The organism is Prevotella sp. P4-119, from assembly GCF_002251345.1.
GTDB lineage: Bacteria > Bacteroidota > Bacteroidia > Bacteroidales > Bacteroidaceae > Prevotella.
Genome location: NZ_NPJB01000047.1, coordinates 1 through 52,241, shown reverse-complemented (window position 1 = coordinate 52,241; position 52,241 = coordinate 1). Strand labels below are relative to the sequence as shown.

The 52,241-nt window shown below is 44.7% G+C and carries 43 protein-coding genes, 1 tRNA gene and 1 pseudogene; 32 read left to right on the top strand and 13 right to left on the bottom strand.

Translation table 11 applies throughout. From position 1 onward, the window contains the following. Window positions 1-667 (bottom strand): annotated as a pseudogene (locus tag CIK89_RS05355) (IS1380-like element IS612B family transposase); the annotation flags it as partial. Between the two features lie 150 nt (window positions 668-817). Between CIK89_RS05355 and CIK89_RS05350 the strand changes: the two are divergent. The 12 genes from CIK89_RS05350 (at window position 818) to CIK89_RS05290 (ending at window position 9,297) form a co-directional block, all read left to right on the top strand. Next, window positions 818-1,105, top strand: coding sequence for a hypothetical protein (locus CIK89_RS05350; protein WP_094390369.1), 288 nt, complete (start codon window positions 818-820; stop codon window positions 1,103-1,105). Window positions 1,106-1,126: 21 nt separating this feature from the next. Next, entirely contained in the window at window positions 1,127-2,161 is a 1,035-nt protein-coding gene (locus CIK89_RS05345) for an alcohol dehydrogenase (protein WP_094390368.1), read from the top strand. A 15-nt stretch (window positions 2,162-2,176) separates the two neighbouring features. Beyond that, window positions 2,177-3,949 (top strand): alpha/beta hydrolase fold domain-containing protein, encoded by a 1,773-nt coding sequence (locus tag CIK89_RS05340; protein ID WP_094390367.1) that lies wholly within the window; start codon window positions 2,177-2,179, stop codon window positions 3,947-3,949. Between the two features lie 19 nt (window positions 3,950-3,968). Continuing rightward, on the top strand, window positions 3,969-5,510 hold the full coding sequence (locus CIK89_RS05335) for an agmatine deiminase family protein (protein WP_094390366.1): 1,542 nt from the start codon (window positions 3,969-3,971) through the stop codon (window positions 5,508-5,510). Window positions 5,511-5,735: 225 nt separating this feature from the next. Further along, window positions 5,736-6,173: a DUF4186 domain-containing protein gene (locus CIK89_RS05325; RefSeq protein ID WP_094383290.1), complete on the top strand. Its 438-nt coding sequence runs from the start codon at window positions 5,736-5,738 to the stop codon at window positions 6,171-6,173. Further along, on the top strand, window positions 6,170-6,376 hold the full coding sequence (locus CIK89_RS05320; protein WP_094390364.1) for a hypothetical protein: 207 nt from the start codon (window positions 6,170-6,172) through the stop codon (window positions 6,374-6,376). The genes CIK89_RS05325 and CIK89_RS05320 overlap by 4 nt, the downstream gene beginning before the upstream one ends. Window positions 6,377-6,386: 10 nt before the next feature. Then, window positions 6,387-6,620, top strand: coding sequence for a hypothetical protein (locus tag CIK89_RS05315; protein ID WP_094390363.1), 234 nt, complete (start codon window positions 6,387-6,389; stop codon window positions 6,618-6,620). A gap of 113 nt (window positions 6,621-6,733) precedes the next feature. After that, window positions 6,734-7,270: a flavin reductase family protein gene (locus tag CIK89_RS05310; protein WP_094390373.1), complete on the top strand. Its 537-nt coding sequence runs from the start codon at window positions 6,734-6,736 to the stop codon at window positions 7,268-7,270. Further along, window positions 7,270-8,022 (top strand): MBL fold metallo-hydrolase, encoded by a 753-nt coding sequence (locus CIK89_RS05305; RefSeq protein WP_094390362.1) that lies wholly within the window; start codon window positions 7,270-7,272, stop codon window positions 8,020-8,022. The genes CIK89_RS05310 and CIK89_RS05305 overlap by 1 nt, the downstream gene beginning before the upstream one ends. 26 nt (window positions 8,023-8,048) lie before the next feature. After that, window positions 8,049-8,228, top strand: coding sequence for a transcriptional regulator (locus CIK89_RS05300; protein WP_005816310.1), 180 nt, complete (start codon window positions 8,049-8,051; stop codon window positions 8,226-8,228). Beyond that, window positions 8,228-8,746 (top strand): ribonuclease H, encoded by a 519-nt coding sequence (locus tag CIK89_RS05295; protein WP_094390361.1) that lies wholly within the window; start codon window positions 8,228-8,230, stop codon window positions 8,744-8,746. The genes CIK89_RS05300 and CIK89_RS05295 overlap by 1 nt, the downstream gene beginning before the upstream one ends. Before the next feature lie 104 nt (window positions 8,747-8,850). Continuing rightward, window positions 8,851-9,297 carry a PepSY-like domain-containing protein gene (locus CIK89_RS05290; protein WP_254046620.1) on the top strand — a complete coding sequence of 149 codons (447 nt, stop codon included), beginning with the start codon at window positions 8,851-8,853 and terminating at the stop codon, window positions 9,295-9,297. Between the two features lie 161 nt (window positions 9,298-9,458). Here the strand turns inward: CIK89_RS05290 and CIK89_RS05285 are convergent, their stop codons facing one another. After that, window positions 9,459-10,205 carry an aldo/keto reductase gene (locus CIK89_RS05285; protein WP_254046619.1) on the bottom strand — a complete coding sequence of 249 codons (747 nt, stop codon included), beginning with the start codon at window positions 10,203-10,205 and terminating at the stop codon, window positions 9,459-9,461. Between CIK89_RS05285 and CIK89_RS13910 the strand changes: the two genes are divergently transcribed. Both CIK89_RS13910 and CIK89_RS05280 read left to right on the top strand, forming a co-directional pair. Further along, window positions 10,192-10,314 carry a hypothetical protein gene (locus CIK89_RS13910; protein ID WP_256387347.1) on the top strand — a complete coding sequence of 41 codons (123 nt, stop codon included), beginning with the start codon at window positions 10,192-10,194 and terminating at the stop codon, window positions 10,312-10,314. The genes CIK89_RS05285 and CIK89_RS13910 overlap by 14 nt on opposite strands. A 133-nt stretch (window positions 10,315-10,447) precedes the next feature. Then, on the top strand, window positions 10,448-12,238 hold the full coding sequence (locus CIK89_RS05280) for a 1-deoxy-D-xylulose-5-phosphate synthase (RefSeq protein ID WP_094390371.1): 1,791 nt from the start codon (window positions 10,448-10,450) through the stop codon (window positions 12,236-12,238). A 108-nt stretch (window positions 12,239-12,346) separates the two neighbouring features. Here CIK89_RS05280 and CIK89_RS05275 read toward each other — a convergent pair whose 3' ends face one another. From CIK89_RS05275 to uxaC, 11 genes are all read right to left on the bottom strand, one after another. Beyond that, complete coding sequence (locus CIK89_RS05275) at window positions 12,347-12,895, bottom strand: hypothetical protein (protein WP_144007355.1); 549 nt, start codon at window positions 12,893-12,895, stop codon at window positions 12,347-12,349. Window positions 12,896-13,478: 583 nt separating this feature from the next. Then, complete coding sequence (locus CIK89_RS05270) at window positions 13,479-14,069, bottom strand: hypothetical protein (protein WP_094390359.1); 591 nt, start codon at window positions 14,067-14,069, stop codon at window positions 13,479-13,481. After that, the gene (locus CIK89_RS05265) at window positions 14,066-14,860 is read right to left on the bottom strand and encodes a hypothetical protein (protein ID WP_094390358.1); all 795 of its coding nucleotides are present in this window, start codon (window positions 14,858-14,860) and stop codon (window positions 14,066-14,068) included. The genes CIK89_RS05270 and CIK89_RS05265 overlap by 4 nt, the downstream gene beginning before the upstream one ends. Before the next feature lie 7 nt (window positions 14,861-14,867). After that, window positions 14,868-15,911 carry a hypothetical protein gene (locus tag CIK89_RS05260; RefSeq protein WP_158214974.1) on the bottom strand — a complete coding sequence of 348 codons (1,044 nt, stop codon included), beginning with the start codon at window positions 15,909-15,911 and terminating at the stop codon, window positions 14,868-14,870. Window positions 15,912-16,117: 206 nt separating this feature from the next. Further along, entirely contained in the window at window positions 16,118-18,838 is a 2,721-nt protein-coding gene (ppdK, locus tag CIK89_RS05255) for a pyruvate, phosphate dikinase (RefSeq protein WP_094390356.1), read from the bottom strand. A gap of 395 nt (window positions 18,839-19,233) precedes the next feature. Continuing rightward, window positions 19,234-20,385: a hybrid sensor histidine kinase/response regulator gene (locus tag CIK89_RS05250; RefSeq protein ID WP_094390355.1), complete on the bottom strand. Its 1,152-nt coding sequence runs from the start codon at window positions 20,383-20,385 to the stop codon at window positions 19,234-19,236. Between the two features lie 83 nt (window positions 20,386-20,468). Next, complete coding sequence (gene carB / locus CIK89_RS05245; RefSeq protein WP_094390354.1) at window positions 20,469-23,714, bottom strand: carbamoyl-phosphate synthase (glutamine-hydrolyzing) large subunit; 3,246 nt, start codon at window positions 23,712-23,714, stop codon at window positions 20,469-20,471. A 34-nt stretch (window positions 23,715-23,748) separates the two neighbouring features. Next, window positions 23,749-24,822 carry a glutamine-hydrolyzing carbamoyl-phosphate synthase small subunit gene (gene carA, locus CIK89_RS05240; RefSeq protein WP_094390353.1) on the bottom strand — a complete coding sequence of 358 codons (1,074 nt, stop codon included), beginning with the start codon at window positions 24,820-24,822 and terminating at the stop codon, window positions 23,749-23,751. Window positions 24,823-24,828: 6 nt separating this feature from the next. Continuing rightward, on the bottom strand, window positions 24,829-26,661 hold the full coding sequence (locus CIK89_RS05235) for an amidophosphoribosyltransferase (protein ID WP_094390370.1): 1,833 nt from the start codon (window positions 26,659-26,661) through the stop codon (window positions 24,829-24,831). Between the two features lie 89 nt (window positions 26,662-26,750). After that, window positions 26,751-28,595, bottom strand: a complete 1,845-nt coding sequence (glmS, locus tag CIK89_RS05230; protein ID WP_094390352.1) for a glutamine--fructose-6-phosphate transaminase (isomerizing) — start codon at window positions 28,593-28,595, stop codon at window positions 26,751-26,753. 93 nt (window positions 28,596-28,688) lie between these two features. After that, window positions 28,689-30,095 carry a glucuronate isomerase gene (gene uxaC, locus CIK89_RS05225; RefSeq protein WP_094390351.1) on the bottom strand — a complete coding sequence of 469 codons (1,407 nt, stop codon included), beginning with the start codon at window positions 30,093-30,095 and terminating at the stop codon, window positions 28,689-28,691. A 792-nt stretch (window positions 30,096-30,887) separates the two neighbouring features. On the opposite strand from uxaC, the gene CIK89_RS05215 reads away from it, so the two are divergent. The 18 genes from CIK89_RS05215 (at window position 30,888) to CIK89_RS05130 (ending at window position 52,008) form a co-directional block, all read left to right on the top strand. Then, window positions 30,888-32,501, top strand: a complete 1,614-nt coding sequence (locus CIK89_RS05215; RefSeq protein WP_094390349.1) for an ABC-F family ATP-binding cassette domain-containing protein — start codon at window positions 30,888-30,890, stop codon at window positions 32,499-32,501. A gap of 54 nt (window positions 32,502-32,555) precedes the next feature. Next, complete coding sequence (locus tag CIK89_RS05210; RefSeq protein ID WP_094390348.1) at window positions 32,556-33,170, top strand: nucleotide exchange factor GrpE; 615 nt, start codon at window positions 32,556-32,558, stop codon at window positions 33,168-33,170. 38 nt (window positions 33,171-33,208) lie between these two features. Then, the gene (gene dnaJ, locus CIK89_RS05205) at window positions 33,209-34,369 is read left to right on the top strand and encodes a molecular chaperone DnaJ (RefSeq protein WP_173815108.1); all 1,161 of its coding nucleotides are present in this window, start codon (window positions 33,209-33,211) and stop codon (window positions 34,367-34,369) included. A gap of 35 nt (window positions 34,370-34,404) precedes the next feature. Beyond that, window positions 34,405-35,712, top strand: coding sequence for a folylpolyglutamate synthase/dihydrofolate synthase family protein (locus CIK89_RS05200; RefSeq protein WP_094390346.1), 1,308 nt, complete (start codon window positions 34,405-34,407; stop codon window positions 35,710-35,712). A 105-nt stretch (window positions 35,713-35,817) separates the two neighbouring features. Further along, complete coding sequence (locus CIK89_RS05195) at window positions 35,818-36,909, top strand: aldose epimerase family protein (protein WP_094390345.1); 1,092 nt, start codon at window positions 35,818-35,820, stop codon at window positions 36,907-36,909. Between the two features lie 176 nt (window positions 36,910-37,085). Further along, window positions 37,086-38,354: an MFS transporter gene (locus CIK89_RS05190; RefSeq protein WP_094390344.1), complete on the top strand. Its 1,269-nt coding sequence runs from the start codon at window positions 37,086-37,088 to the stop codon at window positions 38,352-38,354. 64 nt (window positions 38,355-38,418) lie between these two features. Further along, entirely contained in the window at window positions 38,419-39,582 is a 1,164-nt protein-coding gene (gene galK, locus CIK89_RS05185; RefSeq protein ID WP_094390343.1) for a galactokinase, read from the top strand. Window positions 39,583-39,841: 259 nt separating this feature from the next. Continuing rightward, the gene (locus tag CIK89_RS05180; RefSeq protein ID WP_094390342.1) at window positions 39,842-41,020 is read left to right on the top strand and encodes an aldose epimerase family protein; all 1,179 of its coding nucleotides are present in this window, start codon (window positions 39,842-39,844) and stop codon (window positions 41,018-41,020) included. A gap of 33 nt (window positions 41,021-41,053) precedes the next feature. After that, a complete protein-coding gene (locus CIK89_RS05175; RefSeq protein ID WP_094390341.1) occupies window positions 41,054-43,015 on the top strand; it encodes a sodium/sugar symporter in 1,962 nt (653 codons plus the stop codon). 4 nt (window positions 43,016-43,019) lie between these two features. Beyond that, window positions 43,020-43,697 (top strand): NUDIX domain-containing protein, encoded by a 678-nt coding sequence (locus CIK89_RS05170; RefSeq protein ID WP_094390340.1) that lies wholly within the window; start codon window positions 43,020-43,022, stop codon window positions 43,695-43,697. A gap of 55 nt (window positions 43,698-43,752) precedes the next feature. Beyond that, window positions 43,753-44,454, top strand: a complete 702-nt coding sequence (locus CIK89_RS05165) for an L-ribulose-5-phosphate 4-epimerase (protein ID WP_094390339.1) — start codon at window positions 43,753-43,755, stop codon at window positions 44,452-44,454. Between the two features lie 56 nt (window positions 44,455-44,510). After that, the gene (locus tag CIK89_RS05160) at window positions 44,511-46,109 is read left to right on the top strand and encodes a xylulokinase (protein ID WP_094390338.1); all 1,599 of its coding nucleotides are present in this window, start codon (window positions 44,511-44,513) and stop codon (window positions 46,107-46,109) included. A gap of 32 nt (window positions 46,110-46,141) precedes the next feature. Next, window positions 46,142-47,731, top strand: a complete 1,590-nt coding sequence (locus CIK89_RS05155) for an alpha-N-arabinofuranosidase (RefSeq protein WP_094390337.1) — start codon at window positions 46,142-46,144, stop codon at window positions 47,729-47,731. Window positions 47,732-47,862: 131 nt separating this feature from the next. Further along, on the top strand, window positions 47,863-49,875 hold the full coding sequence (locus CIK89_RS05150) for a transketolase (protein WP_094390336.1): 2,013 nt from the start codon (window positions 47,863-47,865) through the stop codon (window positions 49,873-49,875). Between the two features lie 22 nt (window positions 49,876-49,897). Further along, window positions 49,898-50,341: an RpiB/LacA/LacB family sugar-phosphate isomerase gene (locus CIK89_RS05145; protein ID WP_094390335.1), complete on the top strand. Its 444-nt coding sequence runs from the start codon at window positions 49,898-49,900 to the stop codon at window positions 50,339-50,341. A 135-nt stretch (window positions 50,342-50,476) separates the two neighbouring features. Next, a complete protein-coding gene (locus CIK89_RS13975; RefSeq protein ID WP_336410092.1) occupies window positions 50,477-50,560 on the top strand; it encodes an ATP-binding protein in 84 nt (27 codons plus the stop codon). A 446-nt stretch (window positions 50,561-51,006) separates the two neighbouring features. After that, on the top strand, window positions 51,007-51,783 hold the full coding sequence (locus tag CIK89_RS05135) for a hypothetical protein (protein ID WP_094390334.1): 777 nt from the start codon (window positions 51,007-51,009) through the stop codon (window positions 51,781-51,783). Between the two features lie 152 nt (window positions 51,784-51,935). Continuing rightward, window positions 51,936-52,008, top strand: a tRNA-Lys gene (locus tag CIK89_RS05130). Window positions 52,009-52,241: the final 233 nt, after the last annotated feature.

Below are 52,241 nucleotides of genomic sequence, written 5' to 3'. Positions count from 1 at the left end.
GAGCAGGAACCGCAGTCTGCCCTGAAGCGATTTACACGGATGTTCTGGGATTCCAGAAGAGCGAAGAATCTCTTATGGGTGTCTGCCTGATGAAAACGCACATTCGTGTTACCATCGCTGTTCTCGATATAGACTATCTTGTCACCGATAACATATACGCCAGGCCTGTAGCCGAGGAACTTTTTGTAGGTCGGTTTTGCATCATACTTCTCCGTTTCAAGGAACTGATGGTCAAAGTCAACATCGTATTCCTCAATTTCCTTCAACTCGCCTGTAGAAACCAAAGCGTTTATAAGCAATGTGTTGAGTTTGTCTGCAGTATTGAAATCATAGGTCTTGCCTTGGTCGGAAGTATAGGAGATGTTTTCCTGTGTCAGTTCCTTGATGGCTCTGAGGATGGTATCAGAGCTGCATGTACGAAGGGTAGGATGATACGAGAGAGGCGCATCAGTTGTGACGTTACATCTTCCACGCATGAGCCGCCACAGAAATAAACGCTCATCAGCGAACGGACTATCTCGCTGAACTGATATCCGAAGATACTGCTGCATCTCTGACCCAGTGTTGAGTCGATAACGGGTGAAAGCATGGAGTCAAATTTCTCCATGATTGAAAAAATTCCTCCAAAAGGTGTGAGTTTCTCAGATTTAATTTGTATTTTTGCCATGTCATATTAGAGTTTTGCTTGTTTTCTTTTTGCAACACTAAGATAAGTGAAAATTCTGACATGGCAAAATCCTGGGCAACTTTTTGTTGCTCAGGAACTTATAAATAAAGTTAAATTATAGTGTTGCGGAATTAAGGTAGAAATTTCTTGTTGACCGAAACAGTAAGGCTACATGAGCATCTTGACGATTCTATATCCATCATATTGTCTCCAAAAGAAAACATAAGCAATGAGGAGGATGAGAGTAGCCTAAGATCAATTCTAAAGGATGAGTATAAATACAAATTCCAATCTGTAACATTGGAGAATTTTGTATCTGCGCTTATAAGAGAATTTCCCGACATAGACATCTTCCGAGGATTTGAAAAGAGATACCTTGATTTTGAACGAGTGGAAAAGCTAATCAACCGTGCAGGAATCCATGAAAATTCAAAATGATAACGAATTTACGAGTAAATAATGAAAGCATACACATATATAGATAAAGGTAGGTTTGAATTGGTTGAAAAGCCTAAGCCTATGATCCAGGAGCCTACGGATGCCATCGTCCGTGTGACCATGAGCAGCATCTGTACAAGTGACCTGCATATCAAGCACGGCAGCGTACCAAGGGCTGTGCCTGGTATCACCGTCGGGCATGAGATGGTTGGCATCGTGGAAGAACTGGGCAGTGAAGTCCAAGGATTCTGTAAAGGAGACCGTGTGACGGTGAATGTGGAAACTTTCTGTGGAGAATGTTTCTACTGCAAGCATGGCTATGTGAACAACTGTACATCGCCACACGGTGGATGGGCACTTGGCTGCCGCATCGATGGCGGTCAGACGGAATATGTTCGTGTACCATTGGCACAGCAGGGACTGAACCATATCCCCGACGGTGTTACAGACGAACAGGCGTTGTTTGTGGGTGACATCCTCGCCACAGGTTTCTGGGCGGCACGTATCAGCGAAATCTCTACAGATGACACTGTGTTGATTATTGGAGCAGGACCTACAGGCATCTGCACTTTGCTTTGCACCATGCTGAAACATCCCAAGCACATCATTGTCTGTGAGCAATCAGCTGAACGTCGGGCTTTCGTTAAAGCGCATTACGCCGATGTATTGCTGACGACTCCAGATGAATGTTCCGACTTCGTAATGCAGCACAGCGACCATGGAGGTGCTGACCGAGTACTGGAAGTGGCTGGTGGTAAGGACACTTTCCAACTGGCCTGGCAATGTGCTCGTCCCAATGCAATAGTGACTGTTGTTGCCCTTTATGATGAGCCACAGGTACTGCCTCTGCCTCAGATGTACGGCAAGAACCTTACCTTTAAGACGGGAGGTGTGGATGGATGTGATTGCCAGGAAATCCTGCAACTCATCAAGGAGGAAAAGATTGACACCACACCGCTCATCACCCACCGTTTTCCGTTGGAGAGGATAGCTGAAGCCTATGAACTCTTTGAGCAGAAGCGAGATGGAGTCATCAAAGTGTCTATAACTCAATAAACAGATAAAGGAAAGATGAAGATACATCAAATCATATTCAACCCCACAGAAGGGACTCGACGTGTGAGCGAAATCCTACATTTTCTGCTTCTCACCTTTTTCCTGGCTTACATCCAGACTACAGAGGCGAAAGGTCAATCCTCATATTTTTCATATGGGGCAAGCATGATGAATGGGGATTTGTATTGCGGTCATCAGGAGGACAGTGTTTTTGCTATGCATAGCGTCATGAAATTTCCACAGGCTTTATACGTAGCAGACTACTTGCACAAGAAAGGACTGACACTGAGCGACTCTGTTCTTGTACACAAGGATAGCCTGGACGCTGAGACATGGTCGCCCATGCTGTCAAAATTTGAAGGGGCACGTTATTTCACGTTTGCTGAGTTAATAGAATGGTCTTTGCAGCAGAGCGACAATAATGCTTGCGACCTTTTGTTTGCATCATGTGGACAACCGGATGCAGTAGAGAAATATATCCATACGCTTGGATTCAAAGACATCCATGTGCGACTGACAGAGAAGGAGATGAAAAAGAATCCTCATAGAGCCATAGAAAACTCAGCTACTTCGAAAGAAATGACCAGACTCTTGGAGTGGTTCTATCTTCATAGGAATGACAACAAGAATCTCTCCTTTATCTGGAATACAATGGCAGATTGTAATACTGGTAAGCAACGCATAGCAGCAATCTTGCCCAAAGACGGCAAACTGATTCACAAGACAGGTTCTGGTTTTCCTTCTTCTGACGGAAGACAAGACAGAAACGATGTTGGAATCGTTCTTTTGCCCGACGGTTCTCACTTGTCTATTGCCATCTTCTTGCAAAAGTCAAAGGAGGAGAAAGAGGTGGCAGAGATCGCAGAACAATGTTTGATGCGCATCCAGGCGGATAAATTCCTACGCAACATGCCGCCAGACCTACAACACAAACAGACATTGGCTATACTCAGTGCTATTGATGGAGATAACAAAGCGTTGATGGCTGTCCGCAATGCCCGGAATGCTCCACCCAAGTATTCTGACCATGTGGAAACAAAGATGATTACCCCAAACATGCGCCTATATGAGCCCAAGGGAAGTCAAGACCAACACCTTCCTGTATTGTTGTATCTGCATGGAGGTGGCTGGACTTTTGGCAGCATCAACAGTTGTGGAAGATTCTGTGATGCCCTGGCTGCATCGGGCAAGATGAGAGTCATCGCTCTTGACTATCGCTTGGCTCCAGAGCATCCTTATCCTGAAGGACTGGACGACTGTATCTCTGCCGTCAATTACATCATCGACCATGCTGCAGAGCTACATATTGATGCCAACCACATCACCATTGGCGGTGACAGTTCAGGAGGCAACCTTGCTTTGGCCACGGCTTTGTCAGAAACATGCTGCGGCAAAATAGAATCCTTGCTTCTGTTCTACCCTGTGACAAAGGCTTTTGACGATGGTTCGGAATCATGGCAGCACTATGGTAAAGGCTTTGGTCTGGATACCGAAATCATGGAAGCTTTCAATCGGGCGTACACCATCAATGCTGACAATCGCTGTTCTGCCATTAGCGTAGGCCTGTGTAGTGATGAAGTGTTGAATATGCTTCCGAGAACCTTGCTCATCGCTGCTGAAAGGGACATTCTGCGCGATCAAGGATTGAATCTTGCAGAAAGGATGTGCGGAAATATACAACGGATAGAATATAAAGGAGCCGTACATCTTTTCATCACAGTTCCCGGCCAGGATACGGCATTTGACAGAGCAGTCAAAGATGCCATTGGATTTATTTGTAACAAATAATAAAACGAAATATTCAGTTATGAGCAAAATTGAAGAACTAAAGCAATTAATGTCTATTGAAGGCTGTAATACAGCACCAGACATCAAACGACATTTCGACCATATAGCAAAATTGTTGTTTGAATGTTTCGTCATTGAGTACGAAGGCTCACTCTATTTATTCAATGATATTGAGTTCTATTATTACAACAAGAACCATCGAGACATTATTACCCATCCACGTATCTCCAAGGCAATGCGATGGTATATAAACGATTTTGGTGGGATTGACTTAAATTTTGAAAGTTCGATAAAAGCCAAAATCATCTCCAATGACAAGAAGAAATCTTCAAAACATTATTTTTTGGATGATAATGCTTCTTTCGGCGGAATTCTTCTACGCAAATTAACGAAGGAAGATGGCAGTGAGATACTGGACGGTCCATGGGCTTGCGCTGAGCTTTTCAGGACTTTCAATGCAGTTAGTGGAGATGGTGATTTCCCTCGCCTGGTTGAACATAACAATGGCAGTGTAGCATATGTATGTGAGAAAAGAAAAAATCTTCGAACGCAGCAGCAAAACATTGAAAAAAAAGTATGTAGCATTATTGGAAAATTTGAGTCATATCCAAAATTTGAACTCCTATGCAACGACCTCGCGATATTCGAGGAGAAAAGATATAGGTATGTTCGTTGTGAAAATCTGATGCATGATTCCGACACTAATGAAGTGTATTTCTCCACATGGCTAAAGGATAAACGTGACGGCCATCCAGAGTTCTATCATAGGCTTATTGACTTGCTGAATGATATTGGAATAACGACAAAAGAGTTACATTACACGGAGGATTACTGGGCTCGTGACTACATGCCCATTCAATTGGGAAAAGAAGAGTTCGTGAAGTATCGTTATTATCCAGATTATCTTGTAAATAGCAACAAACCAGGCGATGCTGACACAATAACAGATTGCACAAAAGTGCTACATGGAATGGGTATAAACTGTCGGAAAACAAACCTTATTATTGATGGTGGTAATATGGTTTGTTGTGGCCCTTATATCGTCATGACTGATAAGGTATATACAGAAAATCATTACGAAAAGGGAGACATGGCGTTCAAGCATAAATTGGAATCAGAACTTGGTCATCCTGTGATAATCATTCCTTGGACTTTACATGGAGATTTCAACTCTGATGATACTGATAAATATGGGCACTCTGATGGTTTTCTCAGGTGGTGTGGAGATAATCGTATTCTAATGGGAAACCATGGTGATGAATATCCAGAAGAAGCAAAAGAGATAAAAGATATTCTGGTAGAATATGGATTCTCTGTCACAGAAATGCGTTTCAACGATATTGTTTCTTCTCCTTGTAAAGAACTTAACTGGGCATATATCAATTTTCTTCAGGTTGGAAAGCATATTGTTATGCCATCCTTCAATATCGAGGAAGACAATATAGCGTATCAGTATGTCAAAAACGCCTTTCCTGATTGTCATATACATCTGTTAGAAATGACGGAAATAGCAAAAGAAGGAGGAGCTTTGCATTGTATTAGTTGGAACATTCAAAGATGAGGACTGAATAAACCCAACAATAATGACCGCACCGAATATTGAATCATCCACACGAGAAGAGCGTTTGGATTACGTCTTGAACGAATGGCGATGTCTGCATAACTGCGAGATATGCGGCAAATGCCATGTTCTTAAAGGTCGAAGCGAAGAATCGCTATATGCCGACTATATAGACGGCAAGCGGTCGTATATGGATATAACATTGGAAATCAGAAGTAACAGATAATGGTGTCACAGAAATACATATATCCATCATTGTTCCCTGAGGAAGAATTGAATGAGAACATTTCTTCTGAGAGGAAAGAATATGACCTGACGAATCTCTTTGAGAGATTGGCAAAGTCAGATTTCCGTAGCCGTTTCCATCTGTCAATGAAAGACAGGGAATATATAATGGAAAAGGGGTTGCCTACGATACGAAATCACGCTGAGGACTTCATAGCAAAAAGACTTGCTCCGGCTGTTATACCGAACGACGGCAAGCAGACTCCTATGCGTGGGCATCCTGTTTTTTTGGCCCAACATGCCACTGGCTGTTGTTGCCGGGGCTGTTTCTTCAAGTGGCATCATATTCCAGCAGGCAGGGCACTGACTAAGGAAGAACAGGAATATGCTGTTGCTGTATTGATGGCATGGATTGAAAAACAGATGAATAAAGGATGAAGATAGAAGAAGCCATAGTATATGTGATTGTGAAGAGAAATGGCGGTATGACTACCGATCAAATTGCTGATGCCATCAATCGCCAAGGGTTGCACCAACGAAAAGACGGGCAACCTGTGACGAGCAATCAAGTGTATGCAACGATTTGCCGCTTTCCTGAAATGTTCACAAAAGAAGCAGGCAGGATTATGTTGATGATATAAACTTAATGAGATGACAATAGATACAACCAATATGTGCTCACACCTTCAGAAGAAGCTGTTTGAACCTGATGGTGTGTATTATCCGATATGGCAAGCCATGAAGGATGATGAGACCTTGACGGCTGTGATACGGAGCAGGCAGTTGAACATCTACAGGAATGGGAAGAAGATTCTCATTCTGGCAGGTAAGGCACAACCGAAGATAATACGAGAAGATAAATTGAATGAATTGATAACAATATAATGAATAGAACAATGAACCGACGAACGAAGGAAACGCAGAGTAATGTAGGCATTAACTCTGCTTTACAAGGAGGAGGAAGACCAAAGGTCAAATCATTTGGACAAAAATCGTGGATGCTTCCACAGCCGGTACTGATTATCGGCACATACGACAAGAACGGCAAGCCCAATGCTATGAATGCAGCTTGGGGCGGTCAATGGGACGCAAAGGAGATTATGATTTCCATGGGCGCACATGCCACCACCGCCAACCTGAACAACTGCCCTGATTTTACCGTGGCATTTGCTACAAAGCAGACCATGGTAGCTGCTGACTTCGTGGGCATCGTATCAGCCAAGAACGATGCCGACAAGATGGAGAAAGCAGGTTGGAAATGGGAGAAGTCAGAGAATGTAAACGCACCCGTCTTCACCGACTTTCCCATGACCTTGGAGTGCCGCATCAAGGAAAAGATTGACGAGTCGGAAGAGGGCTATTACATCGTGGCAGAGATAGTCAACATCCTTGTGGATGAGAACTATCTGGCAGAGGACGGCAAGCCCGACATGGAGAAGATGGAACTCATCGTGTTCGACCCGATACATCATGGTTACATCGAACTTGACAAGACCATTGGAAAGGCATTCTCAGATGGCAAGGCTTTGAAATGATGACACTCAGATACATCTTCCATAGTGGATTCCTGCTTGAAACGGCTCGGTGCATCCTGGTCTTTGACTACTGGATGGATCCTGCCGATGTTATGAGTGGGTACATGAATACATGTAAACATGTGTACGTGTTTTCAAGCCACTTCCACGAGGACCACTTCACGAAAGCAATCCTCAGATGGAAGAATAGCATCCCCAATATTACATACATCCTGTCAAAGGATATACTCAAACGAAGAAGAGCGCAGAAAGAGGATGCCGATGTATGGATGGCCAAAGGAACGGTATGGGAAGATGAAAACCTGAAAGTGACAGCCACGGGCAGCAATGACAGTGGCGTGAGCTGGATTGTGGAGACAGAAGGTAAAACCATCTTTCATGCTGGCGACTTGTGCAACTGGTACGCACGCTTTCTTGTTGACGGCACGCCTGAAGGAGAGGTCTTCAGTGAAGAGTTTGGTCAATACATCAATCCTGTGGCAGAGGAAAAGCGGTTCCTTGGTGAACTTAAAGACATCCGAAAGATTACCGACTCCTTTGACCTTGTGATGTTCCCTGTGGACGGACGCATCGGCAATGGCTATACGCTGGGAGGGCGTCAATTTATCGACCGCTTCAAGGTTGGAATATTCGTTCCAATGCACTTTGTCATGAGTGGGTTTGAGAGTGCGTGGCGCATGGAGCCTTTCTGCAAAGAAAAGGATGTCCCCTTTTGGTGCATCGGGCACGAAGGAGACTGCATAACAATATAATAATAACACATTAAATCGTTAAAACAATGGACGCAAAAGAAAAAGTATTAGCAACAATGAAAGAGGCAGGTCAGCCTCTTAACGCAGGTAAAATCGCAGAGCTCAGCGGTCTCGACCGCAAAGAGGTAGATGCAGCCATGAAGCAGTTGAAGGCAGAGGGCGCAATCGTCTCTCCTGTTCGTTGCAAATGGGCACCTGCAGAGTGATGGTACAGGACTCGACAACATATTATGTATGGATAGGCGGGTCATGTGACTACGGTCATAAAGAGCGAGCTGGTGGTGCTGCCGTTGTGATTGAGCATAACGGTAGCATCATCAGCCGTGATGTAATCAGCGACTTGCATACCACAGAGTTCCGCATGATGCTAACCCTCATGGTGAAGGTAATGCAGGAAATCCCTGAAAGTTCCGACATTATCTTCCTGACCAATGCCGCCTATATTCAAAACTTTGACAAGACTCCAACATCAATGTCGGCCAACCGAACGAGCAGCGAGAGCAAAGATGCAAGCTCGCTTGCAATCTCTGCCGAGTCGCGAGGGAAGAAGGCGAGAGCCAACTCCGACTTGATTATTCAATGCATCGAGGAAAAGAAGAGACACAAGTCTGTTGGAGTCAAAATCGTACAATATCATAAGAGCCCATTGCTGATAGAGACCCATGATAGGGCTACGGAAGCAATGGCTAAGACAAGGAAGGAGTTTCATCAGAAGCTGCAATAGAATTTCTCTTTAAACATTCAGGCACGATTTGCGTCTAATTCTTAGGTAATGGCGTTTAAGCACCCATCGCTTTTTAGGTATTATAAATTTTTAATTTTTAGCTTATGAAAAGAATTTTTCGAATATTGATGATTGCCATTTGCTGCATGGTTTCATGCAATATGGCGGCGAATGCGGGCAACGACAAGCCTATCTCTGTAAATGCACTTCCTGCCAAGGCCCAGACCTTGCTCAATAATCATTTCAATGGTCAGAAGGTGATGCTTGCAACGATTGAATCGGGAGTTGTCAGCAGAAGCTATGATGTGGTTCTGCAGAATGGCACGAAGCTGGAATTCGACAAAAAAGGAAATCTTACAGAGATAAACTGCAAGCAGGGAATCGTGCCAGCTCTGTTGATTCCGCAAGCCATCAAGAACTACTTGAAGGATAATTATGCAGGACAATCGGTGAAAAAGATTGAAATGAACAAGAATGAATACGAGGTGGAACTGACAAACGGATTGGATTTGACCTTCAACAAGCATTTCCAATTAATAGATATTGACTGATCTGCATTTTGTAAATAGATGTTCCTGCATAGGGTGAAAACAACAGATAAATTATATGACTGTTTTAAGTAAAAAGTTACAGAGAATATGAATTATCTCCGTAACTTTTTACATTTTCATCTTATATGTTTTGGGAGCATTTCACTCCAAACCATACCGTATTAGAAATCACATGTATCTGGGTCTGCACCTATTCTGTCAGCCTTCAGCGATGCGATTTCAAACATTTCCTGCTGAGAGAGTTCAAAGTCGAAGACATCGAAGTTTTCCTTGATTCGGCTTGGAGTAACCGACTTTACCAGTGGCAGCACGCCTGTCTGCATCACCCAACGGATAACTACCTGAGCTACACTCTTGCCATGGTTGGCAGCAATCGATTTCAAGAGAGGATTATCCAAGACATTACCTCTTCCCAATGAGCTCCATGCTTCCACAAGAATGTTGTTCTTCTTGCAGAACTCAACACACTCCTTCTGGGTGAATCCAGGATGATACTCTATCTGGTCAACCATCGGACAGATGTTTGCCTTCGCCATTACTGGCTCTGCATGATGCTGCATGAAGTTGGAAAGACCGATGCTGCAAATCAAGCCCTCTTCATGCAGACGATCCATCGCTTTCCAAGTATCTACATTCTGCTGATTTGCATCCTTGCCAAACTGCAACTCGTTGGCTGACCAATGGATGAGGTTGAGGTCAAGATAATCGAGACCTAAATCGCTCAAAGTCTTGTCAAACGCCTTCAAGGTCTTGTCGTAGCCACACTCCGTGTTCCAAACCTTGCTGGTAACAAAGAGATTCTCACGTTTGATTCCAATTTCCTTGATTTCCTCGCCCACGCTCTTCTCATTTTTATAGACAGCAGCGGTGTAGATGTGGGTGTAGCCAGCAGCGATGGCAGCTTTCACAGCTTCAACGCAGGTTGCTCCATCAGGAGTAAGAAAGGCTCATCTGATAGAATGGGCGCTGGATAACATGGCTGTGATTCTGAAGGATAGGGATAAGGCAGCAGGCTGATTTCCAAGATGAGTTTTCCGGAAAATCATTCATTTTTTCTGTAGTTTGGGTAATGCGTGTTTCCTGGATTCTTCGTATCTTTGCACCCGGAAATGATGATCATCATATAATCATAACTATAAGTATAAAAAATATGTATATTGAGAAAATAAAGTCGCCAACCGACTTGAAGAAGCTGGATTTGAAGGAGTTGCAGGTTGTGGCTGATGAAACCAGACAGGCTGTGCTGAACCGTGTGAGCAAGCATGGCGGTCATGTGGGACCGAACCTGGGATTCGTGGAGGCTACCGTGGCGCTTCACTACGTTTTTAATGCGCCAAAGGATAAGCTCGTGTTTGACGTAAGCCACCAATGCTATCCACATAAGGTGCTTACCGGGCGCGCTGCGGGATTCCTCGGCGATGTGGATGACATGAATGCCATTTCGGGCTATTCTTCTCCTGCCGAATGTCCGGAGTATGACAATTTTGAGGTGGGGCATACTTCCACTTCCGTAAGTCTTGCCACCGGTTTGCAGAAGGCGCGCGACATCAAGGGAACCGATGAGAACATCATCGCCATTATCGGCGACGGCTCCCTTTCTGGCGGCGAGGCTTTCGAGGGACTGGATGAGGCTTCGGAACTCGGTACGGGCATCATTATCGTGGTGAACGACAACGAAATGTCTATCGCCGAAAATCATGGCGGAATCTACAAGAACCTGCGTGCCCTGCGCCAGAGCAACGGCACCTGCGAGCACAACTGGTTCAAGGCGTGGGGCTTTGAATACAAGTACCTGGAAGAGGGTAACGACATCGGAAAACTCATCCAGGTTTTCGAGAGTGTGAAGGATACGGATAAGCCTACCGTGGTTCACATTCATACAGAAAAAGGTCATGGATTTGCGCCAGCCGTAGCCAATAAGGAGGCTTGGCATTGGGGAATGCCTTTCAATCTGGAAGACGGTTCGCGACCAAGAAGGAATGCCGATGGAACCCTTCCGGAGGTTGCTCCAACAGAGGATTACGGCATCTTATTCTCCGACTGGATGCTGGGCGAGATGAAGCAGGATAAGACCCTAATCGCCGTAACCGCCGGTACTCCTACCGCAGGTGGCTTTACTGCCGATAAGCGCCAACTGGCTGGCAAGCAGCACATCGATATGGGAATCGCCGAAGAGCAGGCGGTGGCCATGATTTCGGGAATGGCGAAGGGCGGATTGCATCCTGTCTGGACCGTTTACAGCACCTTCATCCAACGTACCTACGACCAGATAGCGCAAGACCTCTGCATCAATTCCAACCCAGCCGTAATCAACGTGGTAGGAGGCGGAGTGAACTCGATGAACGACATCACCCACATCTGCCTTTTCGATATTCCGATGCTCTGCAGCATTCCGGGGCTCATCTATCTGGCTCCAACCACCTGCGAGGAGTATTTAGCCATGCTCCGCTGGAGCATTCTGCAGGATAAGAAACCTATCGCCATCCGCGTGCCAAGCAATGGTGTGGTTCATACGTCCGAAGCCGTTGATGCTGAATATGGTTACGAGGCAAAGTACAAGGTGATCCACCAGGGCGAGAAGGTGGCAGTCATCGCCGCCGGTTCGTTCTATCAGAAGGGCGAGAATGTAGTCCGCCTGTTGGCTGATAAGGGCATCGATGCTACGCTCATCAATCCCCGTTATCTGAATGAGGTGGATGCCGAGACGCTGGATAGCCTGAAGGCAAACCATCAGCTGGTGGTAACTCTGGAGGATGGATCGAAGGATGGCGGATTCGGCGAGCGTATCGCCTCTTACTATGGCACTTCAGATATGAAGGTGATGGTGGGCGGCATCAGAAAGGGTCTCTACGATAGATATGATGTGCAGCAGTTGCTTTCGGATAATCGCCTGCTCGATGAGCAGATTGTGGAAGACGTTTTGTTAGTAATTAATGATTAGTTATTAGTTAGTCGGCATAGTTAGTTTTTATTTAACGAGAAATCCAAGCCGGAGAATCATCTCTAGCTTGGATTTCTTCTGTTTTATCATCGAATGTTTGTCTTAATCTTAGTCATCATCCCAATCTCTATCGTGCTTCCACTTCTTCTTGTCGTGCTTCCACTTCTTATCGTGCTTGTGATGCTTGTGGTGCTTACACGGCTTTCCTGGTCCATAAGTTACATGGGTTCCGCCTGGGCATCCTGGTCTTCCGTAGCTGCACTCAGGGCGAGGGCGGCGCTTGTCGTGTCCCCAGTTATGCTTTGGATACTTGGTGTAAATATGGTGAACATACACATGATTCTGCCAGCCGATAGGGCGATAGAAATAGTATGAGTTCTTAAATTTCTTCCATTGTCTGGCGGTCATCATGCGCTTGAGCTGCTTGTTGCGGTAATGCCAGCCGTAGGCATCGATGTCGCGATAGCTGCGGATGCTATTGAGATAATTGAGATTGATGTTCAGGATGCTGTTGCGCTGGGCGCTGCTCAATCCCAGTTCCACCACCATCTTATCTGTGATAAAACGGGCTTCTGCCTGAATATTTGTCAGTCTCTGAGCATCCATAGATGTAATCATCATCCATGCTGCTACCAATGTCATAATCATTCTTTTCATAACTATCTTCTCTTTAAAGGGTTATTACTGCATTTATTTCTGGTGCAAAGAAAGTGCAAACGAGTACAATGAAAGCTTGCTTTCAAATTGTCGAGTGCAGCCTTTCTTCTAACGTAGTGCAAAGATAGGGAGAATAGCTGAAAACAACAAGGGGAAAACCATAATCTGATGTATGATTTTCCCTAAAAGCATCGGGGGAAACTCCCGTAATAAAATTGTAGTAACAGCACCCTCAAATTTGGGAAACATATTGCCTGTTTTCGACGTCTTATTCTGCAAATGAAACGCACAGAATGAACGCAAAAAGAAATGGTAAGTGTCTGTCACGCAGACGCTTACCATTTATACTACTGAATTTCAGCATTTTCTGTCTATTCTTCGACAGCTGCCTGCGCGGCGGCTAATACGAAAGATAACTTTCTGATAATCGATAATATACATAAGGACTGGTCAACATTTGAGATGCAGTTTTCGTGCATTCTGCACGTTCTGCACGTTGCAGACTCGTATTCTCTTGCAAGAATATTCACTTACATAATAAAATATTCCATCATCTAATCCTTACTTTTTAAAGGTTTACTTTTTAATGCTTTTGAATAATATTTATTTCCAACGTGTCAGTACGCATAACATCACAAAGAGTGTAAGAGTCCCCTCTTTCTGTATTATGAAACAACGTGATTACATGAGTTATGTCATCTTTCGGAATGTATGTGCACTTATTCTTGTCGTATATAAAAAATCTCGGATCAGAAAAAGCCACTAGTTTACACTTAAAGGGCAGTTTTCCGATAACTGGATTGTTTACAGGGAAGTCTTTTGGAGCCATGGAATGTGAACTTTGTTCTTCTAAAGAAAACAATTCCTTGAACTCACGCCCTTTCCGAATATAGACAGTATCCACGCCTTCTACAAAAAGAAAAGATATAACATCACTGCAATAATTATTGTGAACATAGAATGATATACTGTCACTTTTTATCTTCCCTGCTTGATGGATAGTAAAAAACAAAAGTGAGTCCTGTTTTTGCTCTTTCATTTCTATGCGCCATCCACCTCTATCAAATATTGCCTCAAATTTGCGATCATTAGACGATAAGGTGATATATGGAAGTGACATATATATCACTACTGGTAAAAAAAACAGGACCAATATATATATCTTTTTTTTCATTTAATAAAGTAATTCCACAGGGATTTTATAGAACTTCCCACTGACCTCAAAAGGTTATCCATTTTTTTGTTATAGCTCGCATTGTTGTATCCCATAGTCCATCCATACCTTTCGGCATTTCTTGTAGATTTACCCTCCATTCCACCTTGGTATGAATCAAATGCTATTCTCGATGCCTCCCAAGACATTCCATTTACTCCTGCAACATATCCTGCTGCTATGTTTCCTATATCCCTGGCAGAAGTATAAATAGTTTGTCCTTTTCCATTCTCTCCTACAGGCATACCGCGATAGATGTCTATACCTTTTATTGGACTGTTTGTTCCATTTGTCACTTTAAAATCATAAGGCTTATTATTTCGTGCATTCATCATGTAATCATCTATCATTGGAGGATTATTAGAAATGATTTTTTCAAGGAATTTGTCGCCACTCCTATCATTTGTGTCAATAATACTTCCGACACTCCATTGACCTCCACCTTGAGCTTCACTATTATAGAATGATGTCATTGATGTAGTTACTCCAATGGAATTGCCACGAACAAATTCTCCCTTTTTATTAAATGAACCAACATAAATGTTTTTATCCTTATCGTTTAGATTACCACCTACAACTTGATATTTTCCATCTCCTTGATTAATTACCCATGTGCTTCTTCCATCAGGATCAATACAATTTACTGGATTTCCGAAACAATAAGCATACGGCGAAATCCAGGGCCATGCATTTGCATTTACGGTTACTATTGAAATAGCAACTGAAATTAAGACTTTCTTTAATCTGTTCATAATGACTTTATTTTATAATTTGTACATTCTTTCGAATTCTCTCCATATCTTCTGGAGTCTGCTTCAATTTATTCCGTAGTTCCTCTGTTTCTTGAGTCCAATGAGTTGCTCTTAGGTCTTGTAGACATTGCTTAGATTGAGCATCATTCTCATCTGTATAATCATCTCGAAGATGCCCATTTTGTTCAAGATGCCTCTGTAGTAGCGTATCCAAGGATTTACCTTTAGTAATTATCGCATTAGGATTCATTGCATAGTATTTCAACGAAGTTTCTACACATTTTAGTGTAAACTCATCATAACGCGAAAACTTATGATAATATGCTAAAGCCAAGTCACTTAATTGGCAGGCAACGGTTTCTTTATCTGTTAACGGCGAAAGGTATGTTTTTGCAATAATTGCTGAATCTTCTATCTCAAAATGTTCTTTTATCCCCCAAGTCGGTTGATACTGTTGGGCAGTAACCTCAACATTCACCCAGTCTTCAGGAAACAAATTATCTTCATCCTTGTACATAATGAAGCAATGTCGTGGGGCATGTGCTATATAAGCCTTTGCTCCAAGTTCTTCTGCATACAGTTTGAAAGCCCATGGGAGCGAATGGCATTGTCCTTTATGCGTCTTTAGGGTTCTTGATACTAATTGATGATGCCAATCTTCGTCAGGATACTCAGTACTAAAATCATAAGAAAATATAGTATAATTATTTCCTGATAATGATTGAAAGAAGAATGTACAGATTGCAATCTGTTTTGCAGTCTTATAATTTTCCCACTTATTAGCAGTGATTAGTCTCCTCATGTATTGTGCCCCTCTTTGCAACGGTTCACAAAAATCTTGCTCATAATCGAGATGCCCATCAAGATACGCCCATTCAGCAAGAAACACACTCCTTTTAATAGATAGTGGCTTCTTGTCTTCAAGCATATCTACAATTTCTTTGTATGCAGACTCGAATCGCTGCTGCATTTGAACCTGTTGTGCTCTTAAATCAGGAACAAAGAGTACAATACAAAGAAGAAATAATACTATCTTTTTACGCATTTCCAATATCAATATTATTATGGATTATCCGACATTTCGAGTGACATGACAGTCTTGTATTACATAGAGCCTAAAACACCTATTATCTCTGCTCTGCATTCATATATACACGCGTCTTGCAGACGTAACATGCAAAATATTAGCTAAAATCAAGACAAGAACCTGTTGCCAGATCCTTGTCTTGTATTTAACTGATTTTCAGCATCTTTCGTCTATTCCTCTACAGCTGCCTGCGCGGCAGCAAGTCTTGCGATGGGCACGCGGAAAGGAGAACATGATGCATAGTTCATACCAATCTTGGCACAGAACTTCACAGAACTTGGTTCACCACCATGCTCACCACAGATGCCACAACGGAGATCAGGACGTGTTTCGCGACCCTCTTTAACGGCATACTTGATGAGACGGCCTACACCCTCTTGGTCGAGTACCTGGAATGGGTCAACCTTAAGAATCTTCTTGTCGAGATATACAGGCAGGAACGAAGCAATATCGTCACGGCTGTAACCGAAGGTCATCTGGGTAAGGTCGTTAGTACCGAATGAGAAGTACTGTGCTTCGCTGGCAATAAGACCTGCTGTAAGGGCAGCACGTGGAATCTCAATCATAGTACCAATCTCAAACTCTACCTTGATGCCATATTCAGCAAATACCTCCTTGGCAGCATACTGAATAACATCCTTCTGCTGTTTGAGCTCCTTGATGGTACCGATCAATGGAACCATAATCTCTGGCATAGGATTCTTTCCTTCCTTCTTCAGTTCACATGCTGCGCTGAGAATAGCACGGGTCTGCATGGCTGTAATTTCAGGGAAGGTAATACCAAGACGACATCCGCGATGTCCAAGCATCGGGTTGTTCTCTGCCAGAGAATCCACACGACGCTGGATGGTGGCGAGATCTACGCCCATCTCCTTGGCCATTACTTTTTGACCTTCGATATCGTGGGGAACGAACTCGTGGAGAGGTGGATCGAGCAGACGGATATTTACGGGCAGACCGTCCATTGCTTCAAGAATTCCCTTGAAGTCAGCTTTCTGATAAGGAAGAAGTTTGGCGAGTGCCTTTTCGCGTCCTGCGATACTATCAGAAAGGATCATTTCACGCATAGCCACGATCTTCTTGTCCTCGAAGAACATGTGCTCGGTACGAGTCAAACCAATACCCTTGGCACCAAACTGACGTGCAACCTGTGCATCGTGTGGAGTGTCTGCATTGGTACGAACCTGAAGTTTGGTGTATTTATCGCAAAGGTCCATGAGTTCTTTGAAGTCGCCACTCAGTTCTGCAGCCTTGGTAGGTACTTCGCCTGCATAAACCTGACCTGTGGTACCATTAAGTGAGATGTAGTCACCTTCTTTATATACGACTCCGTCAATCTCAACGGTCTTAGCATGATAATCAACATTGAGTGAACCTACACCTGATACACAGCATTTACCCATGCCACGTGCTACAACGGCAGCGTGAGAGGTCATACCGCCACGTGCTGTCAGGATGCCTTCTGCGGCAGACATACCGGCGAGGTCTTCTGGAGAGGTTTCAATACGTACAAGTACCACTTTGTGGCCATCTTCATGCCATTCCTGTGCATCGTCAGCATGGAATACAATCTGTCCGCATGCTGCTCCTGGAGATGCAGGCAGACCCTGTGCAATAACTTTTGCTGTGGTAAGAGCTTTTTTATCAAAGATGGGGTGAAGCAGTTCATCAAGCTTCTGTGGTTCACAACGCATGATAGCGGTCTTCTCGTCGATTTTTCCTTCGTGAAGCAGGTCGATGGCAATCTTCACCATGGCAGCACCTGTACGTTTTCCGTTACGGGTCTGAAGGAACCAGAGTTTGCCCTCCTGTACGGTGAACTCCATATCCTGCATATCGCGATAGTGCTCTTCGAGTTTCTCCTGAATGCCGTTAAGCTGTGCGTAAATCTCTGGCATAGCTTCTTCCATTGAAGGATATTTAGCGACACGCTCTTCTTCTGAGATTCCTGCACGTTCTGCCCAACGCTGTGACCCCAGCTTTGTAATCTGCTGTGGTGTGCGGATACCAGCCACAACATCTTCACCCTGTGCATTAACGAGATACTCACCATTGAATACGTTTTCACCATTAGCGGCATCACGGCTGAAGCATACACCAGTAGCTGAAGTCTCACCCATATTACCGAATACCATGGCCATTACCGAAACAGCTGTACCCCACTCGTCTGGAATGCTTTCCATCTTACGATAGAGGATGGCACGTTCGTTCATCCATGAACGGAACACCGCACAAATAGCACCCCACAGCTGTTCAATAGGATTGTCTGGGAATACTTTGCCTGTACGTTCCTTGATAGCTGCTTTAAACAGCTGAACGAGTTTCTTCAACTCATCCACAGAAAGGTCTTTGTCGAGTTTCACACCACGCTCAGCCTTCACTTGTTCGATAATCTCCTCAAACGGATCGATATCCTCTTTATTCACAGGTTTCATTTCGAGTACGACGTCGCCATACATCTGTACGAAACGGCGATATGAGTCATAAACGAAGTGAGGGTTGTTTGTCTTCTTTACCAATCCTTCTGCCACCTCGTCGTTAAGACCAAGGTTCAGGATGGTATCCATCATACCAGGCATGGAAGCACGTGCTCCAGAACGAACAGACACGAGCAATGGATTTTCTTTGTCTCCGAACTTAGAGTTCATCAGTTCCTCGATGTGCTTGACAGCAGCCATGACATCATCGTTAAGCAACTGCATGATTTTCTCTTGTCCTACCTGATAGTATTCGTTGCAACAGTCAGTAGTAATGGTGAATCCTGGAGGCACAGGCACTCCAATAAGGTTCATTTCGGCAAGGTTGGCACCCTTACCACCAAGTTGTTCACGCATTTTTGCATTACCTTCAGCTTTTCCATTACCAAAGGTATAAACTCTTTTTTGGCTCATAAGTTAGCTTTGATGTTTGTTTATTAATTATTGTTATTGATTTTTCTATTCGGCAAAGATAACATATTTCCTTGTATTATGCAAGAAAAGAGTAATTTTTTTCATCATTTCTTTAAATAAGTCATTCATTACGGCTTCCTACATGACAGAGGTGGCAACTTATGCTTACTTATATTTATATAGGAAGTAAGTCCCATTAAACTCCCATTTTTATAGTACTTAGAAGAGACTTATTGAAGAGGTAAGCATAGGATCGTATTAACCCGAAGACATTTCCAAAACATCCCGAAGAAGAATAAAGTGTCATAAGTTCACGAAACACAAACAGGGGCGATCATTCAAAAGATGCCCCTGTCTGTATTTTATTGTAATAATCAAAATGTATGATTACAATATTATGCTTCTTCTTTCAACAACGGTACTAAGAAACTGAAGGTAGAGCCTTCTCCTAAGGTTGATTCCACCATCACGTCGCCACCATTCTTGCGAGCGAAATCTGCACAAAGCTGGAGTCCAAGTCCAGAACCTTCCTCACCACCTGTACCATAAGTGGTTTCTCCTTTATGGAACAAGGTATCAATACGTTCTGGAGCAATTCCGACACCATGGTCGCGAACGCTGATTTTGGCAAACTCGCCCGACTTCTTATAATATACCTCGATTCCCTTGCCTTCTGGGGTAAACTTAATAGCGTTTGAAATGAAGTTGCGCACCACGGTTTTCATCATATCGTTGTCAGCTCGTACTTTCAGATGCTCCTCAGAAGGAATATACTGAAGTTTGATCTTCTTCATCTCAGCAATCATCGTGAAGATATCAACCACACCAGGAACGATATCATCGAGTTCGAGATTCTGATAAGCCACTTCAAGGCGTCCAGTCTGACTCTTGGTCCACTTCAACAGGTTGTCAAGCAAGTCATGAGTCTCTTCTGATTCACGATTGGCCTTATCGAGCAAACCAAAGATCTCCTCGCCAACCATATCCGGCGTCACCACGTTGACACAGAGGTTAAGTACCATACGGATGGATGCCATAGGCGAACGCAAGTCATGTGCGATTACTGAATACATCTTATCACGGTTAGAAATGATCCGCTTGAGCTTTTCATTTTGCTCTATAATATAGCGTTTGGCTGCCACCAAGGAAATCTGGTGCATGACTCGCATGATCAGTTCTTCCTTATTGAAAGGCTTCGTCAAAAAGTCATGAGCTCCAACTTGGAATCCATGTACAAGATCACTTGGGCTATTGAGAGCCGTCAGAAATATAATAGGTATATCTGCTGTCAGGGGATCTTTTTTCAATATAACCGCCGTGTCAAATCCGTTGAGTTCGGGCATCATTACATCGAGCAATATCAAGTCAGGATGTTCGCTACGTGCCACTTCTACACATTGATGGCCGTTAGACGCTGTGCATATTTGAAACTTCTCATTGGTCAGAAGAATCTTCAATAGCAACACGTTACTCGTCACATCATCGACAATAAGTATCTTATAGTCACTTCGGTTTATTTTAGATTCAAGTATGTCACCAAGTTCCATAGTTTTATAATCTTTAAGAGTTTTGACTGTGCAAATATAGTAAACATTTGGCAACCTGCCAAATGTTTACATAATTATTTTTGTCAATACTCTCTCCAAGACTTGATTCCTATATTGTCTAACGATACCGTACAGAACGCCTGGATAAAAGCAGAAGCCAATCGACTGTTGGTAATGAGCGGCACGTTGAGATCGATGGAGGCACGACGGATGAGATAACCATTACTCAGTTCTCCTTCGGTCAGATTTTTGGGGATATTGACTACCATATCCACCTTGTGGTCATGGAGGAGTGTAAGAGCCTGTGGCTGTTTGTCTGATTCGCTGGGCCAATAGACAGTCGTGTTTTCTATACCATTTTCTGTCAGATAGCGTGATGTTCCACCTGTAGCATAGAGTTTGTAGCCATGCTCTACTAACATACGGGCAGCATCAATCATTTCAGCTTTCTGTTTAGGTGTACCTGTAGATAAGAGGACAGTCTTTTTCGGAATGCGATGTCCCACGCTCAGCATGGCTTTCAGCAAAGCCGTAGATGTATTGTCACCCAAGCATCCCACCTCACCTGTTGAAGCCATATCAACGCCAAGTACAGGATCAGCTTTCTGCAATCTGTTGAAAGAGAACTGACTGGCTTTGATACCTACATAATCGAGGTCGAAAAGGTTTTTATGAGGTTTCTCAACAGGAAGACCAAGCATTACTTTAGTGGCAAGCTCAATCAAGTTGATTTTCAACACCTTTGATACAAACGGGAAGGAGCGTGAGGCGCGCAAGTTACATTCAATCACGAGAATGTCATTATCACGTGCCATGAACTGAATATTGAACGGTCCGTTGATGTGAAGCGCTTTGGCAATCTGGCGACTGATGCGCTTGATGCGGCGAACTGTTTCTACATAAAGTTTCTGTGGAGGGAACTGAATCGTAGCATCTCCAGAATGGACGCCAGCAAACTCGATATGTTCTGAAATGGCATAGGCAAATATTTCGCCATCTTTAGCAACAGCATCCATTTCTATTTCCTTGGCATGTTCGATAAACTTGGAAACAACCACAGGGTGGTCTTCGCTCACATTTGCAGCCAACTGGAGGAAGCGCTCAAGTTCTTCACGATTGGAACAAACATTCATGGCCGCTCCACTCAACACATACGATGGGCGCACGAGAACTGGGAATCCTACCCTATCCACAAAGCGGTCTATGTCATCCATCGAGGTCAAAGCGCTCCATTCAGGTTGGTTGACTCCAAGTTCGTTGAGCATCTGTGAGAACTTTGCACGATCTTCTGCGCCGTCAATATCGATGGCAGACGTACCCAGAATCGGCACGTGCTGTTCTGCCAAAGGCATGGCAAGATTATTAGGAATCTGTCCACCAGTCGATACGATGACACCATGAGGCTGTTCGAGGTCAATAATATCCATGACGCGTTCGAAGGTCAGTTCGTCGAAATACAGGCGGTCGCACATATCATAATCGGTAGAAACCGTTTCCGGATTATAATTGATCATGACACTTCTCCAACCTTCCTTGCGTATGGTATTAAGAGCCTGCACACCACACCAGTCGAACTCTACACTCGAACCGATGCGGTAAGCTCCTGAGCCAAGTACGATAATACTCTTTCCATCTTGTTCATATTGAATATCGCTTTCCACCCCACTATACGTCACATAAAGATAATTGGTCTGGGCAGGATATTCCGCAGCAAGCGTGTCTATCTGTTTAACCACGGGAACAATACCCATCGACTTACGTATCTTACGAACAGCAAGTACAGCCTCATGCATATTGTTCATGGTTTCCTCAAGTCCGATGGCACGTGCAATTTGGAAATCGGTAAATCCATAGACTTTTGCCTCACGAAGTAATGTCGCATCAAGTTTTTCTGCCGATGTACCATCATTATTTTTCAGGCCTTTCAACGCCTCGTCGATATCTATGATGTGTTTCAGTTTGTAGAGGAACCACTTATCGATACGGGTAAGTTCGTGAATACGGTCAATATCATATTGCGGAAGATGCATAGCCTTTGAAATGACGAAGATGCGCTTATCGGTAGGTTCACGGAGGGCCGCGTCAACATCCTCAATCTTCAGTTCCTTGTTTTCCACGAAACCATGCATTCCCTGTCCTATCATGCGCAGTCCCTTCTGTATAGCCTCTTCAAAGGTACGTCCGATAGCCATGACCTCACCTACAGACTTCATAGATGATCCAAGTTCCTTGTCAACACCACGGAATTTGGACAAGTCCCAACGTGGAATTTTGCAGACCACATAGTCAAGGGCAGGTTCGAAGAATGCACTTGTCGTTTTGGTAACCGAATTATTGAGTTCAAAGAGTCCATAACCCATACCAAGTTTGGCAGCCACAAATGCCAAGGGATAACCAGTCGCTTTAGATGCCAAAGCAGAAGAACGACTCAGGCGTGCATTAACCTCAATCACTCGATAGTCTTCCGACTGTGGGTCGAAAGCGTATTGTACATTACATTCTCCAACAATTCCGATATGACGGATAATCTTGATGGCAAGGGCACGGAGTTTGTGATATTCTGAGTTTGTCAAGGTCTGAGAAGGAGCAACAACTATTGATTCGCCCGTATGTATTCCCAGCGGGTCGAAGTTTTCCATATTGCAGACGGTAATGCAATTATCGTAACGGTCTCGCACCACCTCGTATTCAATCTCCTTCCAACCTTTGAGAGATTTCTCGACCAATACCTGTGGAGAGAAAGAGAACGCTTTTTCAGCAAGTTTGTTGAGTTCTTCTTCATTATCGGCAAAACCAGAACCTAATCCGCCAAGTGCGTATGCTGCACGAAGAATGACAGGATAGCCCAATTCCGCAGCAGCTTTGCGTGTTTGTTCTATGTTTTCACAAGCCTCACTCTTAATAGTCTTTACGTTGATTTCATCGAGTTTCTCCACAAAGAGTTCGCGGTCTTCTGTATCCATAATGGCCTGTACGGGAGTTCCTAATACGCGTACGCCATATTTATCGAGCACTCCACTCTGATAGAGTTCTACGCCACAGTTCAACGCGGTCTGACCACCAAAAGAAAGCAGGATACCGTCTGGTCGTTCTTTTTCTATCACACGTTCAACAAAATAAGGTTGAACGGGTAAGAAGTATATTTCATCGGCTACCCCTTCTGACGTCTGTACGGTAGCAATATTCGGATTGATAAGTACGGTTTTCACCCCTTCCTCGCGTAATGCTTTAAGGGCTTGTGAACCAGAATAATCAAATTCTCCAGCTTCTCCGATTTTGAGCGCTCCACTTCCAAGGAGCAATACTTTTTTGATATTATCGTATTTCATTATTGTTCTTATTACATAAAAATGGTTTGATGGATTATAATGCCTCTACGAAGCGGTCGAACATAAACTCAGTATCGACTGGTCCAGAACAAGCCTCAGGATGGAACTGGCTGCTAAACCAAGGGTTGGTCTGATGGCGAATGCCTTCATTAGAACCGTCGTTCATATTGACAAAGAGTTCGCGCCATTCTTTTCCTAATGTAGAAGCATCAACGGCATAACCATGGTTCTGACTGGTCACATAACAACGGTTGGTACCTACTTCGCGAACTGGTTGGTTGTGGCTGCGATGTCCATATTTCAACTTATAGATTGAGGCGCCACCCGCCTTGGCCAACAATTGATTTCCCATACATATTCCACATATAGGTTTGCGGCTAACAGACATCTGCTTACGGATAATATCGACGGCATCTCCACACATGTCAGGGTCGCCAGGTCCGTTAGCCAAAAAGAGTCCATCAAATTCCATTCCAGTATAATCGTAGTTCCATGGCACCCGAATAACTTCCACTCCACGATTGATAAGACAACGAATGATATTGGCTTTCACTCCACAATCGACGAGTACCACTTTTCGTCCTGCGCCTTCATTATATCGGATGATGTCTTTACAGGAAACACGATCCACGAAATTCACACCTTCATAATCGGCTTCTGGAATATTGTCAGGTTCGTCATCCATGAGTATTTTACCCATCATCACACCATGTTCACGAAGAACCTTTGTCAATTGGCGGGTGTCAATACCTGTAATACCAGGTACTTTTTCTCTTTTCAACCAGTCGGCAAGACTTTCGTTAGCATTCCAATGGGAATATTGCTCACTATAATCGCTTACGATAATAGCAGAAGCATAGATACGGTCGCTTTCCATGAAGGTCGGTAGGCCGTTCTTTTCGAAAGAAAACTGAGGTACTCCATAGTTTCCAACCAACGGATATGTAAGCGTCATGAGTTGTCCGGCATAAGATGGGTCTGTTAATGACTCGGGGTAGCCCATCATAGCCGTGTTGAACACGACTTCTCCTGCTACTGGTGCATCATAGCCGAATGATTTTCCTTTGAATTGCGTTCCGTCTTCCAGAACAAGTGTTACGTCTTTCATTATTTATTATTTTGTTTCCTGATTATATACATTTTCTATATAGTTCACGAATGCCTTGAGGCAGAGTCTTGTACCTCCTGGCGTTGGATAGTCGCCTGTAAAATACCAATCGCCATGATGATTGGGACAAGCTTTATGAAGGCCTTCTATGCTTTGGAATACCAGTTCTATAGGTGTTTCCACATCAGCAGGGCACAACATTTCAACCATCTTAACGTTGAGTTCTTCTACGGTAAACGGACGGTAGAGTTCCTTGACAGCACACTCCATGCTTCCGTCGTTTTTCTGAAGTTCGTCTTTACACTTCCGATAAACCGTATCTATGAGAGACTCCATATGTCTGTCTTTCAACAGTTGGATGCACGCACGGAAGGCGCAAAATTCCTCAAGGCGCGCCATGTCGATACCATAATAGTCTGGATAACGAATCTGTGGAGCGCTACTAACGATAACGATTTTCTTGGGTTGAAGTCGCGCGAGTATTTTTATGATGCTTTCCTTCAGGGTTGTTCCTCGCACAATAGAATCATCGATAATGACGAGATTGTCGCGTTGAGGTTCCAGAATCCCATAGGTTACATCATAGACATGTGAAGCCAAGTCGTTACGAGAATTTCCTTCGGTAATAAAGGTTCTCAATTTAATATCTTTCCATGCCGCCTTTTCCGAGCGCACGTAATCTTTAAGGATATCCTCCAATTCCTCTGGAGTAGGTATGTGGCCAAGATTCGAGATACGCTCTATCTTGCGTTGGTTGATATACTGTTTGAAACCACGCAACATACCATAGTATGCCACTTCAGCGGTATTGGGGATAAATGAGAATACCGTATGATGGACATCCTTATCGATAGCCTTGAGAATGCTACCAGTCAATTGTTCTCCTAAGAGGAGTCGTTCTTTATAAATATCCTCATCATTACCACGGCTGAAATAAATACGTTCAAACGAACAAGCTTTATCGCCACGTTGAGGAATTATTTGCCGTACATCCACCTTACCATTCTGCTTGACGAGTAAAGCCTGTCCGGCTTTGAGTTCGCAGACGGCATCCGAAGAAATATCAAAGGTGGTTTGCAATACAGGCCGTTCACTTGCTAAAGCCACGACTTCATCGTCACGATAGTAAAATGCCGGTCTGATTCCCCACGGATCTCTCATGGCAAACATTTCGCCACTTCCAGTCAATCCACACACAACATATCCTCCATCAAAGTCGGGCATCGTGGTTTGAAGGACATTACTCATTTCTACGTGTTGATCGATATAATCGGTAATATCGCGTCCTTCCAACCCTTGGCGTTGAGCTTCTACGAAGTTACGCTCCACTTCTCGGTCAAGGCGATGGCCCATCCATTCCAGCATGATATAGGAGTCTGAATAGATGCGTGGACATTGGCCCTGTGCTGTGATTTTCTGAAAGACATGGTCAATATTTGTCATATTGAAATTACCACAAATACAGAGATTCTTCGCCTTCCAGTTGTTTCGTCGCAGGAATGGATGAACATAAGTCAGTCCAGACTTTCCTGTAGTGGAATAGCGAAGATGGCCCATATAAAGTTCTCCAACCATGTCTTGTTTTACGCGCGAGAATATTTCTGTGATAGCGTCTTTACCTTCAGCCTTTTCACGAAACATATATTCGTTTCCGGGCTCAGTATTTAGTTTTACCGTAGCAAAACCTGCGCCTTCTTGTCCGCGGTTGTGCTGTTTCTCCATCATCAGATAGAGTTTGTTGAAACCATACGCCCATGTACCATACTTCTTTTCGTAGTATTCTAACGGCTTAAGTAGCCTGATCATGGCCACACCACATTCGTGCTTGAGTTCTTCCACGTTTTTGTCTCCTTTGTTTATTTGTGTTTGTATTGTCTGTTCTTCTCTCTTTTCACTACGTCGCAAAAAAAAGTCGGTAACTGTTGAAATCATTCAACGGTTACCGACTTTGCGAGATTACGGGGTTGGTCAACATCAAGACCTTTACATACTGCAACATGATACGCCAGCAATTGCAAGGGTATTGTTGTCAATAACGGTTCAAGACATTCGATGGTGTCTGGCAGTTCGATGACTTCATCGGCAATTTTGCTGATAGTATTGTCGTCGTGACTGACAATAGCGATAACCTTTCCCTTACGAGCTTTTACTTCCTGGATATTGGATAATACTTTCTCGTACATGGCATTATGTGTTGCGATGACCACCACAGGCATGTCTGAGTCAATCAAGGCAATCGGACCATGTTTCATTTCTGCAGCCGGATAACCTTCTGCATGAATATAGGAAATTTCCTTCAGTTTCAAGGCTCCTTCAAGGGCAACCGGATAACTGAATCCACGTCCGAGATATAAGAAATTTCGTGCATAGGTGAATGTACGACTTAAATCTGCGATACGGTCGTTAAGTTGAAGTACTGTTTTTATCTTGTTGGGGATTTCGTGGAGTTCTTTCACCACATGCATGTAATTCTCCGTGGAGATTGTTCCTTTTTCTTTTGCCAAAGCAAGAGCCAGCATGGTCAATACGGTAACCTGTCCGGTAAAGGCTTTAGTAGAAGCGACTCCTATCTCTGGTCCTACGTGAATATACGAACCGGTATCTGTGGCACGGGGAATACTTGATCCGATGGCATTACATATTCCATAAATAAATGCGCCGTGCTCTTTGGCAAGTTGTATGGCGGCAAGGGTGTCTGCGGTCTCACCGCTTTGTGAGATGGCAATTACCACGTCTTTTGACGTAATGACGGGATTACGATATCTGAACTCTGACGCATATTCCACTTCTACAGGAATGCGACAGAGTTGTTCTATCATTTGTTTGCCTATCAATCCTGCGTGCCACGACGTACCACAGGCTACGATGATGAAGCGATTGGCATCAAGCAGTTGTTTCTTATAATCGATTACTGCCGAGAGTACTACGTTGTCGGTATCCACGTTGACGCGTCCTCGCATACAGTTGGTCAGACATTCGGGCTGCTCAAAGATTTCCTTAAGCATGAAGTGTGGGAATCCACCTTTTTCAAGTTGTCCAAGGTTAATATCCACCTTTTTCACCTTGAGTTGCTGTTCCTCTCCAAAAATACTTACCACTTTAAGTTCTTCTCCGCGACGGATCACGGCGATATTTCCATCTTCGAGATAGACGACCTTGTCGGTATATTCCACCAGTGGTGTTGCGTCTGAACCTAAGAAGAATTCGTCTTTACCTATTCCGACCACAAGTGGACTCTGCTTACGGGCTGCAATAATCTGATTGGGGTCGCGTTTGTCGATAATGGCAATTGCATAGGCGCCAATGACCTGGAAGAGAGCTACCTGTACGGCTGTGAGAAGATCGACATCCTTATGCTCCATAATATACTCTACCAGTTGCACGAGTACTTCTGTATCCGTATCAGAACGAAACTCTACGCCTTTGGATTGAAGTTTACGCTTCAAGTCTGCGTAGTTTTCTATAATACCATTATGTATAATTGCGAGATTCTTTGATTCAGAATAGTGAGGGTGTGCATTTACGGCAGATGGTTCTCCGTGGGTAGCCCATCGGGTATGAGCAATACCTACTGTTCCGCTTACATCCTTGTCTTTGCAATATTCCTCCAGGTTATCGACCTTGCCTTTTGTCTTACAGACATTAAGGTTGCCATTATCATTGATAAGGGCAACACCGGCAGAATCATAACCACGGTATTCAAGACGTCGCAAGCCTTTTATCAAGATGGGATAGGCTTGTTTGTTGCCTATGTATCCTACTATTCCACACATATATTTCCTCGTTTATAAAGTTTGTGTTCGCTATTTCGGGTGCAAAGATAAAAAAAAATCGGCTATCATGTGCAACGATAGCCGATTTTTTTATTAATAGAATTTGAAATATCTTCTTGCGTTGTTGTAAGAGATGTCTTCTACCATCTTTCCGAGCAACTCGCGATCGTCGGGAAGAAGTCCCTTTTCTACGTCATTTCCGAGCATATTGCAAAGGATGCGACGGAAATATTCGTGACGTGGATAGCTGAGGAACGAACGGCTGTCGGTAAGCATTCCAACGAAACGGCTGAGAAGGCCAAGTACCGAGAGTGCGTTCATCTGGCGCTCCATACCATCTTTCTGATCGTTGAACCACCATCCTGAACCAAACTGGATTTTTCCAGGTTCTCCGCCTTGGAAGTTACCGAGCATAGTAGCGATTACTTCGTTGGCGCAAGGATTCAACGTATATAATATGGTACGTGTGAGCTTATCTTCCATGTTGAGCTTGTTGAGGAACTTCGACATGGCCTTAGCGGTATTGAATTCGCCGATAGAGTCGAAACCGGTATCAGGACCGAGAGCATTATACATCTTCGTGTTGTTGTCGCGGATTGCTCCGTAGTGGAACTGTTGGGTCCAGTCTGCATCAGCATCCATTTCTGCCATAATGGTCAGGAAACAGTTTTTGTACTGACGAGTCTCTAAGGCAGAGAGCTGCTGACCACGAAGTGCCTTTTCGAAAATCACTTCAATCTGTGAATCTGTATATTCCTCATCATAGAATTCTTCAATTCCATGGTCTGAGAGTTTACAGCCATTGGCACTGAAGAAATCGTGACGTTTCTTAAGAGCGTCAACCATATCGGCAAACTTGGTAATGGTTACTCCGCTAACCTCTTCGAGCTGGTGAACATAAGCGCCAAAATCAGGTTTTTCGATATTCATGGCCTTGTCAGGACGCCATGCTGGAATCATCATGGGATCATCGGCTGCCTTGCTCTTTGCATATTCAATGTGGTTGTGAAGGTCGTCAACGGGATCATCGGTAGTACATACGCACTCCACATTATAGTGTTTCATGAGACCACGTGCAGAGAACTCAGGCTGTTTGAGCTTCTCATTACACTCGTCGAAAATCTCACGTGCGGTCTTTGGAGACAGAAGTTTTTCGATTCCGAAAGCGGTTTTCAACTCAAGGTGTGTCCAGTGGTAAAGTGGGTTGCGAAGAGTATAGGGAACGGTCTCAGCCCATTTCTCAAATTTTTCCCAATCGCTGGTGTCCTTTCCTGTACAATAGCGCTCATCCACGCCATTGGTACGCATTGCACGCCATTTGTAGTGGTCGCCGCCGAGCCAAAGTTCAGTAATACTGTTGAATTTGTGATCCTTGGCTACCATCTCTGGAATCAGATGGCAATGGTAGTCGATGATTGGCATTTTGGACGCATGATTGTGGAAGAGGTCCTGAGCCACTTCGTTGTCAAGAACGAAGTTTTTGTCATTGAATTGCTTCATTTCTTATTGTTTTAGTTTGATTCGTTTTAATTTTAACCTTGCAAAGGTAGCATTTTTTTTTGTTTTATAAAATATTATATATTAAAATATTGTCTTTTTTTACGTAAACGATGACGGAAAGACAACCTAAGATTTACGTTTTTCCATTTACTTTTCTTCTCTCCTTCCCCTTCATCTCCCATCCTTCTCCCATCAAGTTCGCATGATTGTGGAAAGATAATGGGACTTAATTGGGACTTAATTGGGACTTGCTTGGGACTATAACATAAACTTCCATATTCACAAATCCCGAACCCATCCCGAACCCATCCCGAAGGCTTCCCGAAGGCTTCCCGAAGGCTTCCCGAAGCCGAGAGCAGAGCTGAAAGTTCACTTTTGAGCTTTGCCGAGGCAAAGAAGACTAGGTCAAAGACCAAGGCTTCCCGAAGCCGAGAGCAGAGCTGAAAGTTCACTTTTGAGCTTTGCCGAGGCAAAGAAGACTAGGTCAAAGACCAAGGCTTCCCGAAGCCGAGAGCAGAGCCCCAAAAACAGTAATAATTTCTCATTAGCACGACTCATTTTCACGAAAGTTTAGTTACATTTCTTCCACTTATTGCTCTATCATTTTTCTTTCATCCTTTCCAAACTACTTGAGATTTTTCAGGCTCTCTCCACGTTTCTTTGCCCGTTTTCACTGATTTTCAACAAAGAACCACATGGATTGACGAAAAAAGCAGGATTTTTCTTTGTAATTCGATTGATTTGCAGTAACTTTGCAAGAAATATATATTTTAAATAAAGAGAAAAGAAGAAATGATTACAGTCACAAACTTGGCTATTCAGTTTGGAAAGAAGACGCTCTACAAAGACGTCAACATGAAATTTACCAATGGGAACATTTACGGCATTATCGGTGCCAATGGTGCAGGAAAATCTACATATCTTCGAGCTATCAGCGGAGAACTTGAACCCAACAAGGGCACTATCGAACAAGGACCTGGCGAGCGTATGTCTGTGCTCGAGCAGGACCACTTCAAATATGATGCATTCTCGGTAATGGATACCGTCCTTATGGGACACCAGCCACTTTGGCAGAACATGAAAGAGCGTGAAGCACTCTATGCGAAAGACGAAATGACAGAAGAGGATGGAAACCGTGCCGCAGAACTGGAAATGGCTTTCGCTGAAATGAATGGCTGGGAAGCAGAAAGCGAAGCCGCACAACTCTTGCAAAACCTTGGTGTGGCAGACTCACAGCACTACAAGCAGATGGAAGAAATATCAAACAACGAAAAGGTGCGCGTCATGCTGGCCAAAGCACTTTTCGGACACCCCGACAACCTCCTGCTCGACGAGCCGACCAACGACCTCGACCTCGATACCGTACAATGGCTGGAAGAATATCTTTCAAACCTTGAACAATGCGTATTGGTAGTCAGCCACGACCGTCACTTCCTCGATGCCGTTTCCACCCAGACCGTCGATATCGACTTTGGAAAGATCACCCTTTTCTCAGGAAACTATTCTTTCTGGTATGAATCAAGTCAATTGGCACTCCGTCAGGCTCAGAACCAGAAAATGAAAAACGAAGAAAAAAGAAAGCAGTTGGAGGAGTTTATCCGCCGATTCTCTGCCAATGTGGCAAAGTCAAAGCAAACAACATCACGAAAAAAGATGTTGGAGAAACTCAACGTGGAAGAAATTCGTCCGTCAAGCCGCAAATATCCAGGAATCATATTCACTATGGACCGCGAACCTGGAACACAAATCCTCGAAGTAGAAGGACTCAAGGCTGTTGACACAGACGGAACCGTACTCTTTGACAATGTTAACTTCACCATCGAAAAGGGACAAAAGACCGTATTTCTGTCACACAACCCCAAAGCCATGACTGCTCTCTTCGAAATCATCAACGACAACAGAAAAGCCGATGCAGGAACATACAAATGGGGCGTTACCATTACAACAGCATATCTGCCGTTGGACAACACCTCTTTCTTCGAATCCGATATGAATCTCGTGGAATGGCTCTCACAATGGGGAAAAGGTAACGAAGTGACTATGAAGTCGTTCCTCGGAAGAATGCTCTTCAAAGAAGAAGATGTGCTCAAGCATGTCAACGTACTCTCAGGAGGTGAGAAAATGCGCTGTATGATTGCACGTATGCAATTAAAAAATGCCAACTGCATCATCCTCGACACACCAACCAACCACCTCGATCTGGAGTCTATTCAGGCATTCAACAATAACCTTGTCAACTTCAAGGGCAATATTCTCTTCTCTTCACACGACCACGAATTCATCAATACCGTTGCCGACAGAATCATCGAACTCACACCAAAAGGAACAATTGACAAACTGACAACCTATGATGACTACATTTATGATGAGGCCATCAAGGAACAACGCGCGTCTATGTATGAGTAAATGAAAACATGGCACAGAATTTGCATGTTCCTTAAGAAAACAAATAAAAACATTATGAAAGAGAATAAAGAAGAGCAAATAAATTGCGAAGAACAGGAAATGAATAAAGAGGAGGAATGCACACAGCAAGAATCCGCTCAGCAAGAATCTGCTCAGCAAGAATCTGCTGATAACACACAGCAGGCAGAAAACGAAAATCCTGAAGAAGAAGAAGAAAAGGATCCGCTGGCTGCTGCGCAAGAGGAAATCGAACAACTCAAAGACCAAGTATTGAGAAAGGCTGCGGAATTTGAAAACCTCCGCAAGCGCACCATCAAGGAAAAAGCAGAACTCATACTCAACGGAGGCGAGAAGGCAATTGTCACTATTCTGCCCATCATCGACGATATGGAGCGAGCTATTGAGAATGGCACCAAGACGGACGATCCTAAAGTGCTCAGAGAAGGCATGGAAATCATCTATCATAAATGTATCAAAGCATTGGAGTCGCTCGGAGTGAAGACCATCGACACAACAGACGCAGACTTCGATACCGACGAACATGAAGCAGTTGCCATGGTACCTGGTATGGGCGACGATAAAAAAGGAAAAGTCATCGATTGCATCCAAACAGGATACAAACTCAACGACAAAGTCATTCGCCATGCCAAAGTGGCAGTTGGACAATAAAGATTCATAGAATCAATAAAAAATAAGACAACACAATTATGGCAAAGAGAGACTATTATGAAGTTCTGGGCATTGACAAAAATGCCACAGAAGACCAAATAAAGAAGGCCTACCGCACCATCGCCATCAAATACCACCCTGACAGAAACCCTGGCGACAAAGAAGCCGAGGAGAAATTCAAGGAGGCGGCTGAAGCGTATGATGTGCTCCACGACCCTCAAAAACGTCAGCAATACGACCAATTCGGATTCAACGGACCACAAGGTGCGGGAGGATTCGGAGGATTCGGCGGACAAAGTATGAACATGGACGATATCTTCTCTATGTTCGGCGACATCTTCGGAGGTGGCGGAGGATTCGGAGGATTCGGCGGAAGCAGAAGAAGTGCCGGACCCAAAGAACATCGAGGAAGTGACCTTCGCCTGAAAGTCAAACTCACCTTGGAAGAAATCGCCACAGGAGTGACCAAGAAGTTCAAAGTGCGCAAAGACGTGCCTTGCTCACATTGCCACGGAACTGGATCAGAAGACGGCAGCGGCACAGAAAACTGCCCCACATGTCATGGTTCGGGAGTAATCACCCATACCACACAAAGTCTTTTCGGCATGATGCAGACACAAGGTGTTTGTCCTACATGCGGCGGAACTGGCCGTGTCATCAAGAACAAATGCAAATATTGCGGCGGTACTGGCGTAGAGAAAGGTGAAGAAGTAGTTGAAATCAACATCCCTGCAGGAGTCGCACAGGGCATGATCGTCAACGTTCCTGGCAAGGGTAATGCCGGACACAACAAAGGAGCTAACGGAAACATTCAAGTATATGTGGAAGAAATCGAACACGACACCTTCATACGAGACGATAACGACCTCATATACAACCTATTGCTCGATTTCCCAACAGCATCACTTGGAGGTGAGGTGGAGATTCCGACAATCTACGGAACACGCCTGAGAGTAAAAATCGAACCAGGCACACAACCTGGCAAGACTCTCCGTCTGCGCGGTAAAGGCCTTCCTTCCGTACAGGGCTATGGACGTGGCACAGGAGACCTCGTTGTCAACATCAGCGTTTATGTGCCAAAGACACTCAGCAGCGATGAAAAGAAAGCAATAGAAAGCTTCAAAAGTAGCGACAACTTCAAAGGTGACGCTTCAACCAAGCGATCTATCTTCCAACGATTCAAGAATTATTTCAACTGATTCTGTTTCAAAAACACATAAAAAAAGTATAGTCCATGACCTATCAGGAAACTTGCGAATACCTATTCAGCAGAACCACAGCTTTCGAAACTCAAGGAAAGAGTGGCTACAAAGAAGGATTAGAAAATACACTGGCGCTGGACGAACATTTCGGTCATCCACACCAAAAGTATCTCACCATCCATGTGGCAGGTACCAACGGCAAAGGTTCCGTTTCTAATATGCTCTCTGCAGCACTACAAAGCTGCGGATACAGAGTAGGACTATACACCTCTCCACATCTCGTCGATTTCAGAGAAAGAATTCGTGTCAACGGCGAGATGATTCCAGAGGACTATGTGATGAATTTTGTTGAAGACGAAAGAAATTTTTGGGAACCATTGTCGCCGTCATTCTTTGAAGTGACGACGGCAATGGCTTTCAAGTATTTTGCAGAACAAAATGTTGATATTGCAATTATTGAAGTAGGGCTTGGGGGACGACTCGATTGTACCAACATCATCCACCCTATCCTATCCATCATCACCAATATCAGTCTGGATCATACAGAATTCTTAGGAAACACCATCGCAGAAATAGCACGAGAGAAAGCAGGCATCATCAAACATGCCACAACGGTCATCATCGGAGAAAACCAAAACGAGACACGACCTGTCTTCGAAGAAAAGGCACGGGAAATGGAAGCACCCATCATCTTTGCCGAAGACGACAATTTCATCAAAAGTGCAGAAATAACTGACCAAGGCGACATCAAATGCGAAACAGCCAAATACGGAAACGTATTTTGCGATCTCGGAGGAATCTACCAACCCAAGAATATCAATACCGCATTACACGCCCTTCAGATTCTTGAAGACAAAGGCTATCTGATCATTGACAAAGACGCAACAAGCGGAAATGTGCTCAAAGCATTCGACAACGTCAAGAAGCTCACAGGATTGGCAGGAAGATGGCAAACAATAAGTTCGTCACCACATGTAATTTGCGACACAGGACATAATCCTGGCGGTTGGCACTTCATCAGCCAACAGCTAAACCATGTGATTGCCCATTGCCACCAATTACATATTATATTTGGAATGGTCAACGACAAAGATGTAGATGCAATACTTCAGATGCTTCCAAAAGAGGCAATCTACTATTTTACTAAAGCCAAAACAAAACGAGCACTCAACGAGCAGATTATTTTCGCATTGGCACAGAAGTATCAACTGAAAGGAAAGACGTATTTATCTGTAAGTGAGGCATATCACGAAGCAGAGAAAGCTGCAGGAAACAACGATGTTATATTTGTTGGAGGCAGCAACTATATCGTCGGAGAATTGCTCAAAGATGGAATTTAGTTGTTTTTAACATTCCTTTTGCTCAATTTTTCGCCATTAAATTTGTTAAACTCACTTTTTTTTGGTTACTTTGCAATATAATTTAGTAACTAAAAACAACTGATTATGGCGAACACAACGGAAAACGTTAATTTGTGTGGTTTGAATCGCAAAGATTTTCAAACCACAGTAAACGGGAAAAAAACAGATTTATATATCCTACGCAACCGCAAAGGATACGAAGTAGCAGTAACCAATTTCGGTGGAGCAATTGTGGCCATCATGGTTCCAGATAAAGACGGAAAAGTAGCAAACGTCATTCAGGGACATGACAACATCCAAGATGTTATCAATAGCCCAGAGCCTTTCCTCTCAACCCTTATCGGACGCTACGGAAACCGTATTTGCAAAGGTTCCTACACCCTCAACGGTAAAGAATACCAGCTTGCTCTCAACGATGGTCCTAACCATCTGCACGGCGGTCCTACAGGTTTCCACTCTCGCATCTGGGATGCCAAGCAAATGGGACCTCGCGCCTTGGCTTTATCATACATCTCATCGTATGGAGAAGAAGGATTCTCAGGTGAATGTCGCATCAACGTGGAATATACTTTCACAGACAACAATGAACTGGTTATTGAATATCTTGCCACAACCAACAAGAAGACCATCATCAACCTGACTCACCACGCATTTTTCTCATTGGCAGGTATTGCTAACCCCACACCTGCCGTTGACAACGTAGAATTACAGCTCAACGCAGATTTCTATCTTCCTATTGATAAGGTATCAATCCCTACCGGCGAAATTCTTAAGGTCGAAGGAACTCCATTCGATTTCCGCACACCAAAGCCAATCGGTCAGGATATCAACGCCGACAACGAGCAACTGAAAAATGGATCTGGATACGACCACAACTACGTTCTTAATAAAAAGGAAGAAGGAGAACTCAGTTTTGCCGCTAAACTAAAAGAGCCTAATAGCGGTCGTACCATGGAGGTTTATACCACAGAACCAGGACTCCAACTCTATACAGGTAATTTCGAATCAGGAATCTCTGGAACTCACGGTTCAACTTATCCTTGGCGTAGTGCTGTTTGTCTTGAAGCACAACACTTCCCCGATACTCCAAATCGTCCTTACTTCCCTTCTGTAGTACTCCGACCAGGTGAACAGTACAAGCAGAAAACCATCTATAAGTTTGGAGCAGAAAAATAATATAAAACAACAAAAAGAGTGGCTGATAGCTATCAGCCACCCATTTTGTGTATAATAGCTATCTATGTATAACAGGAAAAATCAAAACATAGAATTATAATACACAATTTTTATTGTTCTATAATCGAAAACACATTTTTCGTAATTACTAACAACATTAAAATCCTATAAAACCAATGTCACAAACAAACAAAAACCAGAAGAACCTCGTAGCTATCATCACAATGTTCTTCATCTTTGCCATGATTAGCTTTGTAACAAACATGGCAGCTCCCTTCGGAAACATTTGGGGTATGTCATACAACTGGGCAGGTATGGCCGGCAACCTCATGAACTTTACTGCCTACCTCATCATGGGTATTCCTGCCGGAAACATGCTCATCAAGTACGGATACAAAAAGACCGCACTTATCGCACTTATTATTGGTGCAATAGGTCTGGGTGTTCAGCTGCTCTCTGGCGTAGTCAACAATATCTTTGTTTACCTACTCGGTGCTCTTATCTGCGGATTCTGCGTATGTATGCTCAACACCGTAGTAAACCCCATGCTTAACCTACTCGGTGGCGGCGGTAACACCGGAAATCAGCTCGTACAGGCAGGGGGTACCCTCAATTCTCTTTCTGCAACAGCAACTCCTATCCTCACTGGTTTCCTCGTAGGAACTTTGACAAAGGATTCTTTCCCCGATGTTGCACCACTTATCATTACAGGTATCGTAGTATTCTTGGCAGCCTTCTTCGTCATTTCTGCCATCCAGATTAACGAGCCTCAAGGTGACTTGAAGAATGTAACATACGAAAAATCACCTCTCGCTTTCCGCCATTGTCTCCTCGGTATCATCGCCATTTTCTTCTATGTAGGAATCGAGATTGCCACTCCTGGTATGATGAACCAATGGATTAGCCGTGAAGGAGGATTTGAAGGTGCAGCAGCCGTTGCAGGATCATTGGCTGGTATCTACTGGTTCCTGATGCTCTGTGGCCGCCTTATCTCAACAGTTATCTCAGGTAAGGTTTCTACCCGTGCACAGATGATTACCGTTTCAACAGTAGGTATTGCACTTATTGTCGCTGCCATCTTCACAGGTGATGTGACTACAACACTCAATATCGATCTCAACATCATCAAGATTGAGAACGCTACAGTTCCTTTGTCTTGTGTGTTCATTTTCCTCTGCGGTCTCTGCACATCTGTCATGTGGGGAGGTATCTTCAACCTTTCAACAGAAGGACTTGGCAAATATACCGCTAAAGCATCAGGCCTGTTCATGGTCATGGTATTCGGTGGAGGTATGATGCCTTTCTTCCAGGATCTCGTACTCGTTCAACAGCTTGGAATCAGCTACCTCAATTCTTATTGGCTGATTGTTGCCATGTTGGCATACATCCTCTACTATGCGATCTGGGGATGCAAGAACGTAAACAAAGACATCAAAGTGGATTAAGACAACATGATTTGTCACGTTCCACATTATAAAAAGATACTTCAAACCTTTAAACAACAAGACTATGAACATCGAATCAGTAAGAACACGTTTTGTCAAGCATTTTGATGGCAAGGAAGGTAATGTTTATGCATCACCCGGACGTATCAATCTCATCGGTGAACACACCGACTATAATGGAGGATTTGTTTTTCCAGGAGCCGTAGATAAAGGTGTTGTTGCAGAAATGCGTGCAAACGGAACAGAAGATACCGTTATGGCTTATGCCATTGACTTGAAAGACCGCGTAGATTTCAAACTCTCTGATCCCAATGGACCTAAAGCTAGCTGGGCACGTTATATTTACGGTATCGCATTGGAAATGAAAAAGCTCGGAGTACCTGTTAAAGGATTCAATATCGCATTCTCAGGCGATGTTCCCTTGGGTGCAGGTATGTCATCTTCTGCTGCCATGGAGAGTTGCTTTGCCTGTGGTCTCAACGACATCTTCGGTGATAACAAGGTAAGCCAATGGGATATGGTATTGGCAGGTCAAGCTACAGAACACAACTACTGTGGTGTGAAATGCGGTATCATGGACCAGTTTGCTTCTGTATTCGGAAAAGCAGGTTGTCTGATGCGTCTCGACTGCCGTTCTCGCGAATTTGAATATTTCCCATTCAAACCGGATGGCTACCGTTTGGTATTGCTCGATTCTGTTGTAAAACACCAGTTGGCAGGATCTCCTTACAACGACCGCCGCAATTCTTGTGAAAATGTTGTTCGCCATATTGCTGCCAAACATCCAGAAGGAAAGTTTGAAACACTTCGCGACTGCACATGGGAACAACTTGAAGAAGTCAAAGCCGAAGTGGGCGAAGAAGACTACAAGCGTGCTAAATTCGTGTTGGGCGAAAAAGACCGTGTACTTGCCGTTTGCGATGCTCTGAACGAAGGCGACTATGAAAAAGTTGGCGAGTTGATGTACAAGACTCACGAAGGTCTGTCAAGAGACTATGAGGTTTCTTGTGAAGAACTCGATTTTCTCAATGATCTTGCCAAGGAATGTGGAGTTACCGGTTCACGTATCATGGGTGGCGGTTTCGGAGGTTGCACCATCAACCTTGTCCGCAACGACCTCTACAACCAGTTTATCGCCACAGCAAAAGAGAAGTTTAATGCCAAATACGGCCACGAACCAAAAGTCTATGATGTTGTCATCGGCGATGGTTCACGTAAGATTTGCTAATCAGAACCAGCTATTTAAAGTGTATTCCGGTCTGAAAAACAACCCTTTAATACACGTATAGAATAGCGCGTTTTATTTCTCTATAAAACGGAAATGAATATCAATTTCATTTCCGTTTTTTTATGCTATGTAACAAGAAACTATAAAAAATAGTGTAAGCACAACACTTTTCTCCGTAATATCTTTGTCAATTCAGAAAATAGTCGTAACTTAGCACGCAGAATTAGAAAACATAACTAACAACTAAAAACTCTTCGCAATGAGAAAAATCAATTCAATGCTTATTGGCCTTGGCACCATTGCCATTCTTTCAGCATCATGTGCCTCTAAACAAAATGCCACATTAACAGTTTCCGGACTTGACACAGCTAAGTTTGACACCATCCTTCAAGAAAAGCCCGTCAAACTGTATGTACTTAAAAACAATAATGGCATGGAAGCCTGCATCACCAACTATGGTGGTCGCGTGGTAAGCCTTGTGGTGCCCGACAAAGACGGTAAACCCACCGATGTTGTCCTTGGATTCGATAATATCGCTCAGTATGCTGATACGATCAAAACACCTTCTGATTACGGATCAAGTGTAGGTCGTTATGCTAACCGCATCAACAAAGGTAAGTTCACCCTTTCAGGTACAACCTACCAGTTGCGTCAGAACAATGCCCTCCATTGCCTTCACGGAGGTGGAAATACCGGATGGATGCATAAAGTCTATGATGCCGAACAGGTTGGTGACTCTATTCTCAAACTCACCATCGTAGCTCCAGACGGAGAAAATGGATTCCCCGGTACTGTTACCGCCACTACCACTTATAAGGTAACTGCCGACAACACCCTTGACATCGTTTGGGAAGCCACTACCGACAAGGAAACGATCATCAACATGACCAACCACAACTACTACAATCTTAGTGGTGATTTCACCAAACCTTGTTATGACCAAATACTCTATGTTAATGCTGATAATTTCACTCCCTCTGACGCTACCAACATGACAACGGGTGAGATTCTTCCTGTAGCTGGTACTGCAATGGATTTCCGCACTCCTCATGCTGTAGGTGACAGTATCCATTCTGACTATCAACAGATCAAGAATGCCACAGGCTACGACCACAACTATTGTCTGAACACTTATAAAGACGGAAAGGGCGATGATACACAGGTATGTGCTTCACTCTATAGTCCCAAGAGTGGCATCTTTATGGAGATGTTCACCAACGAACCAGGTGTTCAGGTATATTCTGGAAACTTCCAGGGGGTTGGTGCTGATGCGAAGATAGCCCGGAAACATGGTCTTACCTATCCCAAGCATGTAAGCATCTGCTTGGAGAGTCAGAAGTATCCCGACAGTCCTAATAAGAAAGACTGGCCTCAGCCCACACTTAAACCCGGTGAGAAATACTACAGTCATGCTGCCTACCGTTTCTCAATCAAATAATATGTTTTATTCACTAATATACCTATAATTATTATGAATAGTATTTCAGGAGCAATTGCAATGTCTGGTTTCAAGACCATCGACTTTGTAATTCTCGCATTCTACCTAATCTTGTTGGTTGGTTTAGGATTATTTTTAAGTCGCAACAAAGACGGAAAAGAAAAAAGTGCCAACGACTACTTCCTTGCTGGCAACACACTAACATGGTGGGCTGTAGGTGCATCATTGATAGCTGCTAACATTTCTGCCGAACAGTTTATCGGAATGTCAGGAACAGGATTCCGTGACGGTATCGCTATTGCCGCCTATGAAGTAATGGCAGCTGCCGCATTGGTAGTCATTGGAAAGTTCTTGCTTCCCGTCATGCTTGAGCGTAAGATTTTCACTATTCCACAATTTCTCCGTGAACGCTATAATGATGGCGTAGGCCTTGCCTTCTCTATTCTGTGGCTTTTCCTTTATGTCTTCGTCAACCTGACTTCTGTAGCATGGCTGGGCGCTTTGGCCATCGAACAAATTCTCGGTCTTCAAGGTCTTGGCGTCAGCATCTTCGGCATGGAGGTTTCCATCCGTATGTTGATCATCCTCGGATTGTTCATTGTGGCAGGAACCTATTCTATCTATGGCGGACTTGCCTCTGTGGCTTGGACCGACGTGATGCAGGTCACCTTCCTCGTAGGTGGCGGTATTATTACCGCTTACATCGCATTACAGGAAATGGGTATAGTAATGGGAACCGACGCATTAGGCGCCCTTGGACAGGTTTATAACGACATGACGACAGGCACCCATGCACAGGATGTTCATTTCCACTTAGTCATCCAGCAAAGCCATAATGCTGATGCCTTTGCCAATGTTCCTGGTATTGCCGCTGTAGTAGGTGGAGTTTGGCTTACCAATCTCGGTTATTGGGGTTTCAACCAATATATCATTCAGAAAGGACTTGCCGCCAAGAGTATCAACGAAGCCAAGAAGGGTCTTATCTTCGCCGGTTTCCTTAAGATTCTCATTCCTTTCATCGTAGTACTTCCTGGCATTTGCGCCTATTATATTATGGAGAATCCCGAATTCTTCAAGAACATGGAATTGGCAGGCAATATCAACGTTGCCGATGATGCCTATCCTTGGCTCATCCGCAACTTCACACCTACAGGTATCAAGGGCTTGAGTTTTGCCGCTCTTGTAGCCGCCATCATCTCTTCTTTGGCTTCTATGTTCAACTCCACCTCAACCCTTTTCACGATGGACATATACAAGAAGTACATCAACAAGGGTGCGAGTGACAAGCAGTTGGTAAATACCGGCCGTATCGTAGCCGTTGTGTCATTGGTTATAGCCCTTGTTACCGTTAAACCGTTGCTGGGCGGACTTGACCAGGCATTCCAGTACATTCAGGAATATTCAGGTTTCATCTATCCAGGTATCATCACCGTCTTTGGTCTTGGTCTGCTGTGGAAGCGTGCCTCTTCTACTGCAGCAGTATGGACGGCCATCCTAACCATCCCCATGGGTGTACTCTTCAAGGTTTGCTTCCCCGATGTAGCCTTCCAGTTCCGTGCTTCCTACATTTTCATCATCCTTGTCACCTTCTTCATCCTTGTATCATATCTCGATAAGAAATATGTAAGTGCAGAAACTCCTTCTGCCGCAGATCAGAAGCAGATGATGACATGGGCACGCATCCTGGCAGTAGCTGGTCTTGCCATGATTATCGTGGCTGCAATAGTAGTAATTCTCGGCGCCACTCACGATGTGAAGTCTCCAGAAACAAATTTCATCGACTATCTGAACGACATCGGTTTCCAGGCATTCATCTTCTTCGGCGTACTCGTAGGCTGCAATGCCGTATGGCTCTACAGCAACTCACATGATAAGGTCAAGGACGAGAAAGCCCTTCCTATCAATCTCTCTATCTTCTCTACCGACCGCAACTACACATACGGTGCCGTAGGAATCTGTGTCATTACCTTGTTGCTTTACGCCATACTTTGGTAGTATTATGACAAGTTTCTATCAAGATAAAACAAAAGTCCTCGTATCGGTCGATTGTATCATTTTCGGATTCGACCAGAACGAACTCAAGATCCTGATCGGCAAACGTCAGATGGATCCTGGGCGTGGTGAATGGAGTCTCTACGGAGGCTTCATCCACCTCGATGAGGGCATCGACGAAGCTGCCGACCGCGTGCTCTACGAACTTACCGGTATGCGCAATGTATATATGCGTCAAGTAGGCGCTTTCGGTAGTGTTGACCGTGACCCGGGTGAACGTGTGGTCTCTATTGCCTACTACGCCCTGATCAACGTCAAACAATACGACGACGAACTGCGCGAACAGCATGGCGTGGAATGGGTGAGCATAGACAATATCCCCCCACTCTATTCTGACCATAAAATAATGGTGGAGAAGGCACGTCGCATCATGAAAGAAAAGATTCGCACCGCACCAATTGGCTTCACGCTGTTACCGAGTCTCTTCACCCTTACCCAACTTCAACATCTGTATGAAGCTGTCAACGGCGAGGAACTCGACAAGCGCAATTTCCGTAAGCGCGTGAAGGAAATGGACTTCATCGAGAAGACAGAACTGATAGATAAGACCAGTTCACGTCGTGGCGCCTATCTCTACCGTTTCAACAAGAAAGCGTACAACGAAGATCCTAATTTCAAACTATAGGATTGCTGTGCCACACGACACAGTTATCCTTGTCTAATTTATAAATCTAAACATCATGTTAGAAGAACTGAAAGAAAAAGTATTCCAAGCCAATCTCGACCTTGTGAAACACAATCTCGTGATTTTCACGTGGGGCAACGTTTCTGCCATCGACCGCGAAAAGGGATTGGTAGTCATCAAGCCCTCTGGAGTCAGCTATGACACCATGAAGGCATCCGATATGGTTGTTGTAGATCTCCACAGCGGCAAAGTAGTGGAAGGTGACCTCAACCCCTCATCCGACACTCCTACCCATTTGGTACTCTACCGTGCCTTCCCTGAAATCGGAGGTGTAGTCCATACCCACTCTACCTATGCCACCGCTTGGGCGCAGGCAGGACGCGACATTCCCAATATCGGTACTACCCATGCCGACTATTTCCACGATGATATTCCGTGTACTGCCGATATGACAGCCGACCAGATGGCAGAATACGAATACCATACTGGTGTTGTCATCGTCAACCGCATCTCTTCTGGTAATATCAATCCCGTCCACACCCCTGGTGTCTTGGTCAAGAACCATGGCCCTTTCTCATGGGGTAAAGATGCCGACCAGGCAGTCTATAACGCCGTAGTGATGGAACAAGTGGCAAAAATGGCATTCATCTCTCTGTCGGTCAATCCCGACACCACGATGAATCCCCTGCTCGTTGAAAAGCATTTCTCACGCAAGCATGGTCCCAATGCCTACTATGGCCAGAAGAAGAAACAATAGATTTCATACTTCAACAATTCATGGATTCCATCCTTCATTAACGAAACAGTAGAAAAATGACAAATAATGCAAAACAAACAATAGAAAGCGGTAAGGCTGTACTCGGCATCGAGTTTGGTTCTACCCGCATCAAGGCTGTTCTCATCGATGAGAACCACCACCCCATAGCACAAGGTGCTCACGAATGGGAGAACCAGCTCGTTGACGGTCTGTGGACCTACAGCATCGACGCCATTTGGAAAGGTCTTCAAGACTGCTATGCAGACCTCCGTGCCAATGTACGCAAGGAATATGATGTCGAATTGGAAACGCTGGCAAGCCTTGGCTTTAGCGCTATGATGCACGGCTATATGGCATTCAACCAAGACGAGCAGATACTCGTGCCCTTCCGTACTTGGCGCAATACCAATACGCAGAAGGCTGCTGCCGAACTTTCAAAACTGTTTCAATACAACATTCCCTTGCGCTGGAGCATCAGCCACCTTTACCAATGTATTCTCGATGGAGAGGCACATGTGAAAGACATCAAATATCTGACCACTTTGGCAGGATATGTTCATTGGCAGCTGACTGGCGAATTTGTACTCGGCATCGGCGACGCTTCAGGTATGATTCCCGTTGATCCCAACACCAAGACCTACGACGCAACCATGGTTGACAAGTTCAACACCCTCGTTGCCTCTAAGCACTATCCCTGGCAATTACTTGACATCCTCCCCACCACGCTGAATGCAGGAGAAAAGGCTGGTTGCCTGACGGAGAAAGGTGCCAGTCTGCTCGATGTATCGGGTCATCTGAAAGCCGGATGCCCCTTATGTCCTCCTGAGGGCGATGCTGGCACAGGCATGGTAGCCACCAATGCTGTCAAGCAACGCACAGGAAACGTAAGTGCAGGCACCTCGTCGTTCTCTATGATTGTATTGGAGAAAGAACTCTCCAAACCCTACGAGATGATCGACATGGTGACCACTCCTGATGGTTCTCTCGTCGCCATGGTTCATTGCAACAACTGCACCAGCGACCTCAACGCATGGGTCAATATTTTCAAGGAGTACCAGCAGTTGCTCGGCGTACCTGTTGATATGAATGAGGTATTCGGTAAACTCTATAACCACGCTATGACAGGCGATGCTGACTGTGGCGGACTTGTAGCCTACAACTATTTCTCAGGCGAACCGGTAACCGGACTGGCTGAAGGTCGCCCCCTCTTTGTGCGCTCTGCCAACGACCATTTCTCATTAGCCAATTTCATGCGTGCCAACCTCTATGCCTCTGTTGCAGTATTGAAAATCGGTAACGACATCCTTTTCAACGACGAACACGTGAAGGTAGATCGTATCACCGGACACGGTGGACTTTTCAAGACCGAAGGTGTTGGGCAACGCGTATTGGCAGCAGCCATCAATTCTCCCATCTCTGTCATGAAGACTGCAGGTGAAGGCGGAGCATGGGGTATTGCCCTTTTGGCAGACTACCTGGTCAACAACGACAAGCAACAGACCCTTGCCGACTATCTCGAGCACAAGGTATTCAACGGCAATACAGGTACAGAGATCGCTCCTGACGCTCATGACGTGGCAGGATTCAATACCTATATTGAAAACTACAAGAGCGGTCTCGCCATAGAACAGGCTGCCACAGCAAACAAAAAATAAATCCAATACAAATTTAAAATACAATACTAATTATGCATTACAATTATTTCCTATCAGCAGCCTTTGCCCTATGCGCTTCTCAGGTTTCTGCAGAAAGCATCAAGGCAACACTCAAAACCGACCAAGGTAAGAACACCATCAACCGTGAGATCTACGGACAGTTTGCCGAACATCTCGGATCTTGCATCTATGGTGGTCTCTGGGTGGGCGAGAACTCTCCCATCCCCAATATCAACGGCTACCGAAAAGACGTGTTTGAAGCACTCAAAGACTTGAACGTTCCTGTACTCCGTTGGCCTGGTGGATGCTTTGCCGACGACTACCATTGGATGGACGGTATCGGTCCTCGCGACAAGCGTCCTTCGCTGCGCAACAACACCTGGGGCGGAACGATTGAAGACAACTCTTTTGGCACACACGAATTTCTGAACCTCTGTGAAATGCTGGGTTGCGAACCCTACGTCAGCGGTAACGTTGGAAGCGGAACAGTCAAGGAGATGGCACAATGGGTGGAGTATATGACCAGCAACGAAGATACTCCGATGGCACGTCTGCGTCGCCAGAACGGTCGCGACAAGGCTTGGCACGTGAAGTATTTCGGTATCGGCAACGAGGCATGGGGCTGTGGTGGCAACATGACACCAGAATACTACTCAGACGAATTCCGTAAATTCAATACCTACCTGCGCGACCAACCAGGCAACCACCTCTACCGCATCGGAAGTGGTGCTTCCGACTGCGACTACAAATGGACCAGCGTATTGATGGATCGCATCGGCGAACGCATGAACGGCGTATCGCTCCACTACTATACCGCGGCAGGTTGGAATGGTTCGAAGGGTTCTGCTATCAAGTTCGACAACGACCAGTACTACTGGGCACTCGGCAAATGTCTGGAGATAGAAGAGGTCATCAAAAAGCACAAAGCTATCATGGATGAGAAAGACCCCAACCATAGAGTAGATCTTGTGGTTGACGAATGGGGCACCTGGTGGGACGAAGAACCTGGTACCATCGCCGGTCACCTCTATCAGCAGAATGCCCTGCGCGACGCTTTTGTGGCTTCTCTCTCCCTCGACGTTTTCCATCGTCATACCGACCGTGTGAAGATGGCGAATATCGCACAGGTTGTCAACGTACTGCAATCCATGATTCTTACCGACCAAGAAGGCACAGGCCACATGGTACTCACCCCAACCTACTATGTTTTCAAGATGTACGCTCCTTTCCAGGATGCCACCTATCTGCCCATGACAATAGCCTGCGACACCATGAAGGTGCGCCACGAGTATTTCACCCCTATGGATGCTCAGAAGGCTAATGGCTATCGCAACCTGCCCTTGCTGTCCTATTCTGCAGCCAAGACCAAGGATGGTCAGATTGTCATTGCCCTTACCAATGTCAGCCTTGACAAAGAACAGGCGATCGACATCGCCCTCGAAGGTACAAATGCCAAGAGCGTCAACGGACAGATTCTTACCGCTAAAAACGTAGCAGACTTCAACGATTTCGATCACCCCGACCGCGTAAAAGTTGCCGATTTCAAGCAAGCCAAACTCAAGAAAAACGTGCTCTCGGTGAAGATTCCTGCTAAGAGTTTGGTAGTAATGACCTTGAAATAAGCGACATTAAAGGACTTTATTTAGGAAATTCACAAAAAAAGCAATACACAAAGTAATCTTTTCGGATTTTTTCTGTATATTTGCATGTGATATTACAACAAAACTAACGTTATCAAAATAAAACATTGATTATGAACGACAACAAAATCATGAACAAGGCTGCAGATAATATTCGTATTCTCGCAGCTTCAATGGTAGAGAAAGCCAAGTCTGGACACCCCGGAGGAGCTATGGGTGGTGCCGATTTCATCAACACCCTCTATAGCGAATTCCTCGTATATGATCCAGAGCATCCTGAGTGGGAAGGACGCGACCGTTTCTTCCTCGACCCAGGTCACATGGCTCCTATGCTTTACTCACAGCTCGCCCTCATCGGCAAGTTCACCCTTGAAGACCTTAAAAACCTCCGTCAATGGGGTTCCGTAACTCCTGGTCACCCTGAGCGCGAAATCGCCCGTGGTATCGAGAATACCTCTGGACCTCTCGGACAAGGCCATTGCTTTGCCGTAGGTGCTGCCATTGCTGCCAAGTTCCTCAAGGCACGCATGGGCGACGTGATGGGACAGACCATCTATGCCTACATCTCTGACGGTGGTGTACAGGAGGAAATCTCACAGGGCGCAGGACGTATTGCCGGAACATTAGGACTCGACAACCTCATCATGTTCTATGATGCCAACGATATCCAACTCTCCACCAAGACAGAAGTGGTGACCAATGAGGATACCGCCAAGAAATACGAAGCATGGGGATGGTACGTACAGAAGATCAATGGTAACGACGTTGACCAGATTCGCGAAGCCATCAAGAATGCTCAGAAGGAAACCGATCGTCCAAGCCTGATCATCGGCCATTGTGTCATGGGTAAGGGCGCTCGCAAGGCTGACAACAGCAGCTACGAATGCAACTGTGCTACCCACGGCGCTCCACTCGGCGGCGATGCTTACGTCAACACGATGAAGAACCTTGGTACTGATCCTGAGAATCCATTCCAGATCTTCCCAGAAGTGAAAGAGATGTACGCTAAACGCGCAGAAGAACTTAAGAAAATTGTGGCAGAGCGTTACGCACAGAAAGCAGCATGGGCAAAGGAGAATCCTGAAAAGGCTCAACTCCTGGAAGAGTGGTTCAGCGGTAAAGCTCCCAAGATTGACTGGAGTCTCGTACAGCAGAAGGCAGGTGCAGCTACACGTGGTGCAAGCGCTACCGTACTCGGTGTATTAGCAGAACAGGTGCCCAACATGATCTGCGCCTCTGCCGACCTTTCAAACTCAGATAAGACCGATGGATTCCTCAAGAAGACCCACGACATCGTACGTGGCGATTTCAGCGGTGCCTTCTTCCAGGCTGGTGTTGCAGAGCTCACCATGGCATGCTGCTGCATCGGTATGGCTCTCCACGGAGGTGTAATCCCTGCATGCGGCACATTCTTTGTATTCTCCGACTATATGAAACCTGCCGTACGTATGGCAGCCCTCATGGAACTCCCCGTGAAGTTCATCTGGACCCACGATGCCTTCCGTGTAGGTGAAGACGGACCTACCCATGAGCCCGTAGAGCAAGAGGCACAGATTCGCCTGATGGAGAAACTCAAGAACCACCACGGCAAGAACTCCGTACTCGTTGTACGTCCTGCCGATGCAGAAGAGACCACCGTATGCTGGCGCATGGCGATGGAGAATACCGATACTCCTACCGCCCTAATCTTCTCACGTCAGAATATCGACATGCTGCCCGCAGGCAACGACTACAGCCAGGCCACCAAGGGTGCTTATGTAGTAGCAGGTAGCGACGAAGACTACGATGTCATCCTGCTCGCTTCTGGTTCTGAGGTATCTACCCTTGAGGCAGGTGCTGACCTGTTGCGCAAAGACGGCGTGAAGGTTCGCGTAGTCAGCGTACCTTCAGAAGGTCTGTTCCGCAGCCAGCCTAAGGAGTATCAGGAGAGCGTTCTCCCCGCAGGCAAGAAGAAGTTTGGTATGACCGCAGGGCTTCCCGTCACCCTCGAAGGTCTCGTAGGAGCCGACGGTACTGTATGGGGGCTCAACAGCTTCGGCTTCTCTGCTCCCTACAAGGTGCTCGACGAGAAACTCGGTTATACTGGCGAAAACGTCTATAAGCAGGTGAAGGCCCTGTTGGCATAAACAATCTCAAAACACAATTAATATGGAAGTAAAGACAGTTGGCGTGGCATGCGACCACGCAGGATTCGCTCTCAAGAAGTATGTGCTTCAGTATCTTGAAGAGCATGGTTATGCCTATAAGGACTACGGCACATGGAGTGACGCCTCCGTCGATTATCCCGACTTCGGTCATGCTTTGGCAGAAGGCATCGAGAGTGGCGAGGTATATCCAGGTATAGGCATCTGCGGTTCAGGCGAAGGTATTGCCATGACCCTCAACAAGCATCAGGGTGTTCGTGCCGGACTGGCTTGGATTCCTGAGATTTCCCACCTCATCCGTCAGCACAACGATGCCAACGTCCTGGTCATGCCAGGTCGTTTCATCGACAACAAGATGGCGGAGAAGATTATGGACGAATTCTTCAAAACCACTTTTGAAGGCGGTCGCCATCAGAAGCGTGTTGACAAGATTCCCGTAACTCGCTAAACCGGTAACGGGAGGTATCCCCCTCCCCGTCTCCCACATAGATTCCCGACCCACCATCATAGGTGCGGTCGGGATTTTTTGTATTCCCTCCGAAAAGGTTGCACCTTACACAGAATAAACCATTAAACTTCTGTAATCATAACGACAAACAAATCTCCAACAGAATGGGCACAGACACTTGATGATGAAGTAATAGCATCTGCATTGTTGGATCGTTGACTGTACAAATGTGAAGTGATAAACTTAAAGGGAAGCTGTTATAGAATGGAGAACAGATAGACAATTTTCGATAAAAACAGTAAAAATAATAAAAAACAAACTGGTGGGTTAACTTTACGAAAAATTGGTGGGTTTAAATTTGCTTATTACAATGGAGCAGTGAGAGCAGAGAATAAACCAAAAATTATTCTTTGCCGAATGAGACAAAAACAACCTATGACGTAAATCTTACGCTAGAATCTTTAGAATAATCTTTAACTAGAATCACAGATCATAAATCAGAAATAAAAGTCCGCGGTATCTGTGGGATGTTAAAAAGGGAGGGTACATGAGAGGTACATAAAGAAAATGTGTGTTCTCTTTGCTTTCGCTGCTTCAAAATTTGGATATTAAAAGTCTATATCGTATCTTTGCAAGCGAATTAAGAAAAACGAAAAAAGAAAGATATGAAAGATTCTTCAACGAAAAAAGCATTAAATCTGAAAGCACTTACTAAGAGTTCGGTATGGGACGTGCAGGAAAACGACATCTTCCGCATTTTGGACGGCGGCAGTAAAGACCCCGACTTCAAGGAAAATATCCGTCGCTACACAGACATCATACGCTCTGCATTCAATGTAGAAGAAATAAAGAAAGACTCTCCTGCTATTCGCGCTGCCTACGAGAAACAAGGATATAAGGTTGGAGCATTCTCTATCGATGAGAATGCAAAAATGATTATTGCCATCCGTAAACGCCCTATTATGCGCGTTACTGACCTGACCTACGAAAATATCCGCCACATTACTGCTTCCAAACTTATGGAGGTGCTGGAACGTAATTTCGGAGGTGGATGGGACTCACTGTCACAGTCTATCCAAGACATCATAGAAAGCGGTTTTGAAATCTCTACCACTACCTTGCCCAAAGACAGACTCCATAAGAAAGGTGGTATGTATGAAAAGAAGGTCGCTGATGGCTTTGAGGTTCTTGAAGTAGAAAAAGGTACATGGGTTGAGGCGATCTTCGCAAAACTTAAACCAGAGACTGTTAAACCAAGAATGAAATTTGAAACTCACGACGAGGACGAAATCCCTGAAGACAATTACAACAGTCCTGACGAGGATGACGATTCGTTTGACGATGACGTGATGAACGAAGATAATTATCGTACCACTTTTGAGATTGAAAGTGATCCCGACGAAGAGGCGGAAAGTATTTCCGATTTCGGCGGAGAAGATTAAAAAGAAACGAATAGAACACCAAATAAAATGGTGGAAAAGGGCTTCAAATGATGAATTTGAGGCTTTTTTATGTTTTTTCAAAAAAAAACTCAAAAAAGTTTGGTAAAAAAAAAAAAACGTCGTACCTTTGCAACCGCAAACAAGAAAACAACGCGCTTGTAGCTCAGTTGGTAGAGCACCTGACTCTTAATCAGGGTGTCCAGGGTTCGAACCCCTGCAGGCGTACAAAGAGAGAAAAATATTATTTTTCTCTCTTTTTTTTTGTATCTCACCTACCCAATTAATGGCCCACACGGATTACGGCTCACCCGATAAACCTAGGGGGAATATTGGCTCAATAGATTTTTCATAAGGGTAAATGAGTATGATTCATATGAAATGCTTACCTTTGCATCATGGAAGACAAAGGTTTGCTAATGTTGGCACGTATGGTGCTGCCCAAGGAAGTGCTTGACCAC

Coding starts and splice junctions, on each gene's coding strand:
- CIK89_RS05175 (WP_094390341.1), top strand. CDS start 41,054: ATGAATAGTATTTCAGGAGCAATTGCAATGTCTGGTTTCAAGACCATC.
- CIK89_RS05275 (WP_144007355.1), bottom strand. CDS start 12,895: ATGAAAAGAATGATTATGACATTGGTAGCAGCATGGATGATGATTACA.
- CIK89_RS05210 (WP_094390348.1), top strand. CDS start 32,556: ATGAAAGAGAATAAAGAAGAGCAAATAAATTGCGAAGAACAGGAAATG.
- CIK89_RS05170 (WP_094390340.1), top strand. CDS start 43,020: ATGACAAGTTTCTATCAAGATAAAACAAAAGTCCTCGTATCGGTCGAT.
- CIK89_RS05305 (WP_094390362.1), top strand. CDS start 7,270: ATGACACTCAGATACATCTTCCATAGTGGATTCCTGCTTGAAACGGCT.
- CIK89_RS05315 (WP_094390363.1), top strand. CDS start 6,387: ATGACAATAGATACAACCAATATGTGCTCACACCTTCAGAAGAAGCTG.
- carA (WP_094390353.1), bottom strand. CDS start 24,822: ATGAAAGACGTAACACTTGTTCTGGAAGACGGAACGCAATTCAAAGGA.
- CIK89_RS05310 (WP_094390373.1), top strand. CDS start 6,734: ATGCTTCCACAGCCGGTACTGATTATCGGCACATACGACAAGAACGGC.
- galK (WP_094390343.1), top strand. CDS start 38,419: ATGAACATCGAATCAGTAAGAACACGTTTTGTCAAGCATTTTGATGGC.
- glmS (WP_094390352.1), bottom strand. CDS start 28,595: ATGTGTGGAATAGTAGGATACATAGGCAACAAACAAGCCTATCCCATC.
- CIK89_RS05215 (WP_094390349.1), top strand. CDS start 30,888: ATGATTACAGTCACAAACTTGGCTATTCAGTTTGGAAAGAAGACGCTC.
- CIK89_RS05165 (WP_094390339.1), top strand. CDS start 43,753: ATGTTAGAAGAACTGAAAGAAAAAGTATTCCAAGCCAATCTCGACCTT.
- dnaJ (WP_173815108.1), top strand. CDS start 33,209: ATGGCAAAGAGAGACTATTATGAAGTTCTGGGCATTGACAAAAATGCC.
- CIK89_RS05300 (WP_005816310.1), top strand. CDS start 8,049: ATGGACGCAAAAGAAAAAGTATTAGCAACAATGAAAGAGGCAGGTCAG.
- CIK89_RS05345 (WP_094390368.1), top strand. CDS start 1,127: ATGAAAGCATACACATATATAGATAAAGGTAGGTTTGAATTGGTTGAA.
- CIK89_RS05335 (WP_094390366.1), top strand. CDS start 3,969: ATGAGCAAAATTGAAGAACTAAAGCAATTAATGTCTATTGAAGGCTGT.
- CIK89_RS05190 (WP_094390344.1), top strand. CDS start 37,086: ATGTCACAAACAAACAAAAACCAGAAGAACCTCGTAGCTATCATCACA.
- CIK89_RS05280 (WP_094390371.1), top strand. CDS start 10,448: ATGTATATTGAGAAAATAAAGTCGCCAACCGACTTGAAGAAGCTGGAT.
- CIK89_RS05180 (WP_094390342.1), top strand. CDS start 39,842: ATGAGAAAAATCAATTCAATGCTTATTGGCCTTGGCACCATTGCCATT.
- CIK89_RS05265 (WP_094390358.1), bottom strand. CDS start 14,860: ATGAACAGATTAAAGAAAGTCTTAATTTCAGTTGCTATTTCAATAGTA.
- CIK89_RS05325 (WP_094383290.1), top strand. CDS start 5,736: ATGGTGTCACAGAAATACATATATCCATCATTGTTCCCTGAGGAAGAA.
- CIK89_RS05340 (WP_094390367.1), top strand. CDS start 2,177: ATGAAGATACATCAAATCATATTCAACCCCACAGAAGGGACTCGACGT.
- uxaC (WP_094390351.1), bottom strand. CDS start 30,095: ATGAAGCAATTCAATGACAAAAACTTCGTTCTTGACAACGAAGTGGCT.
- CIK89_RS05195 (WP_094390345.1), top strand. CDS start 35,818: ATGGCGAACACAACGGAAAACGTTAATTTGTGTGGTTTGAATCGCAAA.
- CIK89_RS05320 (WP_094390364.1), top strand. CDS start 6,170: ATGAAGATAGAAGAAGCCATAGTATATGTGATTGTGAAGAGAAATGGC.
- CIK89_RS05250 (WP_094390355.1), bottom strand. CDS start 20,385: ATGGAACTTGGTGACATACTTGAATCTAAAATAAACCGAAGTGACTAT.
- ppdK (WP_094390356.1), bottom strand. CDS start 18,838: ATGAGCCAAAAAAGAGTTTATACCTTTGGTAATGGAAAAGCTGAAGGT.
- CIK89_RS05295 (WP_094390361.1), top strand. CDS start 8,228: ATGGTACAGGACTCGACAACATATTATGTATGGATAGGCGGGTCATGT.
- CIK89_RS05135 (WP_094390334.1), top strand. CDS start 51,007: ATGAAAGATTCTTCAACGAAAAAAGCATTAAATCTGAAAGCACTTACT.
- CIK89_RS05145 (WP_094390335.1), top strand. CDS start 49,898: ATGGAAGTAAAGACAGTTGGCGTGGCATGCGACCACGCAGGATTCGCT.
- CIK89_RS13910 (WP_256387347.1), top strand. CDS start 10,192: ATGGCAGCTTTCACAGCTTCAACGCAGGTTGCTCCATCAGGAGTAAGA.
- CIK89_RS05290 (WP_254046620.1), top strand. CDS start 8,851: ATGAAAAGAATTTTTCGAATATTGATGATTGCCATTTGCTGCATGGTT.
- carB (WP_094390354.1), bottom strand. CDS start 23,714: ATGAAATACGATAATATCAAAAAAGTATTGCTCCTTGGAAGTGGAGCG.
- CIK89_RS05270 (WP_094390359.1), bottom strand. CDS start 14,069: ATGAAAAAAAAGATATATATATTGGTCCTGTTTTTTTTACCAGTAGTG.
- CIK89_RS05160 (WP_094390338.1), top strand. CDS start 44,511: ATGACAAATAATGCAAAACAAACAATAGAAAGCGGTAAGGCTGTACTC.
- CIK89_RS05155 (WP_094390337.1), top strand. CDS start 46,142: ATGCATTACAATTATTTCCTATCAGCAGCCTTTGCCCTATGCGCTTCT.
- CIK89_RS05150 (WP_094390336.1), top strand. CDS start 47,863: ATGAACGACAACAAAATCATGAACAAGGCTGCAGATAATATTCGTATT.
- CIK89_RS05200 (WP_094390346.1), top strand. CDS start 34,405: ATGACCTATCAGGAAACTTGCGAATACCTATTCAGCAGAACCACAGCT.